This is a genomic window from Chitinophaga rupis (assembly GCF_900109685.1).
Lineage (GTDB): Bacteria > Bacteroidota > Bacteroidia > Chitinophagales > Chitinophagaceae > Chitinophaga > Chitinophaga rupis.
In genome coordinates this window covers 230685-288355 of record NZ_FOBB01000010.1, presented here as the reverse complement: position 1 = coordinate 288355, position 57671 = coordinate 230685, and the positions used below count along the sequence as shown (strand labels likewise).

At 46.2% G+C, this 57671-nt stretch carries 48 protein-coding genes (2 of these 48 cut by a window edge); 25 read left to right on the top strand and 23 right to left on the bottom strand.

The window, feature by feature from the left end; genetic code table 11:
- Both BMZ54_RS28415 and BMZ54_RS28410 read right to left on the bottom strand, forming a co-directional pair.
- Positions 1-1017: the 5' end (the start) of a hypothetical protein gene (locus BMZ54_RS28415; RefSeq protein WP_143081168.1), read on the bottom strand. 1362 nt of this gene lie to the left of the window's left edge; 1017 of the gene's 2379 nt are visible here — the first part of the coding sequence; the start codon lies at positions 1015-1017; its stop codon lies beyond the left edge, outside the window.
- The gene (locus tag BMZ54_RS28410; RefSeq protein WP_143081167.1) at positions 953-1990 is read right to left on the bottom strand and encodes a hypothetical protein; all 1038 of its coding nucleotides are present in this window, start codon (positions 1988-1990) and stop codon (positions 953-955) included. The genes BMZ54_RS28415 and BMZ54_RS28410 overlap by 65 nt, the downstream gene beginning before the upstream one ends.
- A gap of 312 nt (positions 1991-2302) precedes the next feature.
- Here BMZ54_RS28410 and BMZ54_RS33080 point away from each other — a divergent pair, with 312 nt between their 5' ends.
- From BMZ54_RS33080 to BMZ54_RS28380, 6 genes are all read left to right on the top strand, one after another.
- Positions 2303-2566: a hypothetical protein gene (locus BMZ54_RS33080; RefSeq protein WP_089919908.1), complete on the top strand. Its 264-nt coding sequence runs from the start codon at positions 2303-2305 to the stop codon at positions 2564-2566.
- Positions 2523-2948 carry a hypothetical protein gene (locus tag BMZ54_RS28400; RefSeq protein ID WP_089919907.1) on the top strand — a complete coding sequence of 142 codons (426 nt, stop codon included), beginning with the start codon at positions 2523-2525 and terminating at the stop codon, positions 2946-2948. Before BMZ54_RS33080 ends, BMZ54_RS28400 begins: the two co-directional genes overlap by 44 nt.
- Before the next feature lie 53 nt (positions 2949-3001).
- On the top strand, positions 3002-3406 hold the full coding sequence (locus BMZ54_RS28395; RefSeq protein WP_089919905.1) for a GreA/GreB family elongation factor: 405 nt from the start codon (positions 3002-3004) through the stop codon (positions 3404-3406).
- A 136-nt stretch (positions 3407-3542) separates the two neighbouring features.
- On the top strand, positions 3543-4118 hold the full coding sequence (locus BMZ54_RS28390; RefSeq protein ID WP_089919903.1) for a Crp/Fnr family transcriptional regulator: 576 nt from the start codon (positions 3543-3545) through the stop codon (positions 4116-4118).
- Between the two features lie 79 nt (positions 4119-4197).
- Positions 4198-5166: a quinone oxidoreductase family protein gene (locus BMZ54_RS28385; RefSeq protein ID WP_089919902.1), complete on the top strand. Its 969-nt coding sequence runs from the start codon at positions 4198-4200 to the stop codon at positions 5164-5166.
- A 10-nt stretch (positions 5167-5176) separates the two neighbouring features.
- Positions 5177-5557: a DoxX family protein gene (locus BMZ54_RS28380; RefSeq protein WP_089919900.1), complete on the top strand. Its 381-nt coding sequence runs from the start codon at positions 5177-5179 to the stop codon at positions 5555-5557.
- Here the strand turns inward: BMZ54_RS28380 and BMZ54_RS28375 are convergent.
- Positions 5554-6534, bottom strand: a complete 981-nt coding sequence (locus BMZ54_RS28375; RefSeq protein WP_089919898.1) for a GlxA family transcriptional regulator — start codon at positions 6532-6534, stop codon at positions 5554-5556. The two genes, BMZ54_RS28380 and BMZ54_RS28375, sit on opposite strands and share 4 nt — an antisense overlap.
- A gap of 140 nt (positions 6535-6674) precedes the next feature.
- Here BMZ54_RS28375 and BMZ54_RS28370 point away from each other — a divergent pair, with 140 nt between their 5' ends.
- The 3 genes from BMZ54_RS28370 (at position 6675) to BMZ54_RS28360 (ending at position 10256) form a co-directional block, all read left to right on the top strand.
- Positions 6675-7163, top strand: a complete 489-nt coding sequence (locus BMZ54_RS28370; protein WP_089919897.1) for an SRPBCC family protein — start codon at positions 6675-6677, stop codon at positions 7161-7163.
- A gap of 42 nt (positions 7164-7205) precedes the next feature.
- Entirely contained in the window at positions 7206-7661 is a 456-nt protein-coding gene (locus BMZ54_RS28365) for an SRPBCC family protein (RefSeq protein WP_089919895.1), read from the top strand.
- A 216-nt stretch (positions 7662-7877) separates the two neighbouring features.
- On the top strand, positions 7878-10256 hold the full coding sequence (locus tag BMZ54_RS28360; RefSeq protein WP_089919893.1) for an ABC transporter permease: 2379 nt from the start codon (positions 7878-7880) through the stop codon (positions 10254-10256).
- Positions 10257-10270: 14 nt separating this feature from the next.
- Here the strand turns inward: BMZ54_RS28360 and BMZ54_RS28355 are convergent, their stop codons facing one another.
- On the bottom strand, positions 10271-11704 hold the full coding sequence (locus BMZ54_RS28355; RefSeq protein WP_089919891.1) for an arabinose isomerase: 1434 nt from the start codon (positions 11702-11704) through the stop codon (positions 10271-10273).
- Between the two features lie 188 nt (positions 11705-11892).
- Between BMZ54_RS28355 and BMZ54_RS28350 the strand changes: the two genes are divergently transcribed.
- A complete protein-coding gene (locus BMZ54_RS28350; protein ID WP_089919889.1) occupies positions 11893-12783 on the top strand; it encodes an AraC family transcriptional regulator in 891 nt (296 codons plus the stop codon).
- Between the two features lie 26 nt (positions 12784-12809).
- Here the strand turns inward: BMZ54_RS28350 and BMZ54_RS28345 are convergent, their stop codons facing one another.
- Positions 12810-14795, bottom strand: a complete 1986-nt coding sequence (locus tag BMZ54_RS28345; RefSeq protein ID WP_238386712.1) for a GxGYxYP domain-containing protein — start codon at positions 14793-14795, stop codon at positions 12810-12812.
- A 444-nt stretch (positions 14796-15239) separates the two neighbouring features.
- Between BMZ54_RS28345 and BMZ54_RS28340 the strand changes: the two genes are divergently transcribed.
- Positions 15240-15662, top strand: a complete 423-nt coding sequence (locus BMZ54_RS28340) for a hypothetical protein (RefSeq protein ID WP_143081166.1) — start codon at positions 15240-15242, stop codon at positions 15660-15662.
- Positions 15663-15750: 88 nt separating this feature from the next.
- Complete coding sequence (locus BMZ54_RS28335) at positions 15751-16227, top strand: HvfX family Cu-binding RiPP maturation protein (protein ID WP_089919884.1); 477 nt, start codon at positions 15751-15753, stop codon at positions 16225-16227.
- 82 nt (positions 16228-16309) lie between these two features.
- Here the strand turns inward: BMZ54_RS28335 and BMZ54_RS28330 are convergent, their stop codons facing one another.
- Positions 16310-16774, bottom strand: coding sequence for a DUF3291 domain-containing protein (locus BMZ54_RS28330; protein ID WP_089919882.1), 465 nt, complete (start codon positions 16772-16774; stop codon positions 16310-16312).
- A gap of 40 nt (positions 16775-16814) precedes the next feature.
- Between BMZ54_RS28330 and BMZ54_RS28325 the strand changes: the two genes are divergently transcribed.
- Positions 16815-17216 (top strand): winged helix-turn-helix transcriptional regulator, encoded by a 402-nt coding sequence (locus BMZ54_RS28325; protein ID WP_089919881.1) that lies wholly within the window; start codon positions 16815-16817, stop codon positions 17214-17216.
- A 1-nt stretch (position 17217) separates the two neighbouring features.
- Here BMZ54_RS28325 and BMZ54_RS28320 read toward each other — a convergent pair whose 3' ends face one another.
- The gene (locus tag BMZ54_RS28320; RefSeq protein ID WP_089919879.1) at positions 17218-17439 is read right to left on the bottom strand and encodes a hypothetical protein; all 222 of its coding nucleotides are present in this window, start codon (positions 17437-17439) and stop codon (positions 17218-17220) included.
- A 16-nt stretch (positions 17440-17455) separates the two neighbouring features.
- Positions 17456-18478 (bottom strand): DUF6268 family outer membrane beta-barrel protein, encoded by a 1023-nt coding sequence (locus tag BMZ54_RS28315; protein WP_089919878.1) that lies wholly within the window; start codon positions 18476-18478, stop codon positions 17456-17458.
- A 271-nt stretch (positions 18479-18749) separates the two neighbouring features.
- Here BMZ54_RS28315 and BMZ54_RS28310 point away from each other — a divergent pair, with 271 nt between their 5' ends.
- Both BMZ54_RS28310 and BMZ54_RS28305 read left to right on the top strand, forming a co-directional pair.
- Positions 18750-19832 (top strand): sensor histidine kinase, encoded by a 1083-nt coding sequence (locus tag BMZ54_RS28310; RefSeq protein WP_202909384.1) that lies wholly within the window; start codon positions 18750-18752, stop codon positions 19830-19832.
- Positions 19829-20554 carry a LytR/AlgR family response regulator transcription factor gene (locus BMZ54_RS28305; RefSeq protein ID WP_089919874.1) on the top strand — a complete coding sequence of 242 codons (726 nt, stop codon included), beginning with the start codon at positions 19829-19831 and terminating at the stop codon, positions 20552-20554. The genes BMZ54_RS28310 and BMZ54_RS28305 overlap by 4 nt, the downstream gene beginning before the upstream one ends.
- Positions 20555-20689: 135 nt before the next feature.
- Here the strand turns inward: BMZ54_RS28305 and BMZ54_RS28300 are convergent, their stop codons facing one another.
- The 4 genes from BMZ54_RS28300 to BMZ54_RS28285 all read right to left on the bottom strand — a co-directional run bounded on the left by BMZ54_RS28300 (position 20690) and on the right by BMZ54_RS28285 (position 26813).
- The gene (locus BMZ54_RS28300; RefSeq protein ID WP_089919873.1) at positions 20690-23803 is read right to left on the bottom strand and encodes an efflux RND transporter permease subunit; all 3114 of its coding nucleotides are present in this window, start codon (positions 23801-23803) and stop codon (positions 20690-20692) included.
- A gap of 11 nt (positions 23804-23814) precedes the next feature.
- Positions 23815-24873, bottom strand: coding sequence for an efflux RND transporter periplasmic adaptor subunit (locus BMZ54_RS28295; RefSeq protein ID WP_089919871.1), 1059 nt, complete (start codon positions 24871-24873; stop codon positions 23815-23817).
- Between the two features lie 6 nt (positions 24874-24879).
- Complete coding sequence (locus BMZ54_RS28290; RefSeq protein WP_089919870.1) at positions 24880-26211, bottom strand: TolC family protein; 1332 nt, start codon at positions 26209-26211, stop codon at positions 24880-24882.
- 299 nt (positions 26212-26510) lie between these two features.
- Positions 26511-26813, bottom strand: a complete 303-nt coding sequence (locus BMZ54_RS28285; protein WP_089919868.1) for a hypothetical protein — start codon at positions 26811-26813, stop codon at positions 26511-26513.
- Positions 26814-27267: 454 nt separating this feature from the next.
- Between BMZ54_RS28285 and BMZ54_RS28280 the strand changes: the two genes are divergently transcribed.
- Positions 27268-28077 (top strand): class I SAM-dependent methyltransferase, encoded by an 810-nt coding sequence (locus BMZ54_RS28280; RefSeq protein ID WP_089919866.1) that lies wholly within the window; start codon positions 27268-27270, stop codon positions 28075-28077.
- Between the two features lie 100 nt (positions 28078-28177).
- Positions 28178-30553: an alpha-L-rhamnosidase-related protein gene (locus tag BMZ54_RS28275; protein WP_089919865.1), complete on the top strand. Its 2376-nt coding sequence runs from the start codon at positions 28178-28180 to the stop codon at positions 30551-30553.
- Here the strand turns inward: BMZ54_RS28275 and BMZ54_RS28270 are convergent.
- The 5 genes from BMZ54_RS28270 to BMZ54_RS28250 all read right to left on the bottom strand — a co-directional run bounded on the left by BMZ54_RS28270 (position 30531) and on the right by BMZ54_RS28250 (position 40187).
- Positions 30531-32705 (bottom strand): hypothetical protein, encoded by a 2175-nt coding sequence (locus BMZ54_RS28270; protein WP_089919862.1) that lies wholly within the window; start codon positions 32703-32705, stop codon positions 30531-30533. The genes BMZ54_RS28275 and BMZ54_RS28270 overlap by 23 nt on opposite strands.
- A gap of 78 nt (positions 32706-32783) precedes the next feature.
- On the bottom strand, positions 32784-33539 hold the full coding sequence (locus BMZ54_RS28265) for a DUF3823 domain-containing protein (RefSeq protein ID WP_089919860.1): 756 nt from the start codon (positions 33537-33539) through the stop codon (positions 32784-32786).
- A 27-nt stretch (positions 33540-33566) separates the two neighbouring features.
- Positions 33567-35507 (bottom strand): RagB/SusD family nutrient uptake outer membrane protein, encoded by a 1941-nt coding sequence (locus tag BMZ54_RS28260; RefSeq protein ID WP_089919858.1) that lies wholly within the window; start codon positions 35505-35507, stop codon positions 33567-33569.
- Positions 35508-35518: 11 nt separating this feature from the next.
- Positions 35519-38938 carry a TonB-dependent receptor gene (locus tag BMZ54_RS28255; RefSeq protein WP_089919856.1) on the bottom strand — a complete coding sequence of 1140 codons (3420 nt, stop codon included), beginning with the start codon at positions 38936-38938 and terminating at the stop codon, positions 35519-35521.
- A 97-nt stretch (positions 38939-39035) separates the two neighbouring features.
- The gene (locus tag BMZ54_RS28250; RefSeq protein WP_089919854.1) at positions 39036-40187 is read right to left on the bottom strand and encodes a FecR family protein; all 1152 of its coding nucleotides are present in this window, start codon (positions 40185-40187) and stop codon (positions 39036-39038) included.
- 135 nt (positions 40188-40322) lie between these two features.
- Here BMZ54_RS28250 and BMZ54_RS28245 point away from each other — a divergent pair, with 135 nt between their 5' ends.
- The 3 genes from BMZ54_RS28245 to ppsA all read left to right on the top strand — a co-directional run bounded on the left by BMZ54_RS28245 (position 40323) and on the right by ppsA (position 44147).
- Positions 40323-40916: an RNA polymerase sigma factor gene (locus BMZ54_RS28245; RefSeq protein ID WP_089919853.1), complete on the top strand. Its 594-nt coding sequence runs from the start codon at positions 40323-40325 to the stop codon at positions 40914-40916.
- Positions 40917-41057: 141 nt separating this feature from the next.
- Positions 41058-41513, top strand: a complete 456-nt coding sequence (locus BMZ54_RS28240) for a MarR family winged helix-turn-helix transcriptional regulator (protein WP_089919851.1) — start codon at positions 41058-41060, stop codon at positions 41511-41513.
- Positions 41514-41531: 18 nt separating this feature from the next.
- Complete coding sequence (gene ppsA / locus BMZ54_RS28235; protein WP_089919849.1) at positions 41532-44147, top strand: phosphoenolpyruvate synthase; 2616 nt, start codon at positions 41532-41534, stop codon at positions 44145-44147.
- Between the two features lie 92 nt (positions 44148-44239).
- Here the strand turns inward: ppsA and BMZ54_RS28230 are convergent, their stop codons facing one another.
- From BMZ54_RS28230 to BMZ54_RS28215, 4 genes are all read right to left on the bottom strand, one after another.
- A complete protein-coding gene (locus BMZ54_RS28230) occupies positions 44240-44785 on the bottom strand; it encodes a YbhB/YbcL family Raf kinase inhibitor-like protein (RefSeq protein WP_089919847.1) in 546 nt (181 codons plus the stop codon).
- 82 nt (positions 44786-44867) lie between these two features.
- Entirely contained in the window at positions 44868-45719 is an 852-nt protein-coding gene (locus tag BMZ54_RS28225) for a helix-turn-helix domain-containing protein (protein ID WP_089919845.1), read from the bottom strand.
- Between the two features lie 50 nt (positions 45720-45769).
- A complete protein-coding gene (gene gap / locus BMZ54_RS28220) occupies positions 45770-46747 on the bottom strand; it encodes a type I glyceraldehyde-3-phosphate dehydrogenase (protein WP_089919842.1) in 978 nt (325 codons plus the stop codon).
- Between the two features lie 122 nt (positions 46748-46869).
- On the bottom strand, positions 46870-47916 hold the full coding sequence (locus BMZ54_RS28215) for a GlxA family transcriptional regulator (RefSeq protein ID WP_089919841.1): 1047 nt from the start codon (positions 47914-47916) through the stop codon (positions 46870-46872).
- A gap of 358 nt (positions 47917-48274) precedes the next feature.
- Between BMZ54_RS28215 and BMZ54_RS28210 the strand changes: the two genes are divergently transcribed.
- Positions 48275-49753 (top strand): serine hydrolase domain-containing protein, encoded by a 1479-nt coding sequence (locus BMZ54_RS28210; RefSeq protein ID WP_089919839.1) that lies wholly within the window; start codon positions 48275-48277, stop codon positions 49751-49753.
- A gap of 132 nt (positions 49754-49885) precedes the next feature.
- Here the strand turns inward: BMZ54_RS28210 and BMZ54_RS28205 are convergent, their stop codons facing one another.
- Complete coding sequence (locus BMZ54_RS28205) at positions 49886-50875, bottom strand: aldo/keto reductase (protein WP_089919837.1); 990 nt, start codon at positions 50873-50875, stop codon at positions 49886-49888.
- A gap of 65 nt (positions 50876-50940) precedes the next feature.
- Positions 50941-51789, bottom strand: coding sequence for a helix-turn-helix domain-containing protein (locus tag BMZ54_RS28200; protein ID WP_089919835.1), 849 nt, complete (start codon positions 51787-51789; stop codon positions 50941-50943).
- Between the two features lie 103 nt (positions 51790-51892).
- On the opposite strand from BMZ54_RS28200, the gene BMZ54_RS28195 reads away from it, so the two are divergent.
- The 4 genes from BMZ54_RS28195 to BMZ54_RS28180 form a co-directional block, all read left to right on the top strand.
- Positions 51893-52498 (top strand): RNA polymerase sigma factor, encoded by a 606-nt coding sequence (locus tag BMZ54_RS28195; RefSeq protein ID WP_162277690.1) that lies wholly within the window; start codon positions 51893-51895, stop codon positions 52496-52498.
- A gap of 138 nt (positions 52499-52636) precedes the next feature.
- The gene (locus BMZ54_RS28190; RefSeq protein WP_089919832.1) at positions 52637-53869 is read left to right on the top strand and encodes a FecR family protein; all 1233 of its coding nucleotides are present in this window, start codon (positions 52637-52639) and stop codon (positions 53867-53869) included.
- Between the two features lie 471 nt (positions 53870-54340).
- Positions 54341-57601: a TonB-dependent receptor gene (locus BMZ54_RS28185; RefSeq protein ID WP_089919992.1), complete on the top strand. Its 3261-nt coding sequence runs from the start codon at positions 54341-54343 to the stop codon at positions 57599-57601.
- Positions 57602-57624: 23 nt separating this feature from the next.
- Positions 57625-57671 carry the start of a RagB/SusD family nutrient uptake outer membrane protein gene (locus BMZ54_RS28180; protein WP_089919830.1) on the top strand. It continues 1573 nt past the right edge of the window, so the window shows 47 of its 1620 coding nt (coding positions 1-47); its start codon is at positions 57625-57627; its stop codon lies off the right edge, out of view.

The following is a 57671-nucleotide window of genomic DNA, read 5'->3' as shown; positions in this document are numbered from 1 at the left end:
TCTGGCCAAAAGCACATCCAGGATAGGCGCGGTAGGGTCAAAGCGGTACACTTCCCGCAGGCCATTGAGGTTAAGGGTTACAGCCCTTGCCGCGTACATGGCTGCTACGGTGGCTTTTTCTGTAGTGCTGTTACACAATTTCAGCACTGCTTTTTTATCAGCGCCTGCCCAGCCGGTGTTCAGGTAGGCCAGGGTGCGCTGGGAGGGCGCTGCTTCAAATACACGGGAGAACAGGTATACGCTTTCTGCTTTTTTGCCGGTACGCAGCAAAGCGCCTGCTTTTAATGCCAGCGCTTTATAGTGAATAAGAGAGGTAGATGGCAGCGGCGCCGCCAGTGAATCATAATAGTGAATAGCTGTTTCGTACGACTTGCTGAAATGCGCCATGCGGGTGGCCTGGTAGGCAAATCTTTCCTTAATGAACGGATCTTTACAGGCGTTATACAGCTGTATGCTGTTGCGGGCCAGGCGCATCATGGCAGCGTAATCCGGTGTTGGCGGGTTCCATGCATCGGCGATATTGGTATATACCTCGCATCTTTTAGCGAACATAAGGTAACCCAGTGTTTCTTTGTCTTTGCTGCTCATGAAATAACGGGTAAGCGTATTGTTGCTTACGCTGTCTGCCGCCTGCAGCGGTGTTCCTTTATCAATGCTGGTGTACAGCGCCGTCATTTGCGGACGGGAGTAGGTGTAAATAAATTCCAGGAGGTCCTCATCAGTTACCTTTGCCTCCTTACCGGAAAAAAAGGCGCTCCATTCGCGGAGGTTGGCGGTTTGCTCCGGCTCATCCACCCCGTAATATTGGCCCAGGGAAGTATAGTAGAAGGGTTCAAAGCCCTTGCCGGCAGCAATATTGGGGTTATAGAAATTAGTGTAATAATCATAGGGGTCCGGCTCAGGGCCGCAGGAAAATACATAAATGCTTTCAGCAAAAAAGCAGGCCAGCAGGCTAACGAAGAATACTATAAGTTTTTTCCAGTTCGGGTAATGCATATTTATTAAGCTCGTTTTCATCCAGGTGATAAAATATAACTACGGGGTTATAATGCTGCCGTTGTTTAGCCAGGTACCGGGCGGCGTCCCAGAGCAGCGCGGGCGGGCAGGTTTCATACCGTACTTCCTCGCCGGCATGTAAGGGATAGCCTTTTACAATGGTGTCCTTTAACACGGTGTATAATTGTTCCCCATTTTTACTAAAAATACGATGGTTGCTGAAATCATTTTCTTCCAGGTTACGGAGCAGGCCTGCGTAAGAACGGTGCCGGAATAATACGCTCCACCTGAACAATGGCAAAGCCAGGTCTAAAGATAATGGATAATGCGCTATCCTTTTATTGCCGGCATAGGATTCCAGGTCGTTCATATTAAGAATGGAGTTATGGTCGCCATACTGGCGCAGGTTGCCCATGTTATAGCACATCAGCAGGCCTTTATCTGCCGGCGGTGCGCCGCTGGTAGCCAGGAACTTTACCTGGTGCAGGCGTATGGTAACGGAAAGCTGCTTGCCCTGCATAAAGGGCTGCCGGCGAAGGGCTTGCAGGAATGCAAAATAGGCGGTTTTGCTGTTGCGTGTCCAGTCGCAATCTATTTGCACTTCCCCTGCCTGCTGCGGGCTGGTTTGCGCCAGCAGCTGCGCCACCTGCCGGGCCAGGGTATCTGCATTCACCTGCTTCCATACATCGTTTACAATGAATACAGTAGGTATTACCTGTATGCCGGCGGGGAAGGGGCTGCGCTGGTCCAGGCGGGCTACGGGAACGGCTGTATGTTTGTCTGCGGCCAGGGTTACGTCGAACATTTTTACGTAAAGCCTTTGCATGCGGAGGGTATTGAGTGTATTTAGCTCAGTGCTGTCAGGCTGGTAACGCTGCTTCCAGAAGTAAAAGGCGCGGGTAATGGGGCGCGGTTTGGTGCAGGCCAGGCAGCAGCAAAAGAGGTATAAAAGCCAGCGTTTATGCATTTGCCGGCAAAGATAGCGTAGTAACATAAATTTTCCCGGAGGCACGTTGTTTTAACAATTGCTCCGGACGTTCCTATCTGTTTTTTCCGTAAGTTTGTAGAAATGACAGGTAATATCTACCATATAGCTAAAAGTCGCCCGATCGAGTATGTGATACTCGATATGAGCGATTGCTATACCTGGTCATTTCCCGAATTTCTACCCTTTTGTCTTCACCTGTACTATTTCTCCAGCTTTAAGGCCTTTAAAACTATTGCCCAAGCCTAATTAATCCCACAAAGGCTTGGGGTTTATCTGCATTTAATTATTCCCATAATTAATCATTTAAATGATCTTGCTATGCGCCGGAATCAACAAAAGATTGCTGCAAGCAGAACTGTAGCTGCAATGGCCTTTTTGCTGAATGCAATTGTGTTGGAACAGGGATTCGTATCAAATCCCAAATGGTATAACATTGCCTATATCACCTTTCCCTTAATGCTGATCTATGTGATTGCTTTTCGTAAGCAGCTGTATAAGCAGCAGGGTGTGCGTATTGATAACAAAAAAAATGTAAGCGATGAACCTATTATTTCAACGGCTTCGCCAGTTAGGGATCGATAACAATGTTTCATTTACCGGCCAGGAATTACTGAAGGATTGTATCATCGGTTTTGCCGGTATACACCGTAAGGTGGTCGTATTAAAGCAGAACGATACGGCTTTCCAATCTTTTGTGATAGACCTGAATGAAGTGAAAAGATGTACGGTAAGAAAGCAATACGGCGCCATCAGGACCGGAGAGCTAAAGACAAAGAAGCTGGATCACTACCTGGAAGAAATGGTGCTGCATTTTGAGCTGAAGAACGGGAAACCGCCTGTTGAAGTTTTGTTTTACAAACACCCCGGTAATTATGTTGGGGAGATTGCGGAACTGGAGCAGAAGGCCCGTTATTGGAGCACTATTTTGACCAAGATGTGCGTGCCTCTGGAAAAGACCGCCTGATGGGGCTTTACGTGAACAGGAAAAGTAATTGTAAAAGCTAAAATGAATGATCTATGCAAAAGATAAAAGAGCAGCTTGTGCTGACCAAATATGATTATGAAGTGATCCTATCCAACCTGAAAAATGGATTGGTACAGGCAACTTTTAACAAGCAGGATGCGGAGGAGCTGGGCGCAGAATTGAAAAAGGCTAAGCTGGTGGATGATGAAGATATGCCTCCTGATGTAGTAAGGCTTAATTCAAGTGTTACGGTTAAAGAGGAGCGCGAAAATAAAGTATTAAAGATCACGATCGTGATGCCGGAGAAGGCCGACATCAAACAAAAAAAGGTTTCCATCATGTCGCCTATCGGAACGGCGCTCATCGGGTATAAAAAGGGTAGTAAAGTGAGCTGGAAAGTGCCTGCAGGAAGAAGAACATTTACGATCCTGGAGGTATCAAACCCAATTAATGCATAACCTTAGCAGCGGCCCGTGGGTGCAGTATGGCACCCACGAAGCGCTGATGCCCAGGGTAGGTTGATGCCGGCGCCTCTGGAACATTCAGCAGCTTGCCGGCGGGTGGAGTGTATGATACCTTTTTGTATATTTAGTGATGTTTGACCAGTTCAGAAATAAATTCCGGCTTGACGATGATAAATGGAACGACTATACCGGCTGTTTTAAACGCATGAAAGTTTCCGCAAGAACAGCGCTTTTAAAGGAGGGCGATATTCCGAAGAATATGTTCTTAATTGAAAAGGGCTGTATCCGTGTGTGGTTTAATAACGATGGAAAGGATGTTACAACCCAGTTCTTCTTTGAAAATAATATGGTTTCTTCCATTGAAAGTTTCAGAAAGGGATACCCAAGCCCGGTAACCATTGAAACCATTGAGCCCTGCGTGTTATGGTACATTCATAAAAAAGATGCAGACCGGATCATTGCGGAGGTAAGCGAGCTGCCTGTATTCCGGGAGATGATCATAGATACCGTATTTGAGCGCACCTTTGATTATATGAAACAGTTCTTTTCCTTTATAAAAGATACCCCACAGCAGCGCTATCTGAACCTGGTAAAGGAAAAGCCACAGGTGGTGCAGCGGGTGCCCCAGCATTATATTGCTTCCTACCTGGGCGTTAGCACGGTGCACCTGAGCCGCATTAAAAGTAAGCTGGCCAAAGAAAAGTAAAGCCCCCCGTATTTGATAACAAATGTTATTGCCCGCCGGTATATTGCCGGGTAGCTTTGCATTATAAAAATTATCAAATATGAAAGCAGCAGTTATGTATCAAAGGGACGGAATGCCGCAATACGTGGATTTCCCTGAACCCGTGGCTCAAAAAAATGAGTTGTTAATTTCTATGAAAGCAGCCGCTATTAAACAGCTTGACAGATCAAGGGCAAGCGGTAAGCATTATTCAATCCAAAATGATCCTGAGCAGGCAACCATTATTGGTGGCGATGGAGTAGGCGTGCTGGAAAACGGCACCCGGGTATATGCCGTTGGCGCAACCGGTATGATCGCAGAGAAAGCCGTGATTGAGAAAGACCGCATGGTGCCCTTACCGGCTGGTATTGACGATGTTACCGCAGCGGCCCTGCCCAATGCCGTGTTCGGATCTGCTATGGGGCTTCGCTTCCGGGCAGGCATGAAAAAGGGTGAAACTGTGTTAATAAACGGCGCTACGGGTTTTACCGGGAAAATAGCGGTACAGATAGCAAAATATTACGGCGCAAAAAGGATCATTGTAACGGGTAGGAATAAACAGACCTTACAGTCCCTGCTGGCATTAGGCGCAGATGAAATTATTACGCTGGAACAGGATGATGAAGCCTTTGTTGCACAAATAAAAGCCATTCATAGCCGCACGCCTGTTGACATTATCCTGGATTATTTATGGGGGCATACCGCAGAACTCATCCTCTCCGCTTTTAAGGGCCAGGGCATGTTCACCCATAAAACACGGTTTGTATCTATTGGCTCTATGGCGGGCGACCTTATTCAATTGTCTGCAGAGAATTTACGAAGCGTAGACCTGCAGCTGACCGGCTCCGGTTTAGGCAGCTGGACAAAACCTGAAGTACAGGAATTGCTTAAAAAAATATTGCCGGAGATGTTTAAGCTGGCGGCAGCAGGTAAGCTGAAGGTGGAAACGGTTAGCGTGGATTTAAAAGACATTGCCAGCCTGTGGGACCTGGATATTCCCGGCGGACAACGCTTAGTGGTCACTATCTAAATTAAATACAGTGAAAACAGCTAAAATTACCTACTGGGTATCTACCAGTATAATAGCAGGAATGATAATATTGTCGGCATACAATTATATGACCAGGGAAGAAGTAAAAGCGATCTGCCGGCATTTGGGGTTTCCGGATTATTTCAGGATAGAGGTGGCATTGGCTAAATTTTTAGGGGCGCTTGCATTATTAGCGCCCATTAGCGGCAGAATAAAAGAATGGGCCTATTTTGGATTTGTGATCATTTTTATTTCCGCGCCCATTGCGCATCTAGCCTCTGGTGATCCGCTTTCACAAAGCTTTGGCGCGCTAGGATATTTAGCGGTGCTGGCGGTTTCTTATATAACCTGGCAAAAGAGGAGGGTGGCAGTTTTGCCGGCGCGCGCTTAAACCACCGCTTCTTTATTATACCTCATCCTGTATTCCAGTGGCGACATCCCGGTTATTTTTCTGAATACCTCCCGGAAGGCCTTCAGGTCAGAATAGCCCACCTCATACATTACTTCATTAATTGTTTTGCGGCTGGTTTCAAAGGCTTTCTTGGCCGATTCAATTTTTACCCTTTGCGAATATTCAATGGGTGTATTCCCGGTGGCTTTAATGAACCGCCTGTCAAAGTTGCGCCTGCCAACAGCAAATTTGGAAGATAGCTGTTCAATGGATATTTTTTCCTGCAGGTTACTTTCAAGATAGGCCTGGGCCTGTTTCACCATTTCATCGCCATGCAGCTTTTGACCGGTAAAGATGGTAAATGCGGATTGGCTTTGGCGGTCCATTTCAATCTGGAATACTTTGGAACAAAAAATGGCGGTTTGCCTGTCAAAATACTTCTCTACCAGGTACAGCACCAGGTTCAGGAAGGAATAGGCGCCGCCATTTGTATAGATCCCGTTTTCATCTGTGATCAGCTTATCCGGCTGTAAATTCACTTTGGGAAACATGCTCCTGAAATTATCTGCAGCCGCCCAATGCGTAGAACAGGCCCTTCCATCCAGCAGGCCCGAGGAAGCAAGCATAAATGCACCGGTGCAGATACTGGCTATTTCAGCGCCCTCTTTATATTGTTTCGCTACCCAATCGATCAGCAGCTGGTTGCCCTTCACTGCTTTCTGATAATTATGATTCAGGGAGGGTATAACGATAAGATTGGTTCTTTTGATACTGGAAATATGGGTTTGTGGCCGCACGGCAAACAGGCCGCCATAGAACTCCACCTCATTTGAAATGCCGGCTAATTCAATTTTAAATAATTCATTCCTGCCGCTTGCTTTCCAGTACTCATTGGCCCGGGTAAATATTTTGTAGGTGCCTACTATGCTGCTCAGGTTATTCTCTCCCTCAGGCACTATGATGGTAAGATGTTTCATTGCAATTCCTTTTTATAAAGGTAACAACTTGTACTGTCCAAATCAACCCATCAGAATTTCCATTTGGCACCCTGCCAATGTGATATTTAGACAATACTTTTGCTAAGTAAAGTTTTTAACCATCAAAATATATTCTGACAATGAGTACATCCTTTAGCACTACCTTCCTGGTAGACCAAACACCCAAAGAAGTCTTCAACGCCGTTAACAATCCGCGTGGCTGGTGGTCTGAAGAAATTGAAGGCAATACAGCAAAGCTCAATGAGGAGTTTTTGTATCACTTTAAAGATGTTCATGTTACAAAACTGAAATTAACAGAAGTTGTGCCTGATAAAAAAGTGGTATGGCTGGTATTGGACAACTATTTTGATTTCACGGAGGATAAAACTGAGTGGAAGGATACAAAGATCATTTTTGAGATCACGGAAAAGGATGGCAAAACCCAGCTTCAGTTCACTCACCTGGGTTTAGTGCCTGACTATGAATGCTACAAGATCTGCTTTGATGCATGGAGCAATTACATCAACAACAGCCTGCGCAACCTGATTGTTACAGGAAAAGGAACACCCAATCCTAAAGAAGGCGGCTTTAACGCTGAGCTGCTGAAAAAATGGGAACTCCAGGGATAATAAGACAATCGCCGCTATTCTAAAACCATCAATAAAAAGCTTATGAACAATCAAAACTTCACCGTTTCCTTTTTGGCAGACCAGACACCGGAAGAAATATTTAATGCCGTTAATAATGTTCATCAATGGTGGACAGAAAATATTGAAGGCAGCTTTCAAAAACAAGGAGATGAATTTGAGGTGCGCTTTGGAGATGTGCATTACTCCAAACAAAAACTAACAGAAGTGGTGCCCGGCAAAAAGATTGTTTGGCTTGTTACAGATAGCCACCTTTCTTTTATTAAGAACAAAAGTGAATGGACGGGTACCACGATCAGCTTTGAAATTGCCGAACAAGGCGGCCAAACGCAGCTCCGCTTCACCCACCAGGGCTTAGTGCCTGATGAAGAATGTTATGATGCCTGTTCCAATGCATGGACCGGTTATATACAGGGGAGTTTAAAGAACCTGATAACTACCGGTAAAGGGCAGCCTACCCCGAAAGAAAAGGTGGCATAAACAAAATATCCACTGTGCAGCTTGCCCTGAAAACTGCGCAGTGGATCCTTATAACGCGTGTTCAAAACCGGACAGGTTTTGTTTCAAAACCGAACAAACCCCTATTTATAATATAACTACTGCATTGTAAATCAATCAAATGAATATGCGGCATTATCTTGGCGCGCAGTCCCCCGCCATCTTGTTTGTTATAGTTCACTGAATGATTGATCTATCATGATTAGAAATTTTTTCAAAGTCGCTTACCGGAACCTGGTGCGTAATAAAGGGTTTTCGGCCATCAATATTACAGGTCTTGCCGTAGGTATGGCTGCTGCCATACTTATTTTTATGTGGATATACGATGAACAAAGCTACGACGGCTTTCATCAGAAGAAAGACCGGATCTATGAAGTGTGGAACCGCGTAGCCCTGCAGGGTAAGGTAACATGCTGGAATACGGTATCAGCACCAACAGCTCGTGCTCTGGAAAAAGACCTGCCTGAAATAGAGCGTACGGTAAGAGCGGATTCATATGGTAATTTACTTTTTTCAGTTGGAGAAAAGAAAATAGTGAAGTCGGGGATGGTAGTGGACACGGGTTTTCTGCAGATGTTCAGCTTCCCGATGCTAAAGGGCAATCCTCTCACAGCCCTGAACGATGTGCATTCCGTGGTGCTTACAGAGACAACCGCTAAAAGCCTGTTCGGCAATGAAGATGCAATCGGGAAAATTATAAGGATCGAGAATAAAGATAATTATACCGTTACAGGTGTGGTAAAAGATCCGCCCACCAATACGCGATTCCAGTTTGATTACCTATTGCCCTGGTCCTATATAAAATATGGGGAAGGACAGGACTATGGCTGGAACGATAACAGCACCCCTACCTATGTACTGCTGAAGCCCAATGTAACCCCTGCTGTTATAAACCGTAAAGTAAAAGACCTTAGACAGCATTATAGTGATGACGCCAAAGCAATGAAATGGGAGCTGTTTATTTACCCGCTTGAGCGCTGGCGTTTGTATTCAAGTTTTACGAATGGCATGGAAGATAATGGAGGCCGCAGCACATTCGTAAAAATATTCAGCATTATCGCAGGACTGATATTATTGATCGCCTGCATTAATTTTATGAACCTGAGCACCGCACGGAGTGAAAAACGGGCAAAGGAAGTAGGCATACGTAAAGTAGTGGGCGCCCAGAAAAGTACGCTCATCGGCCAGTTTATAGGGGAGTCTGTTTTTATTGCCTTCCTGGCAGGTATGGTAGCTATTATTATTGTGCTGATAAGCTTACCCGCTTACAACCAGCTTACAGATAAAAAGCTATCCCTGAACTATGGTAATATTTATACCTGGATGGCATTTATTGGCTTTATTCTGTTCACGGGTCTGTTAGCCGGCAGCTTCCCTGCATTCTTCCTTTCATCCTTCCAGCCTGTTAAGGTATTGAAAGGCACCTTTAAAAAAGCAAATGCATTGGTAACACCCAGGAAAGTGCTGGTGGTATTGCAGTTCACATCGGCCATTGTGCTGATCATCTGCACTATTATTGTGAAACAACAGATAGACTATGCCCGTAACCGGGAAACCGGGTATAACAAAGATAATCTTGTGTACATGTTTATGACTGGCACCATCCCTAAGAACTATACATTAATTAAGAATGAGCTGCTGGAATCCGGTGTTGCAAGATCTATTACAAAAACTAACTCGCCGCTTACAGAAAGGTGGAGCAATGGATGGGGTCAGGATTGGGAGGGAAAGGACCCGAATGACAAAACCACTTTTGACCGGTATTTATCTGATGAAGGGCTGGGCGTTACGGCAGGGCTGCAATTTGTACAGGGCCGTGATCTTGATCTGAAAAAATTCCCTACAGATTCAACCGGGTTAATTATAAATGAATCGGCGCTGAAAGTAATGAAGTTTAAAGACCCCATTGGTAAAGTAGTAAGCGACCTGGGTATTAACTGGCATATTGTGGGGGTTATTAAAGATTTTATTCTTACCAGCCCTTATGAACCCACCCGCCCAATATTGATCTGCGGCGCCAAGAGCAACTTTATGACCTTCCAGGTGATACAGATAAAGCTGAACGGGAATAATTCCACTGCTAAGAACCTGGCAAAGGCAGAAACCATTTTCAGAAAATACAATCCGGAATATCCATTTGAATATAAGTTCGTAGACGATGCCTATGCGCAGAAATTTGATAATGAAAAACGCCAGGGAACTTTAGCCGCTTTATTTGCGGGGCTTACCATCTTTATCTCATGCCTGGGTTTATTTGGTCTTGCTGCGTATATGGCAGAGAACAGGATCCGGGAGATCGGTGTACGGAAAGTGCTGGGCGCATCCATAACAGGCATTACTACTTTATTATCTAAAGATTTTGTAAAGCTGGTTATTATCTCATTTATAATAGCAGCGCCATTATCCTACTGGTGTATGGATAAATGGCTGCAGAGCTATGAATACCGCGTTAGTATCCAATGGTGGGTATTTGCGCTTGCATGCTGCTTATCCGTAGCCATTGCAATATTAACGGTCAGCTACCAGGCTATCAGGGCAGCTATGGCAAACCCGGTGGAAAGCCTGAGAAAAGAATAGATGTATTTTAACAGCTAGCAAACCCGCACCGTAGCAACGTTCAGGATCTCACCCAGCTTTTTGATCTTTGATGCAATGTGGCCGCGCCCTATGGCACAATGATGTGCGGGGCCCTGTTTGTTCCAGGACTCAACAAAATTCCGGGCACCGCCAGGGAACCGGTAACGGCTGTTGGTATTGCCTATTTCCAAAATGGGGCCCGGTACTGATTCTCCCTCTGCAACCAGCAGCTTAAGCGTGCCATCGCCGGTTTCCACTACCGACAGCAAGGTAACCGGTCCATAACAAACCGACATTTCTACGGACAAGCCGTTGCCTACTTTGCCATGGTATACCTGTAAGGGTTTCAGCTTGATCCTGCCTTCGGCTATGCCCGGATGGCAGGGACCATCGTGGCCCATCAACACTACATCATCATTATAATCCATGGCATAATACTCGGTGAAGGAACCACCTGCACCAAAGCTATCCATGATCTTCATGGCCTGGGCATTCTTGATCTCATACTCACCGGCCACGGGAATATTTTTACCTGTTAACAGTGAATTACCTACTATTACGGAGCTGACGGTATTTTCATTAGCAGCATTGCCGCTTCCTTTATGATAATAAGCGAGTGAACCCAGCTGATACTTGTGCACCAGCTTATCCAGCGCCACTGCGGTTTGTGCGGCACGGTTCAATTCCGAAGGCGAACAATCGGGCTGTACTTCAAAGGCATTTTCAATTTCCCGCAATTTGGCTGTTATCTCTTCCGCTGTTACCAATTCGCGCAAGCCGGAGAGCTCATCTACTTCTATCACTTCCATATGACCGCCAAATGTGGCGCACTGCAGGGTAAGATCCGTGTAAATATCCATCATGCCGCCATAGTAATTACCCATTATACCCAGCCTGTTGTGATACATGATACGCGCCACTCTTGCCGCATCTATCCAATCCTTTACCTCGTTCCAAACGTGCGGGTCATGGTTAAGCATGCCGGTTACCTGGTAAAAGGGGATCTTACAACGGTTGAACAGGTTTGCTATTTCAGGTACGGAACAGGATGAGCAATGCGCCAGCCATTCGCCGGTCATGGCGGTGCGGTCCTTTAGTTTATTAAAGCTGGCATAATCTATACTTGCTTCCGGGGAGAGGTTTAACACAATAACCGGTACGTTCGCTTTTCTTACCACGGGCAGCACGGTGGCCGACAGGGCATAGGTAGAGACGTATAAGAATAATATATCCACATCTGCGCACTTAAACGTGGTCCCTGCTTCAAAAGCTTTTTCCGGGGTATCGATCAGGCCCAGGTTGATAATTTCGGCATCAAAGCCTTCCATGTTCTTTGCCACTACATTGATATAGCCTGTTAAGCGGTCCTTTAACCCGGTGAACTGATCCCAGTAGGCCTGCAGGCCTATACCGAACAAGCCGGCTTTTACATTCGTGCGTTTATTCATTGATTTTTCTTTTTTAACTGACAGGCTGTTTATTGAAAATAGGATAAAGCATATCAATAATTTGATAAATCACATGCACTTTTTGATATTTTTACTTGTCACTTCAGAAATCATTATTAGCTTTATCAGGTACCGGGCAACGGTGACTGCCGGGGCCTTTGAGCATACACTTGTAATACCGGTGGGCTATGGTCAATTATTATAAATATCTTCCGGTTAGTAAAGAGGACGAGAGCTGGGGATTAACAGTTTTAAATGCAGGTTGCACGCATATTGAAGCCACGAACGATTACCCTTTTAAAGATCATCCGGCACATCATAACTTTAACTGGAACAGCTGGCGCATTTTGCAGGAGTACCAGGTAATATATATTACCAACGGGCAGGGTGTTTTTGAATCAGATAGCTATAAACAAACCATTATTAAAGCCGGAACCATCATTGTGCTGTTCCCGAATGAAAGGCACCGCTACAAACCGGATAGCCATACTGGCTGGGATGAGTACTGGGTGGGTATAAAAGGTGATATTATTGACAACCTGGTAACATCAGGCTACCTGCGGCCCGATAATCCATGCCTTTATATTGGTTTTAACGACAGCATTTTCAATATCTATAATTGTATTATTGAAAAAACCAGGGAGGAAAGATCCGGTTATCAGCCCCTGGTATCGGGTGCGGTGCTGCATTTAATAGGGGCCTGCCACGCTGCTGTAAAGCAGAGTACTGCTGAGAACAGGGAAGCGGAAAATATCATCAACAGGTCAAGACTGTTATTCCGGTCAAACATCAGCAACGCTTACTCACCGGAGCAGGCTGCGCATGAATTGAATGTGGGTTATTCCTGGTTCAGAAAACTATTTAAGAATTACACAGGGCTGTCGCCCGGCCAGTATTACCTGCAGCTAAAAATTGAAAAAGCCAAAGACCTGCTGAGCAACAGCAATGTGCCTGTTAAAGAAATTTCGATAGCGCTTAATTTTGAATCGAGCTTTTATTTCTCCAAAATATTTAAAGAAAAGACAGGCCTGCGCCCTACAGAATACCGTAAGCGGAACTATGATCCGGCTACGGGCTAACGTTTAGAGCACGGGCCTGTATATGCTTACCTGCCGGCGTGTGTACCTGTGGTCTGCAATAGCTTCACCAAAGGCACAGGACCCGGATCAGTGGGCAGTCCATTTGCTTCACGGATCAGCTGAAAAATATGATCCGGGCGCACCACTATATAATCTGTATTAAGGGAATTGGCCACGTTCTTAAAGCTGGTAGGCGTTACATCCTGCCAGGGCTGCGCCTGTATGATAATGAAGCGCGGTGAGGTTCCATTCCACCCCGCGGCAGCAGATGCAATATGATCTTTCATGGCCTGCTCATTTGTGCAGTAATTGCAGGAAAGCGCCATGCCCGGCAGGCTGTTGTTATAAATGGTAAGCCCGCCACCGGTATTCTGGGCCGTAAGGCCAAGCGTTGTTGGCGCATAGCTGGCAAAGGTTTCCCCAACATTTTGATTGATGCCGCCGGTAATCGTATTCCAGATAGTTATAACCCTGAAGCCTGCACGCTTATTATAGTCCTCCGTTTTAGCTGCAAACTGGTTCAGCGAGCTTTGAGAGGGCCAGCTGTTGGGATAGGCGTAACCGTAACCGGAAGGGCCGGAGATCAGGTTATCATTATTGGTGGAGCTTTGCCAGTAATAGTTTAACGCCCCGGGCATTGCATCCAGCATAGCAGGGGAGAGGGTCCATCCCATGGGCACTGCGCCACGGTCAGGATTGTTCCACAGCTTACGCATAAGATGCTCCACATACTGTAAGTTATCGCCATCACTTAATATAAAAGCCACATAGATCTTATTCTGCAATGCCGGTTTGGGGGGCATCGGTTTAAGATTTACGGTTCTGGACATGCCGCTATGCACCGTGAGGTTGGTAGCCCAGTCACTTGCAACGGTTGCAATGCCGTAGCTGGAGGCCCTTTGTACGCCCGGGCCTTCTTCCGGCCACCAGCCCATGTAGTTGGCGCCGGCCGGCATGGAGGATAAAAAGCTGTTCAGCAAGGTGCTTTCAGCTGCTACATTGGGATCCAGCCATATCACTGCGGCACCCAATGCAGTAGCATATTCACGCAAGGCTGCTTTATGCACCTCCGGATTTAACCCTATTAGTAAACGATGATCAATGTTGGGCCAGTAAGTATTATAGATCGCCTGGTATACCTGCAGCTTACTGCTATACTGGCCGCGCAGGTCTAGCAGCACCGGTAAATTATAGGGGGCGGCTGTTAGCCTTGACAGCAGGTCCGGTGAGGCTATGAGCGCTTTCCTGTCTTTGGCCAGTATGGTTGCCAGGTTAACGGTATGGATCTGTGCCGGATCGTAAACAATTAACCCGGATAACTCACTGCGGTATTTAGTGATCAGGTTCCATTTGTCTGCCGGCTCAGTCCAGCTTAAACCTAATGACTGCAGCCAGGTGTATTGTCCTTCCGCAAATGCATCGCCTTCATAGGAGAAGATCCGCGGTTGCGTTTTGTTAACAATGCCTTTCAACGAAGCAAACAGGTACATTTCAGCGGAGGAGTTGTTTTGCTGCAGGCCAACCCAGTCCACCTTTATATAGGCCGCTCCCCGCCAGTAGACGCGCAGCTCAAGTGATTGATTAGCTGCAGGCATTGTAAAGGGCAATGTAAAGCTGGTGTAATTGGAGGCTATGGGGAACTGCCTGCGGGTAATGGTTTGCGCGGCAAGGATCTGGCCGGTTGTAGCATTTCTTACATCAATATCCACCACAGAATCGTCGTTCGCGGTGTTGTTATCGATCTTCATGCGGAACTCCGCTACATTAGGGCCAGCCGGGGTGTTGGTATCATAGGGGCCAAAGATCATATGCTCATTGGGTGCGTCGATGCCGGTTTGGCAAAGCCAGCCATCCGTCTCTAAGCGGCCGGTATGGTGGCCCAGCGAAGAGCCTTCACCTTCCCAGCGCGAGGTGGTTTCCCGGAGAATGATCAGGTCCTGCGTTTGCGCGGTTGCAGGAAAGGAGGGAAGAAGCTGGGTAGCCGGCCATGTTACCTGGGCTAAGGATGGCATAATGAATAATTGAAGCAAGGGTAACAGCAGTGCTGCAATCTTAGTAAGAGGGCTAATTGGTTTACACATGGGTTGAAGGTTAAGTAATTGGTTAATAACAACGCTCTTTCCCGGAAGTGGAATTATTATATGGTATGTACGATCTATCCGGCAAAAGGGCAAGAATACGGGTTTTCCACAATCATAACTGGCGTAAATGATTGTATGAAGGTTTTCAATAGCGTACCGTAAGGGCCGGTTCATTCCTTTACGGTGAGCAAGGCCTTATAAAAATAAGTATTATAATTTGTAATTGAAATTTTATCCTGGGTTTCACATTGCAGTGGCATAGCCAGGCGCAGGGTGAAAGGGCTGACTGGTACGGATATTTTTTAAGCGGTAGCCCGTTACAATTTTATTTTCCTAGTTTTGATGGGTAATGTATATCTGCAACCAACCATAAGCATGTACTATTATAAGAAAAGATCGCGTGCTGCACAGTTAAGGACAGAACCTGGAAAGATCCGTCAAAGCCTGCATTCATTCACAGGCTTAATGCTGGTATTGATCTTTTTAGTGCTTAGCTCCTGCCCGGTCAGGAATGCGCTTTTCTCCTATCTCAAAAAGGGGCATGCAGAACAAAAAAGTACAGGGGGCACAAAGATCACTGCCCATGATATGTGTGCTGGCCCCAGCATTAGCAGGATTATTCCTTCGCCTGAGCGTTTTTCCCATAACGTTCCTACCGCTTTAACCACGGTTCTTTTTATAGCTTTTCTTACCTGTTTTGATCTTTTTAAAAAGATCATTCACCGGTTTTACAGTCCTCCTGCCTTCAGGATCAATCCCATTCCCATTTATCTCAGGAACAGCGTGTTTTTAATCTGATACCGGTCTTAACATCTGTGGATCTATTGTTCGGGCTTCTGAACAGGCTCTGGGCTGTTTAGTATCGTGTACTTAAAAATTATCAAACATGCTTAACAACACTTTTTCGATAGCGGGTAAGAACTACCGGCAGCTGGCTCCTTTATTTTTACGGTTAGTGACCGGTTTTGGATTTATGGCCCATGGCTGGGCGAAATTAAGCCGGGGGCCGGCGGGTTTTGAGAAGCTATTATCCCAGACCGGTGTTCCTTTTCCTCATATAATGGCCTGGCTCTCCACCTTAACAGAGCTGTTTGGCGGGTTGGCCATTTTCCTGGGAGTTTTTGTAAGCATCGCTGCCATACCGCTTATTATTACCATGCTGGTGGCTATGTTCACTATTCACATTCACTACGGTTTCAGCTCCGTTAAAACCATCGGCTTAACACCACAGGGCCCTGTGTTTGGGCCTCCGGGGTACGAGATAAACCTGGTGTACATTGCCGGTTTGGTTTCGCTGGTCATCACCGGTGCGGGCGTTTTATCTGTTGATGCCTGGTTTGTAAAAAGGAAAACACAGCGCTGATTAGAAAATAACAGAAAGTGAATTGATCATTGCACGCTACGCCTGCCTTTTTAAGGTATGGAAGGTAGCGTGCATTTTATAACTATTTCACAAATGACAGTGCCTCACTAACGGGGAAAGCTTTTTTAAATGTAAACGCATACGGAGTTGCTTTATGCTCCCTGAGGTAAACCAGGCGCTCCACAGCTTCTTCCACCGTAGGTGTCTTGCCTTCCGGCACATACCACATAACCATGTGCATGGAGTCCAGCTTTTGAAACCACTCCTTTTTGCGTTTGAAAATTTCAACATGTGCTGACCGGTAAACATAATCAAACAGCGCATCCATATCGGTCCAGACAGACATGTTTACGATCAGGTAGTCATCCTCAAAGATCCTGGTGGAAGTGGCGTTATTGCCATCGCTTGTATACCGCCATATGAAGCCCGGGCTGTTATCCGCAAGTGCATTAATGGCATCAAGATTTGAAACAAAATCTTTCATTACCTCGCTGTCCAGTGGGGCCAGCATTCTGCCTATATTCAATTGTGCAAGCTGATATTTCATAAAATTCGGTAGATTTAATTGCAAATTTAGATGGGATCTTATGCACAGTCAAGAAGTTACGAAAAGGTTACTGGTTAAAAAATCAGCGCCTCCATTATTCAACCACCAATGTTCTGTAATAGCCACACTGAAATTGTTTGCTTCCAAGTGGAAGCCCTGTATTATTTGCTACCTGGCGGAAAGGCCCATGCGGTATAATGATCTGCACCGGATCATTCCTAATATCAGCAGGAAAATATTATCGGAACACCTGAGAGATCTGGAGCGGGATGATGTTATTATACGCGTGCAGCATGACCACAAACTGCAGAAAGTAGAATATACTTTATCTGACCGCGGCAAGTCGCTGCTGCCGCTGCTGGAACAATTGCAGGATTGGGGAATGGCTAACCTGGAAGATGTGTTGTCAATAAAAGAAATGCTGGAGCTGACCCTGGATTAAACTACTCTAAATCTATGGGCAGGTCCACACAGCAATGACCCTGTTCTTTAAGGCAGTGAATAATGTCAGCTGCCTTAAAGAAAGTTCCTTCAATCCTCATGATCTTGTCCTCGTCTTCCAGGTCAAAGTTAATGCACAGGTACGGATATTTTTGCAGGAGGTGATGGACGATATGCTTCGCCTTTTCCGTATATGCTACATCTGTTTTGAAAACTTTTACCATGATGGAATGTTGTACCTTACTTTTTTATTCCCAGCACCGTGAAAGGGTTAAAAGATATGCCTACATTGAAATAAAAAGCCGGGTCGGGAGTGGTCTGAAATACCGGATCCCCGAATGAATCCTCTTTCCTGAACACGCGGCCTGAGGGCGTTATTTTCATCCCGGTTCTTGCTGTGAGCACAAAATGCTTTGCTATAACATGCTCGTACATTAATCCAGAGTTTAAGTCTAATTGCCTGTACTCATACCGTTGATCAGTGCCATCTATATTGTACAGGTAAAAGGAAGTTCTGTCTATTTCTGTGCCCAGTGATATTCTTCCATTGGTAAAAACGTACTTTCTGAGATAGAGGCTTCTTGGAAGGATCATATCTACAATCAGGCCATTATTGAATTTATGTTCATAGGAGAAGGTAGGTAATACGGGGGTCTGAGAGCTGGGGTCGATATTAACGAGTAACCCTACCATTAGTTTGGTACGCTGGTTGGCCTTCAGGATCATGGTCCCGGTAAAGAGGCCTTTAACCCTCTCAAAATGTTTATCGCTGCCGTCAAATAAAATGCTGGAAGTATAGATGGTCCGTTTATTGAACAGCTTTGAAAAATAGGTGAAGTTAAGCGAGGAAAAAAGGTAGTGGAACTCATCGTCAACAGGCATGATGCCACCTACCGCCGGTTTGGTGATATCAGCTTTCAAAGCGGTGTACCGGTAACCCAGCGTGGCGCCCAGCATCCAGGTCTGTTTTTTTATGAAGTTTATATTTGCGCTCACCTTTATCTGCTCAAAACCGGTAACCCTGCTTTCGGGGAGCTGTTCTTCCCCTCTTTTTGAAGTATAGTTATAGGGTGATGTATGGATAAATTCAATATTCAGTGGACGGGAAATTGCAAATTTGTCGGCGGCATAGGTTTCTACCCGTTTGGATATATTCACACTATCCCGTGTTTTTGCAGGGATGCTGTCCCTGGTTTGCGAAAAACAAGCTGCTGATAACAGCAGCATACCTTTTGTTACTACTACCCTTTTTCTAATGTTCATGTCCTTTGTTTTAAGGTTTGATTAAGGCCGGAAAAAATTATTGTATAAATGCTGTACAGGTTGTGAGTATGTTTTGCAGTACTACACGAAACAAAGGAAGGAATAATACGATCGTTGTTTTTTGTTTTTATACCAACCGGGTTACATTTTATACTAAAGCCTTTTGGGGGTAAGATTTGGTAGGACAAGAGCGGGGTTTCGTATAATTTGCCATTGCTGCAGGTATATATCGCTTTATCTTTGTTTAAAGTTAAATTCTTCTTAGAGTATTATGGGAAACGATCGCCTCGAGCCAGAGAATACAAAAATTATACGGCTGATCGTTGACGATCGCTACAAGCTGTTACGGCATGCTGTGCTGTTGCTGGGCATAATGGTTATTATTTTATTTGATACTACATTCTTAGAGGAATCCGGTGGTCACATGTATTATCAAAGGATATCTCTGGTGTATGGCTCCCTGATATTTATGTGTTATTTCAATATGAATATCCTTGTTCCGAGGTTTTTTTTTAAGGGGCAATACGTGCTTTACCTGGCCCTCCTGGTGTTATTGGTAGTGGCATGTGAAATACTATTGGCTTATGCAATGGAATCCGTTTTTACCCCGGAACAATTAGCGGCCCGCCGGCGGCAACACGGCGTTGTTAAGGGATCTTATGAGGGCGCTATCATACTGATCGCGATCACGCTGGTCTCCACCATGATAAAGCTGTTCCAGCGGTGGATGCGGGATAGCGAAAGGATGGCAGAGCTGAGGAATATTACTTTAACCATGGAGCTAAGTGAGTTGCGGAACCAGGTGAGCCCGCATTTCCTCTTTAACATGCTGAATGGCATTAAGGCGCTGGTGCGTACCGATCCGGATAAAGCGAACCTGGTTATTATGAAGCTCTCCGAGTTCCTGCGTTACCAGCTTTATGAGAACAATGATGAAAGAATACTGCTGCGATCTGAGCTTAATTTTTTGTCGAACTTCCTGGACCTGGAAAGGCTCAGAAGGGATAACCTTTCCGTTAACATCAGCACAGAGATTGATCCTTCAATCCTTAACAGGATCTTTTTACCTCCCAGCCTGTTCACCATCTTTATAGAAAATGCCGTAAAACATAGCGTGGATATCAGCGGGGCAACATCCTACATCAATATCACACTGAAGGTAAATGGAGATAAGCTTTATTTCAGCTGCATTAATTCAAAGGATCCCGGTTATATACTTTCAGATGAGAAGAACCGCGGGTTAGGGCTGGCAAACATAAAAAGAAGGCTGGAGCTTTTATACGGCGATAACTATGTACTTGAGATCAGCAGCAGCACCACCACCTATAACACACAATTAACTATACCCATATGAACTGTATTATTGTAGATGATGAGCCGCTGGCAAGGGAAGAAATGCAGGCAATGATCAAAGAGGTATCCCAGATAGAAATACTGGGGAAATTTTCCAATGCTCCCACTGCCCTGAATTTTTTAAAAGAGAACGAAGTAGACCTCATTTTCCTGGATATTGAAATGCCTATGGTTACAGGGCTGGAATTTGCGACGCAATTGCCCCGGCAAACCCTGACCATTTTTACAACGGCTTATCCACAGTATGCGTTAAAAAGCTATGAGCTGGATGCTATCGACTATCTCCTGAAACCTATAGAAAAAACCCGTCTCGAAAAAGCGATCCACAAAGCAGAGATCTACAAAAAGCTGCTTTCAGATGATACGGAGAAAAATATTATAGAGGCTAACACGGCTGATTTTTTATTGGTTAAATCAGACCGGCGGTTTCACCGGATCAACTTTGGCGATATCAGGTTTATAGAAGGACTTAAGGATTATGTGGTGATCTATACCGGCAGCCAGAAGCTTATTACGGCCATGAATCTGAAAACTATTCACCAAAAGATGCCTGCGCGCCTTTTTCTACGGGTCAGTAAGTCGTACGTGGTGAATATAAACTACATTGATTCATTTGATCATCGCAATATTTATCTCGGGGCAACTGAAATTCCTTTGGGAGATGTGTACAGGAAGGACTTTTTTGCGGTCTATTCAGGGGGATCGCTTAACCCGGAGGAATAAGCGTAAAGCTGAAAGTAAAAAGCAGAAAGCTATTGTAATGACTTTCTGCTTTTTTGTCTTATGCCTTGCGTCATTGCTTCGCCTCCCTTCCCACAGTAGCCTCCCGGCTCCCGGCAATGACGGGACCTAATCATTTCAATTATTCATTATTAATTCTTTAGCAGGTTTTTTGCTTTTTCCAATTAAACCGTCTATAATAAAATACATGCTGGGCACTACAAATAGTGTAAGGATCATGGAGCTGGTAAGGCCACCGATAATTACCCAGGCCATACCGTTCTTAATCTCAGATGCTGCGCCGCTTGCAATGGCTATAGGCAGCATCCCAAACACCATGGCCAGGGTGGTCATTAATATAGGACGTAACCGTTCCTTGCCTGCTTCTACCAGGGCTTCCTGTACACTGTAACCTTCCTCTTTCAGCTTATTGGTAAAGTCCACGATCAGGATGGCATTTTTTGAAACCAGCCCCAATAACATGATGATCCCGATAATGGTAAAAATGTTCAGGGTTTCCATGGTCAGCGCCAGGGCTAACAATGCCCCGATAAGCGCTACTGGTATGGAGAACAGCACCACAAAGGGATACACCGCATTTTCATATAACGCCACCATAATAAGGTACACCAGGATAATAGCTGTAAGCAGCGCCAGCCCCAGGCTGCCAAAAGCATCGCCCTGGTTTTTGGAATCACCCAGGTACGCTACACTGATGCCATCCGGAATTTTTACAGACCTGGCTTTCTCCTTGATCTCGCTGGTAACAGTTCCGGTAGGCCGCCCAGCCACATTGGCCTGTACGGTAATAGCGCCCAGGCGGTCTATGCGCTGCAGGGTAGTTTCCCCAAGGTCTTCCGTTACTTCTGCAAACTGGCTTAATAAGATCGTTTGTCCATCGGCGTTAACAAACGGCAGGTTGCGCACGTTCTTAACATCAGAGCGGTTAAACTTGTCGAGGCTAACGAGAATGTTGTACTCGTTGCCTGCCTGTTTGTACTGGCTTTGATCATTGCCGCTAAAGGAGTTTTGAAGCGCAGCGCCCACCTGGCTGGCATTAAGGCCCAGCAGGCTCATTTTTTCCCGGTTCAGCTTAATATCTATCTCAGGCTTTTTATCCTTAACGGAGAGCTTTACGAACTGTGTGCCCGGTACTGCTGCTATTATTTTCTGATAGGCTTCTGCCACCTGGCGTACCTCTTTGAGATCTACGCCCTTTATGGCCACCTGTATAGGGACGCTGCTCACGTTTCCTGTTATGGAGGTAGCGGATGCGGAGAACTTAACGCCGGTGATAGAAGCGCTCAGTTTTTGCTGTATGTATGTGCCAAATTCTTCTGCTGATAAGCGGCGGTTTTTCTTATCTACCAGCGTTAAGGTAAGCTCTGCAAGGTTGGCATTGCTGCTGGTGCCGGCTACGTTTCCACTCACAAACCCGATGCTGGAAAATACCTTTTCAACTTCGGGCTGCTGCATGATTATTTTTTCAGCCTGTTGTACAAGCATATTGGTTTTATAGATGGTGGCCGTTGGTTCCAGCTCCATATTGATGACCAGGTCACTCTGGTCTGTTTTCGGGATAAATGAAGCGCCTATAAAACCGGTTGGGATCAACGCTATGGACCCAATGATCAGCAGCAAGGTACCTGACAAAAGCCATCTTTTCTTATGGAGCACTATTTCCAGCAGCTTGCCATAACCTTCTTTCAGGTTATTAAGAAAGTATTCAAAACCCAGGTTAAGCTTTCCCCAGAGCGTATTTTTCTTCAGCGCTTCCAGCTTACCGAAGCGGCTTACCAGCAGGGGGGTGATGGTAAATGAAACAAAGAGGCTCATAAGGGTTGAGCATACCACCACCAGGGAAAACTCCCGGAGTATGGAACCGATCATGCCCCCCGCCAGCGCCAGCGGCAGGAACACCACCACATCCACCAAGGTAATGGAAAGGGCGGTAAAACCTATTTCGTTACGGCCTTCCAGGGCCGCTTTCCGCTTATCCGCACCCATTTCCATATGACGATAGATATTTTCCAGCACTACAATGGAATCATCCACCAGGATACCAACTACCAAAGACATAGCCATTAATGTCATCATGTTCAGGGAAAACCCTAAGAGGTACATGGCAATAAAAGTGGGGACAATGGATGAAGGTAGCGCCAGCAGTACAAACATGGAACTTCTCATACTGTGCAGGAAAGCCAGCATTACAACTCCTACGATCAGAATGGCCAGGCCGAGGTCTTCTATTACGGCGTTTGCTGAATGTAATGTATAGATGCTCTGATCGGATGAAATATTGAATTTCAGATCCCGGGATCTGTATTGTTGTTCTATGCGTGTAAATGTTTTTTTAACCCCGGCGCTCACATCCACTGCATTGGCATCTGTTTGTTTAACGATCTGTATGCCGATGGAGGGGATACCGTTAATATGATTGATGGCCGTGGTTTGGGCCGTGGCATCCACCACTTCCGCAATATCCCTGAGATAGATGGCTCCCTGGCCGGGAGCTTGTTTTATGATGAGATTACGCAGCTGATCCAGTGAGCTAACATTGGCATCGTAGCGAATGGACAGCTGTTGGTTCTTTGTTTCAATGCTGCCTGCGGGAAATGAAAGATTGGCATTACTGACGGCCTGTGTTATTTGTGTAATAGAAAGACCATAGGAATGTAATTTTTCCTGGTTAATGTTAACCTGGATCTCGCGTTCATCGCCGCCAATAATATTCACCTTGCCCACACCCGGTACATTTTGCAACACCGGTCTAAGCTGGTTGTCTACAAGATCGTACAGGTTACGGGGACTCATGGTAGCAGTTACCCCGGCTTTTATGACAGGAGTTTCCTCCGGGTTCACTTTGTTCACCTGGGGTCTTTCGGCATCATCGGGCAGGTCGTTAATGGTTTGGTCTGCCTTGCGCTGCACATCCCGTTCCGCCTTGTTGATGTCGGTACCATTTTTAAAAGAGATGGTGATGATGGAAACGCTTTCCTGGGAAGTGGAGCTGATCTGGTCAAGCCCCTCCACAGCAGAAAAGGCATCTTCCAGCTTTTTAGTAACGGTTGTCTGCACTTCTGCTGCTGCGGCGCCGGGATAAAGGGTGCTCACAGAAACGGTCGGTACTTCTATTTTGGGAAGCAGGTTATAGTTCAGGCTAAGGTAGCACTGCACCCCGAAAAGAACCAGGACTGTAAATATAACTATGAGTAATAATGGCCTTTTAATGGCAATTTCAGTTAATGACATACTCCTGATCTTTATTTTGAAACATTGATTAACGAACCATCTTTTAGATTGATCTGCCCGGAAGTGATCACCTGCTCACCGGGTTGCAGGCCTTCAGTGACCTGGATATTGCTGCCATATTCAATACCGGTTTTTATACTGCGTAAAATGGCCTTGCCATCTTTTACCACGTATACGGAAGCGTCCTGGGTGCTTGCATTCAATGCTTCCCGCGGGATCAGCAATACATTTTGGGATGTTTTTCGGGAAAAGTCGGCATAAACAGAAGTGCCGGAACGTAAAGGCGCATCTTTATCATTCTCCGCGGTGATCTCTACCAGGTAGTTGTAGGCCTGGTTAGCCTGCGGGCTAATAAAAGTAACGGCGCCTGAAAATGACTTACCGGGATAAACGTCTGTTGTGAGCTTGATCTTTTCACCTAATGCCACCTGGTACACTTCTGCTTCAGTAAGGTTTACCTGTACTTTTAACCGGGAAAGATTTACAATAGTGGCTATCTCAGTACCGGCGCTTACATACATGCCTTCTTCAACTGATTTGATACTAATAATGCCGCTGGTAGGGGCTTTGATGCTGGCATCGGCTATCTGCCTTTCCAGCTGGGATGACTGGTTCACTGCATCATTATAGTTCTGGCGGATCTCATCTACCTTTTCCCGGGTGGCAGCATTCCCTGCCAGCAATTCAGAATAGGTTAGCAGATCGCTGCGAAACCTGGCTACATTGGAGGCTGATTTCTGCAGGTCAAGCTGCAGCAGCCGGGAATCAATAACGGCCAGCGTTTGTCCCTGGCGTACATTGTCGCCCAGGTTAAAGTGCAGGCGCTGCACATTACCGCTGCTTACTGATAAAACCTTTGCTTCCTTAAAAGGAGCCAGCATACCGGTTTTTACGATGCCTGTTTGCTGTATACTCTCCGTAACGGCTGCAACGGTTACGGGTATACGGATGTTTTCAACGGACGCTGGCTGGTTCTTCTCATTGATCTTTCTTTTATTGGAGAACAGCTTGAGTACGATCATCCCGGTTATACCGATACATACCAGGGTTACTATAAGTTTTTGTTTCATGGCGCTTTAAAGTGAATTATAAAAGGTTTTCAATGTTCCTGCTGCCTTTTCAAGGTCTATCTTAGCCAGGTAATAATTGTACAGGGAATTCAGGTAGCTGTTCTGTGCTTCCTTGAGCGAGTGCTGTGTATTCAGCCAATCAGTAAGGTCAGTGATGCCTTTTTGGAACTGGAGGTCCGTGACCTTCAGCACCGATTCTGCCAGGGCAATATTGCGCTGGTCATTTTCCACGTTGGCCTGCGCCTGCAGCAGCTTGGTGCGGTTGTTCTCATATTCCATTTTATACTGCCCTTCAGCCAGCTTCAGCTTTTCTTCCGCATTAATACGGTTAATCTCTGCCTGCTTATATTGGGCATTACGTTTATAGAAATCGAGAATGGGAATAGTTAGCTTCAAACCTACAGCGGAAAACGGCAGCAGTGTACTATAGGATTCCTTCAGGTTATTGCCAAAGCCTACTGCGCCATAGCGGGCGTAGGCAGTTAGCTTAGGAAGCGCTTCGGCCCTTATACGTGCCTGCTCTATTTGCAGCGCCTGTATGTTCACCTGGGAGAGCCTGTAATCAACCCTTGCTGTTGGAGAAAAGGCCCCTGCACTATCTTCAGGGAGTGCTGCAGGGATTTTTATGCCTGCTGAAGTATCTACTGCAAGCGGCTCATTAATGGGGTAACCCATTTCATATTTCAGCTCATTTTCAGCCAGCTGCAGGTTACTTTCTGCTACGCGGATCTGGGAAACGGTATTGTTATAGTCAACGGTAACTTTATCCTGATCTTTTTGCAATGCGGTTCCCTTACTTACCTGCAGGCGGTATATGGCTATCTGCTTTTCATACGTTTCTTTATTAACCTGCAGCAGCTCTAACTGCTGCCTGTACACGAAGATCTGGAACCAGGCCGTGCTGATGTTATAAATGATAGCTTCCTGGCTTTGCTGTATGTTAAGCTCCGCCTGCTGCCGGTTGTATTTATTGGCTTTCAGGCCGGTAAGCATGGATTGGTCATAGATCACCTGGTCAAGCTGCGCAGTGGCGTTGCTGCTATATTGCTTGCTTAAAGATACCTTTACATCATTGGGTCCAAAGATGCCTGCAGGGATCACTGTTTGCTGTAGCTTAAGATTGTCATCCAGTGTGGAGGTGAGGCTCACCCGCGGCAGGTAATCGGCCAGCGCTTCTTTTGCCTTAGCGTCAGCAGCCCGCTTTTCATTGGCATAAATAGTGTTGTTACGGTTATTTTTCAGGCCATAATCAATGCATTGTTTTAAGGTCCAGTTATCCTGGGCGTTAACCTTTAATGCAAAGCTGCATAAGAATAGTACAATGATTTTCCGGTTCATATGATCTTCTTGCTCATCTTACTTTTACAACCGCTGAAATAGTAGCTGTTTTAGTTAGACGGGCCAAAAGTAGCCGGTGCAGGGATCGGTATTTTGCTTATTATACGAACCCTGTTCTTTCTTATACAAACCATATTCAGGCTACTACCTATTATTTCCGGGATCAGGGGAGCTGAACACTTAAAGGGTGAAGCGTAGTATTTGTAGCGGCGAAGAGTTGCAGAAATTGTTTTAAGCACAGCAAAGAACCGGCTGCGCCATTACCAAGCATAAGCAGGAGAGGGGTATGTGGCTAATATTTATGAGATCAGGTTAAAGGATACCAGCACGGTTGTAACACTTACGCAGATCAGCCCAACCAGGAAAACATAGTCGGCCACCCTTTCCAGCTGTTCGCTCTTTCGCTCATGATCCGCACGCATGGACAGGAACGAAAGTAAACAGCTGGCCATTAATAACAGCGCGGCAACCCCGGTACTATCATCAATGAGGGTGCCATTATTAAAATGCATGACTTTGATAGAGGTGAGCACTATTAAACAAAACCCCAGCAGGTTCGTAGATGTATTGAGGATATGTGGTGATTTGCTTCCATTCGCCATAACACGCCTGAATTAAAGCGGAAAGTTACTGAAAGCCATGGTTTCAATAAGTTTGCGGCAAAAGTTATAAGCAAATTTTAAGGTGCAGCTATACCACTTTTAAAGATTTTTTAACATCTCACCATAAAAGATCTTAAATAAGCTGACCGGGAAGTTAAGCAGGGACTTAATTAGCCAAAGAACGGATCTTTCCATCATCAAGCGCTTGCCATTATAACGGATCAATTTTATTGGTCAGCCTATAACTGCTTATACTGAACTATCAATCAGGGAAACGCATGATGAGGGATTGGGTTTGTTCACTAATTTATATTAATTTAAAGGTATAATTTAGGTTGTGTGAAGCGTAGCGTATACGTGTTTCGCGGTTATGGCTACTAAACAAGGGACAAATTCCATACTTGCTAATAAATTTATTGAACCCCGGCATTATTAACTCCAAAATTACATTACAATGAATCCAAACAAAACTTTGTGGGAAAAGGGTGATTTTACCCGTATAGCTGAAACCATGCGGGAAAGCGGCGATGCGCTGGTAGCTGACCTGGGAATTAAACCGGGGCTTCAGGTGCTTGATCTCGGTTGTGGAGACGGCACTACCGCACTGCCGGCCGCAAGACTAGGCGCGCAGGTATCAGGCGTTGACATTGCAGCGAATCTTGTAGAGGCAGGAAACAACCGGATTAAGAAAGAGGGACTTACCAATTGTACTATCCAGGAGGGCGATGCCACTGACCTGCATATGCTGGCAGATCATAGCTTTGACCTGGTGATGAGCTTTTTTGGCGCTATGTTCGCGCCAAAACCGTTTGATGTTGCCAGAGAAATGGTGCGTGTTACACGCCCGGGCGGAAGAATAGTGATGGGAAACTGGATCCCCGGCGATCCGACGCTGGTAGCACAGATCCTAAAGATCAGCTCCGCTTATACGCCGCCGCCACCGGAAGGTTTTGTAAGTCCCATGCTATGGGGTGTTGAGAGCAATGTGATCGAACGTTTTAACAGCGCCGGTATAGCAAAGGAGAACATTAGCTTTTCTAAAGAGACTTTTACATTTAATGCGCCCTATTCACCTGCGGAATTTGTTAAAAATTTCAGGGACTATTACGGTCCTACTATGAATGCTTTTGAAGCTGCTGAAAAAAATGGCAAGGCCTCAGAGCTGCAGGCTGAGTTAGAGGCTTTGTTTAACAGTCAGAACAAAAGCAGCACAGGGAATACTTCTATTCCGGCTACTTTTTTAAAGGTAACTGTTAGCTGTTGAACCTAAAAAAACGGTTTATTCAAAAGGGTAGCAGGATAGTGTAGGATGCGGAATGCATACAGACCCTTATATTGGGTGCTCATTCTAATTCCACGCATTAATGAACAGATTCTTTTCTGCGGTACTCGCGCTTTGCAGTTTCTTACTGACCGAAACCAGCTACGCCCAATCTCCGGTAAGCAGGCCATGGAATGCCAACTGGATAGCGGCGCCCAATGACCCGGGCACCGGGTATGGGGTTTATTATTTCCGGAAGAATATTGATCTCGCCGTTAAACCTGCCAGCTTTATCATCCATGTATCTGCCGATAACCGTTATAAATTGTATGTAAACGGTACACTGGTATCTTTAGGGCCGGCGCGCGGAGATACCTATTACTGGAATTATGAAACGGTGGACCTGGCGCCTTACCTGGTTGCCGGCAAAAATACAGTGGCGGCGCTGGTGTATAATGAGGCCGATAACCGCCCGGAGGCGCAGATCACCCTAAGAACCGCATTCATTGTACAGGGAAGCACTTCCGGTGAAGAGATCCTGAATACCAATAATACCTGGAAATGTACCCGGGATAAGGGCTACCAGCCTGTTACAGGCTTTTTTGCCGCCAGCACCGGTGAGCTGGTTGATATGCGGCAATCTGTTCATGGCTGGATGACTGCTGGTTTTGATGACAACAGCTGGCCGCAGGCCGCTAATTTATTCGGAGGCCGTTTAAAGGGTGGGGGTGATGGATATGGCTGGATGTTGGTGCCTTCCTCATTGCCCCAGATGGAGTTGGCTTACCAGCGGCTGCCTGTTGTGCGTAAAGCAACCGGCATCAGCCTGCCTGCTACATTCCCGGCAGAAAAAACAACCATTACCATTCCTGCCGATACTACCGTCTCTTTCCTGCTGGATCAAACCTACCTGACTAATGCATACATCAACCTGAACTTTAGCAAAGGCAGGGATGCGGGTATTTCCATGCGGTATGCTGAATCGCTTTTTGATGATGTAAAAAAGTATGGCGACCGCAAAGGCAACCGGAACGATGTGGATGGCAAAGACTTTAAAGGACGAAAGGACAGCCTGATCTCCGATGGCAGTACCGGCCAGTCTTATACAACCCTTTACTGGAGAAGCTTTCGTTATATCCTGGTAACGGTGCATACCGAAAAAGAGCCATTGGTAATAGATGATCTTTCCGGCGTATTTACGGGCTATCCGTTTAAATTCAACGCAGCCTTTAATACAGACAATGCTGAAATAAAAAAGATCCTGGACATAGGATGGCGTACCGCCCGCCTGTGCGCCATGGAAACCTATTGGGATTGCCCTTATTATGAGCAATTGCAGTACATAGGAGATACGCGCATACAGGCCATGATCAGCTACTACAATAGCGGCGACGACCGGCTGGCGCGCAATGCCATTAACCTGATGGACCATTCCCGTATAACAGAAGGCGTTACGCAAAGCCGCTGGCCTACGCATAGTACACAGATCATATCCACCTTTTCCTTATGGTACATTGGTATGCTGCATGATTACCGGATGTACCGGTCAGACAGCAGCTTTCTAAAAGATAAGCTGACCGGCGAACGCGCTGTGCTGGATTTTTTCAGCAAATACCAGGGGGCAGATGGTTCGTTAAGAGGCACGCCTTACTGGAATTTTATAGATTGGGTTGGAGGGAAAGGATGGGATTTTGCCATGGCCCCCAAAGGCAGCGATGGTGCATCGGCCATCCTGGACCTGCAATTGCTGATGGCTTACCAATGGGCTGCTGAGCTGGAATCCGGCATGGGTATGCCGGCATATGCTGCGCTATACCGGCAAAAAGCTGCACAATTAAAACAAACCATCCAGGCCAAATATTGGAATGCATCCAGGAAATTGTATGCAGATACGAATGAAAAAGATGTGTATTCGCAGCATGCCAATTCGCTGGCCATATTGGCCGGCCTGGTAGATCAAAAGGACCTGCCTGCAGTGTGTAACAACCTTTTAAAGGATAATTCCCTGACCCAGTGCACCATTTATTTTAAGTATTACCTGCACCAGGCGCTGGTAAAAGGCGGCCTGGGAAATGATTACCTCAAATGGCTGGATGTGTGGCGGGATAATATTAAAATGGGGTTAACCACCTGGGCTGAAATATCCGATCTGCCAAACAGCCGTTCCGATTGCCATGCCTGGGGAGCCAGCCCCAATATTGAATTTTTCAGAACAGTGCTGGGTATTGACAGCGATGCGCCTGGCTTCTGTAAAATAAAAATAGAACCGCACCTGGGTGACCTGACCAATGTAAGCGGTGAAATGCCGCATCCGAACGGAAAAGTTGCCGTAGCGTATACATTGGACGGAGACAAGTGGAAAATAAAGATCGTTTTACCCGCAAAAACTACGGGTACGCTTATATGGAAAACGAAAAAGTATCAGCTTAAGGCAGGGGAGAACGAGTACGTTCTCCCTACCACTTTATCTGCACGCTGATGCCCTCCGGGCTGTTCTCGAACTCCATAAAATAGGTTCCGGAATCGGCGTCCCATTCGGTTTTTACGTCTTTCAATGTTTCGCCTGCGCTATTTTTTACGACAGTGCTGCCGGCCAGCGGGGCTGCCGGTAGCAGTACCCGCATGGCATTCAGGGTTTTTACAGGGCTTTTGGCCACAAAGCTATAGCTGCCGGCTGTTGCCTGCTCGTTATAGATCCGTGCGGCAGCAGCCAGCACTTTGGGTTGTTTCCTGTTTGCTACCCTGTTCAGGTTATATAACAATGCCTGTGTGCCGGGCGTTACCACTTTCTCTTTCAGCACGGGCAGCGTGGGATTGAACAGGTCTATCACAGGGCCTTTTACTGTGTAAGGCGCAGTTTCCATGTTTTCATCCATCACGGCAATGATGTCGTAGGGGCCTCTTTCCACGTACAGGTTATTTTTCATTTCAAGCTTACCTGCTGCAGCGCCTTTCTCATAGGCTTCCTTTACCAGGTTCACATATTGGCTGCCGGCGCCGGCCTGCATCACAAATTCTTTGGGATGCTGCCGCATTACGTACACCATTCCCTTTCCTGCTTTAAAGGAGCCGCCAGCATCCGCTTTTATACCCAGCAGTTTGAACAAATGTTCTGAGGGTGCTTTGTATTGATTGCCTTTGGTATTCCACCATTCCATTACTGACTGGTAAGGATCATCGTCGCGGCCGCAATAGATCAGCACTCCACCCTTTTTTACCCATGCTGCCAGCTGCTGATGCACATCCGCTGACATAGGTTTCATATTTGAATAGCTCATGACCAGCACTTTAATGCCCTTCAATGACGCCGCATAGGCCAGGTTTTCCATATGCACTGTCTGCACCGGTATGCCCAGCTTTAATAAGGGCAGCGTTTGTCCGTAGAAGTTAGAGAACTGCGGATCCTCAAACCCGTTGTGGGTAGGGAAGCGCTGGAACATCAGCGAGTTGCCCATCAGCACCCCGATGCCGTTCACGCCTGAAACGCGGTTATCTGATAAAGGCATATTGTTCAACGCATTCACCATGATCTGCATTTGCGTGGAATAATACCGGGGGATCAATACACTGCTGTCGCTGTTGGCTACCTTGTATGGCCGGGTATAGATGCGCTCCGGCCAGGGCATTACTTCATAATCCGCCACCATGGGATATAACAGCTCCGCGGTGAAAGTGGCCTCATAGTTCCGTTTGTAATCACTCCAGTCACGCGGCCAGTCTTCTATAGGGTCTGTAAGAAAGAACAGCTTTCTGCCGGTAGGCGCTGTCATGGATACCATGGAGCCGTATTCCAGGAAAGCATTCTCAAATACCCTTTCCTTTTGCACACCGTTGTAATAGACGGGTTCCCGCGAAGTGCCGGTCCATACCTGTGCAATGTACCCGTCAATGCCGGGCAGGGATGCCAGGCTGGCTTCCGGGCTCACTATTTTCCAGGAGGAGTAATTCACCAGCGAGTGCGTGGGGATGTACACTTTCACATTCACGCCCTTGCTTTTACCATATGCTTTTGCATAATCAGATACTTCTTTGATTGCATTGTAATACATATGGTATTTCAGCTTGTTGGAGAGGTAGGTGTTCTCCGCCGATTCATGCTGCGGCCTCCAGGGGAAGCCGTAATAATCCTGCCACTCTTTTTTGAACACTGCGCTGTAACCCGCCCTGGCCCAAAATTCCGGCTCTTCTAAATAAATGGAGCTGATGCCGGCGTCTATCACTTTTTTGATCACGCCTTTTTTCATGTATTCAACAAAAGATCTTTCCGGTACTATGTACGGCATATTATGGCCATGCCAGATGGTATCCCCGTTCTGCTGCACCTGTCCTACGCCAAGGTGCTGCTGCCCATCCCATTTACCGAAGAAGTAATCTCCGTACTGGCCCCAGGCAATGCCGGTCATAAAATGCGTATTATAACCACGCTCACGCCAGGAGCGTACACGTTCTTCAAAAGTTTGGCGGCTCCGGTCATTGGCGCCGTAGATGATGGCAATATCCGAGCGCACATCTATTTCAGGCATCCAGGCACTGCTGGTCTGGAACGCGGTTTTCTCTTTTAGTACGGGTTGCTGTGCATTAACAGCATAGGCAATACAAAGGCAATGGAAAAAGATCGGCACTCTTTTCATTCGTTAGTTTTTAAAATGGTTATCCGTTTTAATCGCGTCATTGCGAGGAGCGGGGAGGCTCCCCGCAATGACGTTCTTCTAAGGCACCTTCACCTGAATGGCTTCATTATAATTATACCGGTTGGTTCCTTCAACGCTATAATTAATACGGGCACCTGCACGCAGGTAATAGTTTGTATTGGCGTAAGGCAATGCCGGGGTGGTTACCGTAAGCGTTTGACCCAATACATCATTGGGATTATTGACTGCCACCGTATACCGGGAATCGTAATTATTATCCCCCACATTAAAGCTGGATGAATTTACATACAGGTAGATGTTGGTACATTCCTGCTGAAAAGCAGCATCTGTAGTACCTCTTGTTACTTTAAACTGCACGGTGATGGTTTTATCATTATTAACAACCGGCTTGCCGATCCAGGTCACTACCAGGAACGGCACCACCGTGAAGTTCTTTGTTACACTCCCGTTAATATCAACCGTGATGCTCCCGTTACGGGTAGTATCCCCGTTGCTGTCAGTTAAAACAAGCGGAATAAAAGGCCCCAGCGGCGTTACATTGTAGGTGCCGGCCGGCACCATTGCACATTCAAATTCGCCGTTCTGCTTGCAGGTAAAATACCAGGGTGTAGGACTGGCCTTGTAGCTAAGGTCCCGCATTCTGAAACGCACCCCGTTATCCCCCAGCTGTGTTTGCAGTCCCTGTCCTGTAACAGAGTCTGTGATGGCCCCTTTCAGCGTCATGCTGGGTTTTTCGTAATTGTCATATTTTGTACAGGCCGTAAAGGATAAGAGGCCCAGCATGCTGATGATAATAATATAATTGAGTTTCATTTTCCTGAATTGAATGAATGAAAAAGATCAATACCCTGGATTCTGAATCATCTTGGTGCTTGTTGAAATAGCAGCACCCGGTATTTCCTGGTAATACCACCTGGTATCAAATGTGTAGGTATTCCCGGTTTCGTCATACCGCGCGTCAAAAAAGTACTTCCCGGCAAGATCTGCGTAAAAGGGCATTAATGTGCGCCAGCGGGTGTTCGATTGCTCACTGGCTATAACCCTCCAGCGTTTAAGATCCCACCAGGTCTTGTTTTCAAAGGCCAGCTCTTTACGGCGTTCCTTACGTACGGCGCTGATGAAAGTATTTACGGAAGATTTTTCCTCCCCGGTAAGCAGTGTTGCACCGGCCCTTGTTCTTATTTTATCTATCGCTTCATATGCAGCGCCCAGGAAGGTGGCAGTTCCCAGGGACGCCAGCTCCGCTGCTGCTTCCGCACGTGTTAATAATACTTCTGCATACCGCATTTCAATCCAGGGCTGATCTGACCTGTTCTCTAGCACCTGGTCCTGGGTTAAGCTTTCATTCAGCCATTTCCGGATGGTAAAGCCAGACATAGCACAGGTTCTGTCGCCATAAAAAACACCGCTTGCGCCTGCCGGATTCATTTTTACTCCGTTATGCAGGGTATAGGCTGTCTGGCTGCCGCTTGAAGAAGTAACCAGCAAACCGGCGCTGCCGGAGTTCTCATATTTTACTGTACTGCCTTCAGGAATAAGCCTGCTGATGGAAGTGGTGGAATTACCTTTATAAATGCCTCTCCAGATCTGGCAGGGTACGCCTTTAAACAAATCGCCCGGAAGGATCACAGTAGCTCTTAACCTGGGTTCTGCGGTGGCAAAGAAATCCATGGTATTGTCGTAGAGCTTATACGTGCCGTCAGGGTTATATACATTCAAATGGCCCTTGTCGTCCTTGTCCATCCCGTCAAACATTTCAACAAAGTTCAAAGTAGGATTGGTTTCGGAAGAGTACCCGTTAGCGCCTTTATATTGTGCGGGCACATTGTAAGCATCGTACCCGTGCACGGATTCCGGATAACCGTATTCCTTCACAAAAATGGCTTCTGAGCTGGTGGGTTTGGAAAACAGGTTCAGGTAGTTTTTGTACTGCGCCTCCCGGTCATTGGCCGCCCACTCATTCATGTAAAGGGAATACCCACCCCCATCTACTGCCAGCGATGCTTCATATGCCTTGGTAAAGAAATCTTTGGCGAGGCTGGTATTCATGCCGCATAAACGTATACCTCCATTGGTTAAGTTACTGGTATTGTATTTGGCTATTGAGCCTGCATGCAGCATGGCCCGGGCCTTAAAGGCATACGCCGCATATTTATTAGCACGGCCTGCCTGGTTCTTTACCGGCAAAAGCGCTATGGCGCTGTCAAAGTCATTGGCTACCTGGTTCCAGGTAGCTTCTTCAGATGAACGGGCAATATCAATATCCTTGATGGACTCATCCGGATAATTCAGTACACGGGTTACCAGCGGCACGCCTCCATAACGTTTGGCCAGCGCATAGTACGTAAATGCACGTACGAAATAGCATTCCCCTTTATACATATTCACATTCTCTGCCGAATACTTGCTGGCATAGTTGCCAATGTTTTGCAGGAAGTAGTTGCACTCCCTTATCAATGCATAAAAATCGCCCCAGGTGTCCCCGTTATCGGAGGAGGTAGCTTCGGTAATGGAGCCGTTCACTTCCCGGCACAATGCTTCACCTGTCATGGAAGCAGGCACCCTGAGTACATAAAAGCGGTGAAAAAGGCGCTCGGGCCCATACCGGAAATCTTCTACCGGCAGCTCGCTGTAGATCCTGGCCATATACGATTTAAGACCGTCTTCAGAGCCAAAAATGGTGTTATCCTGAATAATGTTGGTGGGCGAGATATCCAGCTTGGTACATGAAATAGCCCAAAGACCCGCAACGAATAAGATGATATATTTGAATGTTCTCATGATCAGTGTTATTAAAGGTCGATGTTAAAGCCCAGGTTATAGGTTCTGTTCAGGGGATATACGTTCCCGTAGCTGTCATTTGGATGTTCCGGGTCAATGAATTTCATCCCGGACCACGTTTGTACATTGTATGCATTCACGTATACCCGCGCGCCTTTGATGCCTATTCTTTTCATCACGTGTTCGGGGATGGAATATCCCAGCTCCACTGTTTTCAGGCGCAGGTAGCTGGCGTTATTATACGCGAATGTTGAGTTACCCCTGGGTACTGTGCCGGTGTAGGCGTATTTCCCTTTTACCCATTGTGTATTGGGATCATAGGGATTGGCAGTTGGATCAACCGGGTGCCATCTGTCCATGAACATTTCAAGCGCGTTGGAATAGTTGGATCCCCAAATGGGTTCAGCCAGTATTTCAACATAATTTACCCAAACCTTTGCAGCGCCCTGGAACAGCAGGCTAACATCAAACCCCTTCCAGGAAGCATTCATGGTTAAGCCAAAGGTCATCTGCGGGCGGCCGCTGTAGCTGATGGGCTGCAGGTCCAGGTCAGAGATCATACCATCGCCATTCGTATCCTCATATTTATAATCACCCGGCAGGGTATTCTGATCATACTTAACCGGGCTGTTGGCAATTTCCTCGTAAGACTGGAACTGGCCTATGCCTTTGAAGCCCCATACGATATCTGAATAACGCTGATTGTTGTTATTGCGCCATTCATCATAGCCGCTGCCATAAATGCCCACTTCCTGGTGGGTGAACCGGGTGCGGGTGTATCCGAATGTTCCCCTCAGTGAATAATCTACCTCGCCAATGTGGTAGTGATGGTTGATCTCAATGTCAATGCCCCTGGTAAGATCCCCGTTAAGGTTTTCCTGGGGTAAGGCTGCTCCTACTACAGAAGGCAGGCTTACACTGCGGGTAGCCAGTAAGCCGTTGCGGTTACGCTGAAAGTAGTCTATCACCAATCCCAGCACACCGTTCTTTGTATTCAGATCCAGGCCAACATTAAACGTTTTAGCAGTGTACCAGGTAATATTTTTATTGGCTATTCCTGTGCTGGCAGAGGCATTCACAAAAGTTCCGTCAAAATGGGTACCTCCGGGCAATTCATTATTGTTACCGCCGGCAGGGTAGGTGTAGCCATTTAAATACTGGTAGGTAGATGCATTGTCATCACCCAGCACGCCATAGGAAGCCCTGAGTTTTGCATTGTCAATAAATTTGATGTTTAATGCTTTCCAGAAATTCTCATCTGTAAAACGCCATCCCAGGAAGCCGGAAGGGAAAAAGCCCCAGCGGTGGGAGGGATCAAATTTGGAAGATCCGTCATAACGAAAGCTGAACTCAGCCAGGTACTTCCCTTTAAAATTGTAATTGAGCCTGCCCACGTATCCTACATTGGCATAATCATAAAGATCAGCTGCATTGGTTGACATGCTTCCCAGCTGGTTATTACTGTTCCCTGCGGAGAGCTGATCCAGCGGGAGCGCTAATTCTCTTTGGGCATACAGGTTATCGCCTTTGCGGGACTGTCCTTCATATAACAGCAGCACGCTTACGTTATGCATGTTATTAAAGGTGCGGTTATAGTTCAATGAGAGCTGGCTTAGTATGGACTGTTTTGTATAATATTCCCGGCGGATGGTGCTGGGGCTCTGGTTTGTTACCGGCTTATAGTTGTTAGCCGCATCATCATAATCATACAGGTTATAGGTGCTTTTATAGGCTTTATTGTCAATGTTCTGGTAATCATAACCGAACATGCCTCTTGCCCTCAATCCCGGGATAAAGGGAACCGTATATTCCAGGCTCACGGCAGACTGGAACCATTTATTCCTGAATTTCCGGTAACCGCTTACATCCGCATTGGCCATGGCCACGGGATTGGAGCCGTCCACAAAACCGTTCTGCAAATAATCGGGATTGTTATTGGCATAGATAGGCTGAATAGCGGCCGACCTTTCCATAGAACGTATGATCCAGTCTGTATTTTCATAATTCTTGTCTGACTCGTCATAAATTCCGTTCAGCTGTACATCTACCTTCAATCTGTCTGAGATCTGGCCCGTAACATTCGACCGTAAATTATACCGTTTATAACTATTGCTGTTGCTGCGGAGAAAGGATTCCTGTGACAGGTAGCCCATGGATGCATAATACTGCAGCCGGTCAGATCCGCCGCTTGTGCTGATGGTATGCTGCATTTGCGGAGCGCTTTTTCTCAGCACAGCATCATACCAGTCCGTACCTTGTTTGGTCCCATTCCGGTAAGCTTCGATCTCGTCCGGTGAGTAGCGTAACGTTCCTCCGCTTTGATTGTGCATGGATTTTTCATTTGCAAGCGTCATCCAGTCAGCTGCGCTGGTGCTTTTGGGGGAACCGATAGGCGTTTGCAGCCCGAAGTTAGCGCTGTAGCTGATCCTGGTGGCGCCTACCTTGCCCCGCTTGGTGGTGATCAATACTACGCCGTTGGCTGCACGAACGCCATATACGGATGCTGCTGCGTCTTTTAATACGGATACGCTTTCTATATCTTCAGGATTTAACCTCGACATATTATCGCGCGGAATACCGTCAATGATCACCAATGCATCGCCCAGGCCGCGGATGTCAAATGTATTATTGAAGGTTCCCGGCTCAGAGGATCTTTGTACAATACGCACGCCGGCAAGCTTACCGGTAAGCATATTCATTACGTTCTCATTTTTGGTAACGATGATATCGGCGCTCTTTATGGAAGTGATAGCGCCGGTAACGGTTGCCTTTGTTTGCTGGCCATAACCTACTACCACTACCTCGCTTAAAGCCTTGTTCTCTGCGGTTAGCTGTACATCCAGTGTAGTGCGGTTATTCACCGGCACCTCCCGGGTAGCGTAGCCGATAAAGGTAAATACCAGCGTTTCATTACCTTCAGGAACATTCAGGATATAGCTGCCGTTAGCATCTGTGGTGGTGCCTTTTGCCGTTCCTTTAATGCCGATGCTTACACCGGGTAAAGGCTCATTATTTTCGTTGGTAACCCTTCCTTTTACCGTTATGGCCTGGGGCACAGGCGCAGGTGCGGCGGCTTTGGGCTTTACAATGATCGTCTTCTTCCTGATGGTATAATCCAGCGGCTGATCTTTAAAGCACAGCTTCAGCACATCATCTATCGGAGCATTGTTAACAGAAATAGTTACCGGCCTGGCGCCGGCAAGCATGGGTGTGTTGTACAGGAAATTGTATCCGCTCTGCTTTTTAAGCGCTTCCAGCACATTTTCAAGCGGTGCATTATTTTCTGTTAGCGTTATGCTTTGTGCAAATCCGGATGCGCATACCTGCATAAAGGCGGCCATGAAAAAGATAAGTGTAAGCCTTAGCTTAAGCGGGAGTTTTAATGGAACGCGGAATCTCCATTCTTCCCTGAAGTGTAGGTAGAATTGCATACATTGTTCTGTTTGGAATTGTGAATTGTTGACTATGCCGCAAATAGCAGCATGTTGTTCAATAGATATGTTTAGCCTTTGGTTTGTTAGAATAAGCTCAGGGAGTTACTTTTATATTGCTCCCCTGTAAGTTAAAGTGGATAATTTCGGTTGCTTCCAGCATGCCTAATACTTCTGATACATTTTCAAAACGTGAAACGGTCCCGGTAAATTCCTTGCCAGTCATGTCCCCCTGGTAGGTAACAGTTACATTATACCAGCGTGCCACCTTGCGCATAATGCTCTGTATGTTTTCATTGTCAAAAATAAAATAACCGTTCTTCCAGGCTACTGCTTCCTCCAGGTTAGCCTTACGGGTAGTGATGTTACTGTTTGAATCCCCTACGAGCGCCTGCATGCCAGGCTTGAGTAGATGTTGTCCTGTATGGTTACTGATCCGTATTGCGCCTTCCAGCAGCGTTACTTTGCTCTTTGCCTCATCATGATACGCCATCACGTTAAAGTGCGTGCCCAGTACCGCTATGGTGTTGCCGTTAAAAGATACCCTGAATGGTTTCGACCTGTCCTGCGCTACTTCAAAGTATACTTCCCCATTTACTTCCACTGCTCTTTCAGCGCCTTCAAAGGTGATGGGAAAACGCAGGGACGATGCGGCATTGAGCCATGCCCGGGTGCCATCTCCCAGTACGATCTGGTATTGCCCGCCAACCGGCGTGGAAATGGTATTCCAGGAAACACCCCGGGATGCAGGCTGGAGGCAGGTATACAGCACCTGTCCCTTCTGCGTTTGCTTGATCTCAACCCCGTTCTTACTGGTAAGGAGGCCGTTCTTTGTACTGTCCAATACAATCTCTGAGCCATCTGCCAATGTTAGCACAGCCTGGTTGTTTCCCGGTTTTATGCCGTTACCGGGATGCTGCGCTATTTTTTTTTCAATAGATATCTGTGAAGATGGATGAAAGAAAAACCTGTATAGCCCCGCTGTGAGCACTATTAACAGAATAGCGGCAACAGCGGCGATCCTCCTTGCAGCAGGCATCCATAAAACCCTTTTTGCAGGCTTTATTTCTTCCTGCAGCCTGTTATAGATCTCTGTTCTGACCTGTTCCTTATTGCCCATTTCCCCTTTCCAGGGATGCTCCTCCAGCTCAAAGCCGTCCAGATAACCGGCAAGCAATTCCTTTTCCTCCTCCGTGCAATTCCCGGCTAAGAACTTTTCATATAATAAAAGGTATTCCTCCGTTGTCATCCAGGTAGTTTATGGATCCTCTGATTAATAAGAGCCTTTTTTCAGGCGGCACACACATAAGTTTAAGAAAAAAATTTCTGCCCCGGAACATTTTATAATCTAATCCAAAGTTTTTACCTTTATTTAGTATCGCTTATGTCTCCTCGTACATTATCAGACCACGATTTATGGAATGCCATTCTGCAGGGTGGGCATAGTGCCTTTTCAATATTATTTGACAGATATTGGGCCAGTGTGTACACCACGGTATACAGCTACGTGAAAGACGAGACCATCAGTAAGGAGATCACCCATGATATTTTCCTGAACATCTGGCTGAAACGGGAACAGCTGCAGATCCTTTCATTCTCCGCTTACCTGCGTGCTGCAGGACGTTACCATGTGTACAAATATATGAAGCAGGCAAAGGCCGTCCCGGTTACCTACAGTGCAGCGCTGGAAGAATCAGCTGATCTGGTTTGCCGCAACCAGGGCGATGAAAACCTGGGCTACCTGGAGCTCAAGAATAATATTGATGAACATTTAATGGAATTGCCCAAGCGCTGCCGGGAGGTTTTTATTTTAAGCCGGCAGCAGCACCTGACCAATGACCAGATTGCAGGAAAGCTGGGCATCTCCAAGCGAACAGTAGAAAATCAATTGACCCATGCACTACATCATTTAAGAGTGATGCTGAAGAATATTTCAATAGGTATATTTACATGGATGCTTATCATGTGGGTGAGGTAATCCCAATCTAAAATCAGCATAGATTAATCCCTTTTAACAGATCTTCCCCGTCATTTCCTGTAAGTTCTTTTCAAAACTATTTGCCATCTTCTCAATTAATATTATCTTTGTCACTAAGATACTTACTTAATAAGATATAAAATGGATGCCGAACTAATAACCCTCATAAGAAAATTGAGCCAGCAATACGCATATACCTCCATCCAGATGCATGAGGCCATTGCCCGAAAGGCCGGCCTTCCGGGTACCGACCATAAGTACCTGGGATTTTTAATGGTCCAGGGGCAAATGACAGCCGGTGAGCTTGCATCTTTAACCGGGCTCACAACCGGTGCAGTTACCGGTTTAATAGACCGGTTTGAAAAGAAAAAGCTGGTGAAAAGGCGATTTGCTGAAGACGACCGGCGGAAGGTTATTATTGAGCCCATCACTAAAAATATAATGGCGCTTTTTTCGCCGCTTTACAAGAATTTCCGGAGTAAGTCAGAAGAACTGATCGGGTCCTTTTCAAACAGGGAGACCAAAGTTCTTGAAACCTACTTTTTAAAAGCAGTTGAAATAATGAATGAAACCATCAATGATCTCAAAGACAAATAATCATTAAAAACACAAAATATGAGCGCTTACATACTTGGTTTTCAGGAAACCGGCAAAACAAAGCTGGCACTGACCGGCGGCAAAGGCGCCAACCTGGGAGAATTAGCCGGGATCGAGGGAATACAGGTGCCCGGCGGCTTTTGCGTTACAACGGAAGCATATAAAGAAATTATTGAAAATAATACATCGTTTAATTCACTGCTGGATCAGCTGAGTGTTCTGAAAGCAGATAACAGGAAAGGTATTGGTGAAACCAGTGCAAAGATCCGGAAGCTGATCGAAGAAATAGCTATTCCGGAAGGTATCAGTAAGGAGATCACCCGGCAGCTTGAACAGCTTGGTGAAGAAAGTGCGTATGCCGTACGTTCCAGCGCCACAGCAGAGGACCTTCCGGCGGCCTCTTTTGCAGGCCAGCAGGATACTTATCTGAACATCACCGGTAAAAAAGCCATCCTGGAACATATCAGCAAATGCTGGGCATCCCTGTTCACAGACAGAGCAGTGACCTATCGTTTGCAAAATGGATTTGACCATAGAAAGGTGCATCTGTCTGTAGTGATTCAGAAAATGGTCTTCCCGCAGGTAGCAGGTATTTTGTTTACTGCCGATCCGGTTACCGGTAACAGGAAAGTATTATCTATTGACGCCAGCTTTGGGTTAGGCGAAGCGTTGGTATCCGGCCTGGTGAATGCTGATATTTATAAAGTGCAGAGTGGTGAGGTGATTGACAAGAAGATCGCTACTAAGAAACTGGCTATTTATGCTTTAAAAGATGGCGGTACCCAACAGCAGGAGATCCCATCTGAAATGCAGTCTAAGCAGGCGCTTACGGATGAGCAGATCCTGCAGCTTGCGCGCATTGGCAGAAAGATTGAAGCACATTTCGGCGCCCCGCAGGATATTGAATGGTGTTTGGCAGATGGTACATTTTATATTGTCCAGAGCCGGCCGATCACCACTTTATTTCCCATTCCTGAAGCAAATGACCAGCAGAATCACGTGTATGTATCTGTTGGCCATCAGCAAATGATGACGGATCCTATTAAACCACTGGGTATCTCTGTCTGGATGTTAACAGGTAACCGGGCTATGTTTAAAACCGCTGCCGGAAGGCTGTTTGTGGATATCACGATGGGCCTGTCTTCAGCGGCCGGCAGGCAAAATTTACTGGGTGTTTTAGGACACTCCGATCCGCTCATAAAAGGCGCGCTTATTACCATCATAGAGCGCGATTTTATAAAGCTGGACCCCAATGACAAAAGCCAGCCAGGGCCTATTAAAAGCCATATAGGTATGTCGTCTGCAGATATCCTGGCAGAAGCAGGAGACGACCCTGCAATCGTTACTCATTTGATTAAGAGTAGTGAGGCATCATTAGCAGCTTTAAAAAATAAGATCCAGACGAAATCAGGATTGGATGTATTTGATTGTATCCTGGAAGATACGCAGCACCGGCGGCAGCTTGCGGCTGATCAGAAAAATCTGAACGTGATCATGGCCGGCATCCATGCTTCAGCATGGATCAATGAAAAAATGAATGAGTGGTTAGGTGAAAAAAATGTAGCAGATACACTTTCCCTGTCTGTACCTAACAACGTCACTTCTGAAATGGGTATGGCGCTGCTGGATGTTGCAGATGTGATCCGTCCCTACCCGGAAATCATTGAGTACCTGCAACAGGTAAAGGATGATAACTTCCTGAACGGGCTGCTGCAATTCAAAGGCGGGCAGCAGGTGCGGGATGCTATTGCTGCTTATCTCGACAAATATGGAATGCGGTGTGCCGGAGAGATCGATATTACAAGAACACGCTGGAGTGAAAAGCCAGCTATACTGATACCGATGATCCTGAGTAACATCAAAAACCTTGCACCTGGCGCCAGCAAACAAAAATTTGAGCAGGGGCAACAGGAAGCTTTGAAAAAAGAGCAGAACCTATTAGCCCGGTTGAAGCAATTACCGGATGGGGAGCAAAAGGCCGGAGAAACAAAACAAATGATTGACCTGATCCGGAATTTTATCGGTTACCGGGAATATCCGAAATACGACATTGTGAACCGTTATTTCATTTATAAGCAGGCTTTACTAAAAGAAGCAGAACGGCTGGTACAAGCCAATATTCTTCATGAAAAAGAAGATATTTATTATCTCGCTTTTGAAGAATTGCAGGAAGCCATCCGCACAAATAAGCTGGATTATCAGGTCATCGACAAACGAAAAGATGAGTACAGGTTATATGAAAAGCTAACTCCGCCCCGTGTTATTACCTCTGATGGCGAAATGATTACGGGCCAGTACAAACATGAAAATATCCCTGCTGAAGCCATTGCAGGCCTGGCTATTTCTTCCGGAATTATAGAAGGGCGCGCACGTGTTATTTTAAATATGGAAGATGCCAATATAGAAGAAGGCGATATTTTAATCACCACCTTTACAGATCCCAGCTGGACACCCTTGTTTGTATCCATAAAAGGCCTGGTCACCGAAGTAGGCGGGCTAATGACCCACGGAGCCGTTGTTGCGCGTGAATATGGATTACCGGCCGTTGTGGGCGTGGAGAACGCCACCAGGCTGATAAAAGACGGACAACGGATACGCGTAAACGGCACCGATGGGTATATTGAGATCCTTTAATTATTAATTATTCATTATTAATCATTCCCTTCCGCCAATACAACGGCAAGCAATAATTGCCCCGGCATTTTTTTAGTGCCGGGGCAAATCATTTAATCCTGTTTTTGTCCGTAAACAACCAGCGAAGCTTTGGCTAATGTTGCAAAGTGCATGTTAAAACCTACGAAAGCGGGCGTAACGTTTTTATCCAGGTCCAGCTTTTTGCTAAGCGCATACACTGTGATCAGGTAACGGTGGGCTGGGCCCTCATTCGGGGCCGCGCCAATATAGCCGGGTGCACCAATATCCGTATTGCTTTGGATGGCTCCCGGAGGAAGCAGGTGTTTATCCGGATCGCCGGCGCCTGAAGCTAACTCGTGGATGTTTTGCGGGATATTGAAAACCACCCAGTGCCAGAAGCCGCTGCCTGTAGGCGCATCCAGGTCATAGACCGTTACTGCAAAGCTTTGTGTTTCCTTTGGAGCATTCTCCCAATAGAGCTGTGGCGACTGGTTTTCACCATTGAAACCCATGCCGCTTGCATATTGCTTTTGGGTCAGCTGACCGCCAAGCTCCCTGCTTTTCAAAGTAAATGTTTGTGCCGATGCACTGCCGCTCAATGTAGTGGCGGTAGTTTCTGTTGCCATGATCTTTTGCATTTTGTTTGAATTATTACTCAAAGGTAGCTGCGAAGACCAGCGGCAAAAGATAGGCAATCATTCAGAAAGTATGGCTAAACGTTCAACCTGATAACTGGTACTGTTTAGGCGTTATACCGTAGATCTGCTTAAAGGATTGAATAAAGCTGGACAGATTTTCATAACCCAGCTCATAATAGATCTCGCTTGCTTTACAATCGTCCTGCCGGAGCATTTTAGCAGCTCTTTCCATCCTTTTTTCCAGGAGCCATCTGTTTGGGCTGTTGCCATAAATACGGGCAAACCTGCGTTTAAAAGTAGAAAGGCTCATGTTACATAAAAAGGCAAGCTCCTCTACAGTGATATTACTGTTTATATGCGAAGTAACTGCCTGGCGCACTACCAGGTCGTCATTTGCTTCATAGCTCATGTTCCTGATCTGCCGGATCTGTCCCGGGTATTGTATAGCCAGATATAAGAACAGCTCTTCCAGCTTTACCTTTTGCAGACCGTGGTATACCGGCTTATCACCGCTCAGCATGCAGTCAAGGGACCGGGTGAAATTCACCAGGAACTCATCCTTTTCAAACAGCAGGAATGGAGGATTGTCTGGTTGCCTGGTTTGTTGATCCAGCAACAAAGCATGCCGGTTAAAAAAATCAGCCAGCAGGTTATTGTCAAAGAAAATAAGAATGCTGTGATAGTCTGCATTGTTTGCGGCTATCTTTTCACTCATCAGGCAGTTCCCCGCAGCTAACATTACAAACTGCTGCGGCTTTACCGTAACCTGTGTGCCTGCAAAATGAACCGTTTTTTCACCTTCCAGCAAAAAGGAGATCAGGTTTTGCTGCAGCATTATTTTTGCCCTGGGAGGGGGCGCACTGTTGCGGTAGCGAAGGATGGCAACAGCACTTTCATCCTGCTTTACCCCTGATGTGTTGGCATGCCCGTTCATGACGTAAATATATTCTCTTTTCAGGAAAATATATTTACGCCATCCGCTCCTTATAATTTGCTTATCAGCTCCGCAATGCGGTTAGATATTCCGACTTCATTATCATACCAGGCAACCACTTTAACCAGGCGGCCAATAGTTTTGGTAAGACTGCCATCGACAATAGAAGAATGGGTATTTCCAAGGATATCCGAGGACACGAAGGGTTCCTCCGTGTATTCCAGGATGCCTTTCAGCGAAGTTTCAGCATAGCGCTTCAGGGTGTTCTTAACATCCTCTTTCGATACTTCCTGCTTCAGGTTGATGGATAGATCCACGATGGAGCCATCAATAACCGGCACGCGGTATGAATAGCCATCCATTTTTCCTTTGAGATTTGGGAGTACATCGCCAATGGCTTTAGCGGCGCCTGTTGATGTAGGAATGATAGACCAGGTAGCTGCACGGGCCCGGCGTAAGTCCTTATGCGGAGCATCCTGCAGGTTCTGATCTGCAGTAAAGGCATGGATGGTAACCATATAACCTGATTCAATGCCAAATTCTTTATCCAGCACAGACAGCACAGGTGCAATAGCGCCGGTTGTGCAGGAAGCAGTGCTATAGATCACATCGCCGTCGATCAGCTCATTATTAACGCCGTGCACAATCGTCTTAACCCCGCCTGATGCAGGTGCGGTGATGAGCACTTTTTTTGCTCCTGCCGCAATATGCGCGTGTGCGGTTGTTTTATCGGTAAAGCGGCCGGTGGATTCAATAACAGCCTCAATTCCCAAAGATGCCCAGGGCAGTTTTGCCGGGTCACGCTCACTGAGCAGCGCGATACGTTTTCCGTTTACAGTCAGCGCATTATCTTCTGCGGTTACTTCACCGGGGAAGCGGCCATGCGCAGTATCATACTTTAATAAATGCGCCAGTGTGTTGGCATCTGTTAAGTCATTTACCGCTACCACTTCAATTCCGGGATGGTTTTGTAATGCCCGGAGGGTCATTCTGCCGATGCGGCCCAGTCCATTGATTGCAATTTTCATGTCGTTATTTTTTCGATTAAATATTTCTTATCGTTCAGAGATTAAGGCAATAGCTACCCATGAACGCACAGGCGTGCATTTCAGGTGGTGCATTAGCAATAATCTTGTTTTATTTGTGACGCTCAGGAAAGCAAATGCTCCGTTTCAGCATGTTTCAATGAGGTACGGAAGGCCCGCCTGTAATCAGAGGGCGTTGTCATGAGGTGTCTTAGGAATATCCGCCGCATGCATACCAGGCCTCCCAGGCCGCATTGTTCACTGATCCTTTCCAAAGGAATGTCGGTGTCTTCCAAAAGCCTTCTGGCGTTTTCCACCCTGGTTTTTTCCACGAATTTCGCAGGCGACATACCGGTTTGTTTCTGAAATACGCGCGTCAGGTTGCGTACGCTCATATTAAGATGTGCCGCAATGCTGCTTACATCCAATGGTTCATGTAAATGGTCTTTTAACCATTCCTGTAACTTATTGGCAATGTTTGAGCGCTCGTAAACGGGTAGCAAATTTCCGAATTGAGATTGAAGGCCTGGCCTGCTCAGGTAAAATACCAGCTGCCGTGCCACCTTTACCGCTATATCTTTTCCATAGTCCTCTTCCACGAGCGCAAGCGCCAGATCAATTCCTGCGGACACTCCGGCAGAGGTATAAATATTTCCATCATTCGTGAAAAAAGGATCTGTATTCACGTTGACCTGAGGATAGCTCTTTTTCAATTTTTCATTCAGGTCCCAATGCGTTGTTGCTTTCCGGCCATTTAATAAGCCGGCCTTCGCCAATGCAAATGCGCCGCCACAAACAGAAGCGATCCGCCGGGTATTGCCTTCGTTAACGGTAGATAACCACTGATAAAAGGGAACCAGCGCGGCTGCAGTATCTTCACTGAAATCATTGCCGGCAATGATAAGTGTATCTATGGGAAGCCCAACCTCCATTGCAGATAATTTGCAACGGATTTCGATGCCGCTTGCTATTGCAACCAGCTTGTCGGAAGTCGGGGCTACCACTAGTACCTCATATCCTTCACCTGCGCCGGTTTCCTGCAGGCATCTTGTAGCATAGTTGAATACATCTGCCGGGCCTGCAAAGTCAAGCAACAAGAGCCTGGTCATTGCCACAATCACTACCCGTTTCTTTTGGTGATAATTGTTAGCGCCTTCGATGTCCTGCTTCATAGGGTAAAGTTAGCACTTTGTCTGCCTGTCTCAAAGGACATAAATTATACAGTTTCGGCCATTTACCTCCTGATGGCAAAACCGGACGCAGGCTGTCCGTTTCTGTACATATTTACCCCATACTTTTTCATTTTTCATCTCATTGTCAATGCCTTATAAGAACGGCATAATATTTAGTTTATGCCAAAGTCAAAGTCATTCATACCTGCAGCTATGATAAGGAACTATATTAAAACCGCCTGCGGAATTTGTTATGAAGCAAATTCTACTCCTCCCTGTCCAACAAGTGGATCGGGAATTATTCATTGTGCATACCAGCCCATCTCCAGAAAAAATTTATTACTTCTAACTATTTAAAATGACCTTAAAAAGACTAATTTTTATTTCATTATTTACCCTGACCTGGCTGTTAGGGTTTGGCCAAACCAGGCCTGAACAATTACGGATTAAAGCAGTGGAGAACGGCCTTACGGAAACAAGACAGGTCGTATTTGCAGACAGCATTATACCTAAGTATAGTATTGCTGAGCGGATGAGGTTTTACAAAGTTCCCTCCGTTTCTATAGCCGTAATAAACAATGGTAGCATTGTTTGGGCAAAAGCTTATGGGTACACTGATGTAGGAACACGGCAGCCTGCAAATACAGGAACCCTTTACCAGGCAGCCTCCATCAGTAAATCAGTAAATGCATTAGGCATCATGAAGCTGGTACAGGATGGGAAATTGTCCTTAGAAAAGGACATAAGGGAATATTTAAGAACCTGGACATTTCCGGATAATGAATTTTCCAAAGGCAAAACAATTACCCTCAAAAATTTACTTAGCCATACCGCTGGCCTTAGTACAGGTGGTTTCATGGGGTATGCAACGAGTGACAGTATACCCGCAATTAACCAGATCCTCAACGGGCAAAGACCGGCCAATAGTGACGCTGTTAAGCCGATCCTCCCGGTTGGCGCCCAATTTAAATATTCAGGTGGCGGCACTGTCATCATCCGAAAGATCCTGGATGACAACATCTCAAATAATTATGACAGCATCATGCAGGCCGTTGTCCTGAAGCCGCTTAAAATGACAAGCAGCACATTTTCTCAGCCTCTTAATTATCGGCAATACAGAAACTTTGCTGCCGCGCATGATAGCAGTATGCAGGTACTGCAAGGGAAATTTAATATTTACCCGGAGCTGGCGCCGGATGGGCTTTGGGCAACAGCTACTGACCTTGCGAAATTCGTTATTGCCATACAGCAATCTTTAAAAGATACCGGGCCTTCAATCCTTAAAAAAAGGGTTGCAGAAGAAATGTTAACGCCCGTGCTTAGTTCCTCCGAGGCTGCCTTAGGCACCTTCATCCAGGAAAAAGGCGGGGAGAAATATTTTACGCACAGCGGGGCAAATATTGGTTATAGAAGCGATTATTATGGCAGCTTTACCACCGGGAATGGCGTGGTGGTTTTAACCAATTCCGAGAATGGACAGGCATTAATAGATGAAATTATCAATAGTGTTGCTACAGTCTATCAATGGAAAGACTTTTACAGCCCACTGGTCATGAAGACCATTCAAGTGCCGGACACACTGCTTGAAAAATATGCGGGCGACTATTTCTCTGAAGATCCCCAAATAAAGGTCTCCATAGTTAAAAAAGGGGACAGTCTTGAGCTAACGGTGCGAAGACCGGAAAAAATGTATGCTACAGGCTTAGATACTTTCTTCCTTATGTCTTCCCCAACTGATAATTGTGTTTTTTCAAGTTCGCAGAACGACGGTGTTATTGACCTGTTTGAAGTTAAGCAGGGTGAGAAGGTGGTTGTAAGAGCGCTGAAGAGGAGGTAAAGTTGGTCACTGATAGGCGCTTGATCTATAATATTAAAGTTAAGCATCCGGCGCAATTTTGAATGCAGCCTCCTTGCCTGAGCCGGAGACTGCTATAAATGGGACGGTGTTACTGCAACTCAAAAACCACCGTCACCGGTTCAAAGCGCTTAGGAATTTTTCCGGGTACCGGGTGCCGGAAACAATACCTGCAGGCATAAAAGTATCAATGCTTTCGAGGTCTTCCCGGGTAAGCTGAACATGCTCAGCCGCGATATTTTCTTCAAGATGCTTTATTCGCTTAGAGCCAGGAATGGTGATGATGTCGTTGCCTTGTGAGAGTACCCAGGCAATAGCTAATTGGGCAGGGGTGCAGCCTTTATCGGCAGCCAGGGTCCTGATCTTTTCAACCAGCTGGAGGTTTTTATAAAAGTTTTCGCCCTGGTAGCGTGGCATGTGTACACGGCTATCTTTAATGTCCTCCGGTTGCTTGAATTCTCCACTTAAAAAGCCACGGCTTAATGGCGCATAAGCAACCAGGCCAATACCCAATTCACGTAAAGCCGGAAGCACTGCTGTCTCAATGTCCCTGCTCCATAGTGAGTATTCTATCTGCAGCGCAGCAACAGGGTGCACGGCAGCAGCTCTTCTGATGCTTGCTGCTGATGCTTCCGACAAACCAATGTAACGGATCACGCCTTTTTGTACAAGGTCGGCCAGTGCACCGGTCGTTTCTTCAATGGGAACGTTTGGATCTACCCTGGCCGGGGTATAAAGATCGATATACTCAGTCTTTAGCCGGCGTAAGCTGTAAAAAACCGCATTGCGCAGGTGATCCGGATGTGCAGTTACCCCGCCGGGGGCCATGCCTCCGTTAGCGCCGGCAGTATACAGCTGGCCTGTTTTAACAGAGAGAAAGGCTTTTTCGCGTTTGCCTTTGATGGCCTGACCGATCAGCTCCTCGTTGTGGCCTGCATTATAATAATCTGCGGTGTCTAAAAAATTGTGGCCGAGTTCAAGCGCCCGCTCAATGGTAGCGATGGCTTCTTTTTCATCTGATTGCCCGTATGCGCCGGACATGCCCATGCATCCTAAACCTATAGCGGACACCAATGGGCCGTTTGTTCCTAATGTTCTGTTCATTGCTGATCTTTTTGATGCACAAAAATGAACAGAACATTCCTTAACCAGCCGGACAAAACGTATTATTACCCTGACAGATCATGAAAGAACCTGGCAATAGTTTTACCCGTAACCTTCTTAAACAGCCTGGAGAAATATTCGGGGTCGTTAAAGCCGAGCTCAAAGGCAAGCTCCTTGATAGAAGAGTGCTCTCCATAATACAACCGGCGGCATGCTTCCAGTATCAGGCGTTTGATAATGAATTCTTTGGGCGAAAGCCCGGAATATTGCTTTACAATACTATATAAGCTATTTGTATTAATAGCCAGTTCCCCGGCAATTTCCCTGATTGTAGGATGACCGGTAAGATTGTTCTCCACAAAAACCTTGAAGCCAATATATTTGGAAAGCTTTTCATCAGCCGGCATTCGGTCCGCGATAAAATATGCGTTATTTATTTCTGTTAGTAAGCTGTTGAGATACGCCAGGATAAGCTCCGGATCAGTGTTCATACTGCTTAATAATTCAAGGAGTATCCCAAAGACCGACTTCAGCCTGGCAGCGGAAGATGGATCGAAGGTGATCTTTTGCGTGTTCAGCGGATTTACCAGGAAGGGATATTGTCTGGGTAACAGGGAAAGACAGCTTTCGTCAAAGCCGATCTTAAAATAATCAGAGCCGTGCTGCGGGTCTGAAAGCTCATGCATCTGGTGAGGAAGAACAACCAGCAGCTCATTTGTATTTATATCGCATTGCTGAAGATCAACACGATGTTGTGTGCACCCATCCACCATGAAAAGAAAGAAATAATGGGTTCTGCGATGGGTATAACCATATTGGCTGGCCTCCTCAGGTGAGAGGTGACCAAAGCCGGGCGAGATGAGGCGTATCGGCAGCTTATTGTTCTGTTTAATGGCGTCCAGGAGAGAATACATGGTTTATAAAATTAGTAAAATAAACCGGGGCTATCACCCCCTTTTTCCCTTATCCTACCCCGGATATTTGATTATTTGCGCTGTAAGCAATAAATTACACCTGGTGCTTTTAAAGGGGTTAAATAATGAGAAACATCTCCTGAACTGTATTGCGCAGGGAGATCAGCAATCCTACCAGGTTGTCTTCAACCACTATTGGGACCAGGTGTACTCCACCGCATTTACTTTTACCAAATCGGCTGAAATATCCATGGATCTTGCGCAGGATATTTTTGTGCAGATCTGGATGAAAAAGGAAGCCCTGAAGGATGTTAACAGGTTCGAGTCCTATTTGTACGTCACTACCCGCAACCTGATCATAGACCGGCTCAGAAAAAAAGTATATGTGCATGAAAATGAAGAATATCTGAAAAATTATTTTGACGAAACATGCTACCATCCCGGCCAGCAGCTTGAGCTTAAAGAGCTGGAACAGGCGGTGAACCAGGCAATCCGGCACCTTCCCCCACAACAGCAAACCGCTTTCCGCCTGAGCCGTTTCCAGGGCTTAAGCCATGAAGAAATAGCCCTTCAGATGGGGATCTCCAAACAGTCGGTAAAAAGCTATATCGTAAGGGCTATCGTCCAGGTACGCCATCTTCTTGAACAGCATACGGGCAATTCACTGTTGTACACGTTCGTGTTATTACTCCTGCAAAAAAAAATTTAAACACCGGCGCTCCCTTCTGTCTTTTAATTACGTCTTTTATATAAAAGGTATGTTATGAAGCCTTGTGCTTTATCATTCTCTTTGCAGCATATTTAAAAGTGTGAATGTATAAATCCCTTGTAAACCAGGTAATATTTTATGGAAAGGAAGGCATTTGAGCATTTAGTGCAAAAGTTTCTGGATGAAACGATCGGGCAGGAAGAGCTTGCGGTCTTTTTGGCGGAAGTACAAAAAGAACCCGGCCTTGCTGTTATGGACGATGTGCTGCGTGCCCGGCTTGAAAATAAAATAGACAGGGGTTTATCCGATCCGGGGCAGCTGCCTGAAATGTTTTCCGAAGTACTTAAAAAGTCCGGAGAAGAGCCTCAGGCCCCGGTAGTGCCTATGCCGGTTAAAAGAACCTTTTCTTTTAAACGCATTGCTGCAGCTGCGGTTTTAACAGGCCTGGTATTGGGCGGCTTATATTATTTCAACAGGGGGAACGGGGCAAAGGATGCAGGAGCTTTAGGGTCTGAGACTGCTGCCGCCATCAAAGATGTGCAACCCGGTGGTAATAAAGCCATATTAACCCTGGCTGATGGCAGTACTATTACACTTGACAGCGCTAAGAACGGCCAGCTTTCCCGGCAGGGCAATACCAGTATCATTAAGTTAAATAACGGTCAGCTTGCCTACCAGGCTAAGGGCGCAGCCGGTGCGGTAGTATATAATACCATCTCAACGCCCCGGGGCGGTACCTATAAAATAATACTGCCTGATAATACCGCGGTTTGGCTCAATGCCGGATCCAGCCTGCGTTTTCCAACGGCTTTCACCGGCACTGAACGGAATGTGCAAATAACCGGGGAAGCATATTTTGAAGTGAGCAAGCACACTGCTCCTGATGGCCGCAATGTGCCTTTTATTGTGCATGTAAATGAAGCAGCTGCCGGTGGCGGTATGCAGGTAGAGGTGCTGGGAACCCACTTTAATATAATGGCCTATGACGATGAAAATGTGGTGAAAACAACCTTGCTGGAAGGAGCGGTGAAAGTAACCAAAAGTAATAACAGCGTATTGCTAAGTCCTATGCAGCAGGCCAGGCTGGTTAAACAGAACAGCGATCTGAAAGTTACCAGCAGTATTAATGCAGATGAAGAAACCGCCTGGATAAACGGCGTGTTCCAGTATAATGATACCGAGCTTCCTGCCATTATGCGCCAGCTGAGCCGGTGGTACGATGTAGAAGTAAGCTACGAGGGGCCTATACCAACTGATCGTTTTACAGGGAAAATATCAAAGAATATTAGCCTTACACAGGTGCTTAAGATCCTGGAGCTGAGCGATCTGCATTTTAAAATTGAAGGAAGAAAAATTATTGTAACGGCCTGATATAAGTTATAAGCGGTAAAGCTATTGATCCACTATGAAAAGTGAACAATGAAAAAATTATCCATGGGATGCTGCCGCCTACACAGCAAAACGGTTCCACAAAGTTACAGATGGCGGTATTAATAAGCCATAACTGTAACCGGATATCAACCAAACAGGAAATAAAGGAATGTAAACAATCCACGACTTACCATGAAATTGTATCACCACAACATTGCTAAAACAAGCACTTAAATATGATGAGAGAATGAAAAGCTGACTTTAGACCAAATAAAGACCGGGAACGTTGGAGCCGTCCCCGGTTTAATTTGAGCTAATCTTTAGACTAAACAATTGTTTCAGGAACTGTTTATTTATTAACCAAATCAAAACAAATGTATGAATCTGATTGCTTACCGCAAAACCGGTAGGTTAGGGCCTGCCTTGCACGGCCTTATCCGAAGCCGGTTGTTATCCAAAACGTTATTGGTTATGAAATTAACCACCATTTTAATACTTGCTGCTTTATTACAGGTTAGCGCCAAGGGAGTTGCCCAGAAAATTTCCCTTAAAGCTAAAAATGCACCGCTCGTAAAAGTGCTTTCAGAAATTGAAAGGCAAAGCGGTTACTCGTTTTGGTATAGGTCATCGTTGTTGAAAAATGTAGATAAGATCTCTATAGAGCTCAAAGATGTGAATATTGACGAGGCCCTGAAGAAATGCCTTAACAGCCAGGGTTTTGAATATATTATAGTGGACCACACCATTATTATAAAGCTGCCGGGGGAAAAGACCGACTACCAGGCCCCGCTGCCACCCGCGCATATAAAGGGAAAAGTAACCGCCGCTGATGGTACACCGCTCATTGGCGTAAGCGTATTGGTAAAGAACACGCAGCGGGGAACCACCACTGATGCGAATGGCGAGTTTTCCATAAGCGTTAATAAAGGCGAAGTGCTGGTGTTTTCCTATGTGGGTTATGATCCAAAGGAGCTGGCGTTTAATGATCAGCCTTTTGTTGCCGTAAACCTTGCAGAAAGCAAAGTGACATTGAGTGATTTTGTGGTGGTAGGCTATGGTAAGCAGAACCGGGCCGCCTTAACCAGCGCTATTTCAACTGTTAAGGCAGAAGATCTTAACAGGGGCGCAATAAGTGATGTAGGCCAGTTGTTACAGGGTAAGGTGCCGGGCCTGAATATTTCAGCCAGCGGCGATCCTAATAAGCCGGCCGCAGTTGTTATGCGGGGCGCTTCCACCATTAACAGCTCACAAACGCCGTTCTATGTAATTGACGGTATACCCGGCGCAGATATCTCTGTAATAGCGCCGGATGATATTGCTTCAATAGATGTGCTGAAAGATGCCGCTGCCACGGCTATCTATGGTAACCGCGGCGCCAACGGCGTTATTATGGTCACCACCAGGAAGGGCAGGAGCGGACAGATGCAGGTGGGCTACAATAGTTACATTGGGCTGGAAAAAGTATCCAACAAGCTGGATATGATGGATGCCGGCCAGCTGAGGGATTTTCTTAAAAAGAATAACCTGGCTTTTTCTCCCGCGGATGATAAAGGCGCAAATACCGACTGGCAAAGCTCCATACAACGCAGCTCCGCAGTTTCGCATAATCATAACCTCTCTTTCAGCGGCGGTGGAGAACACGGCAATTACATAGCCAGTGTTAACTACATGCGTAAAGAAGGGATCCTTACATCCAGCTCCCTGGAACGTGTGATTGCCCGCATGGCTGTAGAACAATATGCTTTAAATGATAAAGTAAAATTCGGGCTTACGGTAACCAACTCCCATACCAATTCTGATGATATTGCATACCGGAATACCGTATTGTTACAGTCTGCGCTGTACCTGCCGGTTTCACCCATTAAAAATGCGGATGGAACCTATTTTGAGAACTTCCAGAACCAGAACTACTATAACCCGGTAGCCATGCTGGATAACAGCCAGGTAAACAATAAGAACAATACCCTGGTCGGCAGCTTCACCACGCAGGTTAAGCTGCCTTTCGGGTTCACATACGATATGAATCTTGCTTACCAAAGCACCAGCTTGTTATACGGAGCCTATTACAATAAGTATTTTACAGATCATTACACCAACATGTATGATAACCCGGATCCCGGACTAGGTGCACACTCGCAGCAAACATTCGGCACAAACGGGCAGGCGGTAAGAAGCTCGTTCCAGAACACGAGCAAGCTGCTTGAAACTTACCTTACCTGGGACCGGAAGTTCGGTGATCACAACATAAACGCGGTGCTGGGATACTCATGGCAGAATTTTGTTAATGGCGATGGTTTCCAGGCCTCTACCTCCAATTTTCCTGTTGATAACATAGCTTACAGAAACTTTGCATTAAGTAATCCTTATGCGGTTAGCTCGTACCGTATTGACTTTGGCCCTAACGGTGTTTACCAGGAAACAAGGCTTATTTCAGACTTTGCCCGCTTAAACTATAACTTCAAGGATAAGTACCTGTTACAGGGTTCTATCAGAAGGGATGGCAGCTCTGTTTTCGGAACCGACCACCAGTGGGGATACTTTCCTTCTGTAGGTGCTGCATGGCGCATCAGCAATGAAGCGTTTATGGACAAACAGCAAATTTTTACCAGCTTAAAGCTGAGAGCAAGCTACGGCGTAACAGGTAATGCCACCGGTTTTAATGCCTATACCGCACGGCTTATCTCCGGCAGCCTTGGAACGTATTATTATAACGGTGTGCTGGTAGCAGCCTATGGCCCTACCCAGGCCGATAATCCTGACCTGCGCTGGGAAAAAACAGCCACCACTAACATCGGTATCGACTTTGCAATATTAAAAGGCAAATTAAGCGGTACACTGGAATGGTATAACAAGAATACCACGGGTATGATCTATCCCTACCGGGTTGACCCGCAGCTTGTTCCGGCAGGAACCATTACAGCCAATGGGGGAAGTATGAATAATAAGGGCATTGAGCTGGGACTTAGCGCCACGCCCGTGCAAACCAAAAATTTCAGCTGGACATCCAACCTGAACCTGGCACATAACACCAATAAAATAACCAGCCTCAAAAACCCGCTGTTCACTGGCGGCGATTCGCTGGCAGTAAGCTACCCGGAAGGCGGTGGCCAGTCCGGCAGCTCTTTACAGCTGTTAAAATCGGGTAAACCGCTGGGTCAGTTCTTCACATTGGAATATGCCGGTAAGAACGCTGATGGCGTATCTCAATATGTAGGGGGCGATGGTAAGCTTACCACCTCTCCGTCCAATGGCACTGACTACCATTATATGGGCAGCGCACAGCCTAAGCTGCTGGCTGGCTGGTCCAACAGTTTCCACTATAAGGATTTCGATCTCAATATTTTTATAAGAGGGGTGTTCGGGAACAAAATATTTAACGCCACCCGGGCAGATCTTTTCAGGCCTACTACTGCACAATACTCCAACATTCTGGTAGATGCCGGTAATGAATCTATCGCCGATGTGAACGCATACAGATACTCTTCCCGTTTTATAGAAAGCGGCTCTTATGTAAGATTTGATAATGCAACGCTGGGTTATAATTTCAAAAACCCGGGCCGGTATATTAAGAACATCCGGTTATACACGTCTGTGAACAACCTGTTCGTGATCACAAAATTCAAAGGGGTTGATCCTGAAGTGAACCAGGGAGGTATTGCGCCCGGAGTTGATTATAACAACTTCTATCCTAAAACGCGCACCTTTTTGTTTGGCTTGAACGCGGCATTTTGATCTAATCTGAAAAATCATTAATCATGAAAAAGTTAATTAAATATAGTATTGGTATAGGGTGCCTGGCTTT

What these genes read in the sequence shown, in the direction of transcription:
- BMZ54_RS28410 (WP_143081167.1), bottom strand. Translation starts at nt 1,990, where the DNA reads ATGTTACTACGCTATCTTTGCCGGCAAATGCATAAACGCTGGCTTTTA.
- BMZ54_RS33080 (WP_089919908.1), top strand. Translation starts at nt 2,303, where the DNA reads ATGCGCCGGAATCAACAAAAGATTGCTGCAAGCAGAACTGTAGCTGCA.
- BMZ54_RS28400 (WP_089919907.1), top strand. Translation starts at nt 2,523, where the DNA reads ATGAACCTATTATTTCAACGGCTTCGCCAGTTAGGGATCGATAACAAT.
- BMZ54_RS28395 (WP_089919905.1), top strand. Translation starts at nt 3,002, where the DNA reads ATGCAAAAGATAAAAGAGCAGCTTGTGCTGACCAAATATGATTATGAA.
- BMZ54_RS28390 (WP_089919903.1), top strand. Translation starts at nt 3,543, where the DNA reads ATGTTTGACCAGTTCAGAAATAAATTCCGGCTTGACGATGATAAATGG.
- BMZ54_RS28385 (WP_089919902.1), top strand. Translation starts at nt 4,198, where the DNA reads ATGAAAGCAGCAGTTATGTATCAAAGGGACGGAATGCCGCAATACGTG.
- BMZ54_RS28375 (WP_089919898.1), bottom strand. Translation starts at nt 6,534, where the DNA reads ATGAAACATCTTACCATCATAGTGCCTGAGGGAGAGAATAACCTGAGC.
- BMZ54_RS28370 (WP_089919897.1), top strand. Translation starts at nt 6,675, where the DNA reads ATGAGTACATCCTTTAGCACTACCTTCCTGGTAGACCAAACACCCAAA.
- BMZ54_RS28365 (WP_089919895.1), top strand. Translation starts at nt 7,206, where the DNA reads ATGAACAATCAAAACTTCACCGTTTCCTTTTTGGCAGACCAGACACCG.
- BMZ54_RS28360 (WP_089919893.1), top strand. Translation starts at nt 7,878, where the DNA reads ATGATTAGAAATTTTTTCAAAGTCGCTTACCGGAACCTGGTGCGTAAT.
- BMZ54_RS28355 (WP_089919891.1), bottom strand. Translation starts at nt 11,704, where the DNA reads ATGAATAAACGCACGAATGTAAAAGCCGGCTTGTTCGGTATAGGCCTG.
- BMZ54_RS28350 (WP_089919889.1), top strand. Translation starts at nt 11,893, where the DNA reads ATGGTCAATTATTATAAATATCTTCCGGTTAGTAAAGAGGACGAGAGC.
- BMZ54_RS28345 (WP_238386712.1), bottom strand. Translation starts at nt 14,795, where the DNA reads ATGCCATCCTTAGCCCAGGTAACATGGCCGGCTACCCAGCTTCTTCCC.
- BMZ54_RS28340 (WP_143081166.1), top strand. Translation starts at nt 15,240, where the DNA reads ATGTACTATTATAAGAAAAGATCGCGTGCTGCACAGTTAAGGACAGAA.
- BMZ54_RS28335 (WP_089919884.1), top strand. Translation starts at nt 15,751, where the DNA reads ATGCTTAACAACACTTTTTCGATAGCGGGTAAGAACTACCGGCAGCTG.
- BMZ54_RS28330 (WP_089919882.1), bottom strand. Translation starts at nt 16,774, where the DNA reads ATGAAATATCAGCTTGCACAATTGAATATAGGCAGAATGCTGGCCCCA.
- BMZ54_RS28325 (WP_089919881.1), top strand. Translation starts at nt 16,815, where the DNA reads ATGCACAGTCAAGAAGTTACGAAAAGGTTACTGGTTAAAAAATCAGCG.
- BMZ54_RS28320 (WP_089919879.1), bottom strand. Translation starts at nt 17,439, where the DNA reads ATGGTAAAAGTTTTCAAAACAGATGTAGCATATACGGAAAAGGCGAAG.
- BMZ54_RS28315 (WP_089919878.1), bottom strand. Translation starts at nt 18,478, where the DNA reads ATGAACATTAGAAAAAGGGTAGTAGTAACAAAAGGTATGCTGCTGTTA.
- BMZ54_RS28310 (WP_202909384.1), top strand. Translation starts at nt 18,750, where the DNA reads ATGGGAAACGATCGCCTCGAGCCAGAGAATACAAAAATTATACGGCTG.
- BMZ54_RS28305 (WP_089919874.1), top strand. Translation starts at nt 19,829, where the DNA reads ATGAACTGTATTATTGTAGATGATGAGCCGCTGGCAAGGGAAGAAATG.
- BMZ54_RS28300 (WP_089919873.1), bottom strand. Translation starts at nt 23,803, where the DNA reads ATGTCATTAACTGAAATTGCCATTAAAAGGCCATTATTACTCATAGTT.
- BMZ54_RS28295 (WP_089919871.1), bottom strand. Translation starts at nt 24,873, where the DNA reads ATGAAACAAAAACTTATAGTAACCCTGGTATGTATCGGTATAACCGGG.
- BMZ54_RS28290 (WP_089919870.1), bottom strand. Translation starts at nt 26,211, where the DNA reads ATGAACCGGAAAATCATTGTACTATTCTTATGCAGCTTTGCATTAAAG.
- BMZ54_RS28285 (WP_089919868.1), bottom strand. Translation starts at nt 26,813, where the DNA reads ATGGCGAATGGAAGCAAATCACCACATATCCTCAATACATCTACGAAC.
- BMZ54_RS28280 (WP_089919866.1), top strand. Translation starts at nt 27,268, where the DNA reads ATGAATCCAAACAAAACTTTGTGGGAAAAGGGTGATTTTACCCGTATA.
- BMZ54_RS28275 (WP_089919865.1), top strand. Translation starts at nt 28,178, where the DNA reads ATGAACAGATTCTTTTCTGCGGTACTCGCGCTTTGCAGTTTCTTACTG.
- BMZ54_RS28270 (WP_089919862.1), bottom strand. Translation starts at nt 32,705, where the DNA reads ATGAAAAGAGTGCCGATCTTTTTCCATTGCCTTTGTATTGCCTATGCT.
- BMZ54_RS28265 (WP_089919860.1), bottom strand. Translation starts at nt 33,539, where the DNA reads ATGAAACTCAATTATATTATTATCATCAGCATGCTGGGCCTCTTATCC.
- BMZ54_RS28260 (WP_089919858.1), bottom strand. Translation starts at nt 35,507, where the DNA reads ATGAGAACATTCAAATATATCATCTTATTCGTTGCGGGTCTTTGGGCT.
- BMZ54_RS28255 (WP_089919856.1), bottom strand. Translation starts at nt 38,938, where the DNA reads ATGCAATTCTACCTACACTTCAGGGAAGAATGGAGATTCCGCGTTCCA.
- BMZ54_RS28250 (WP_089919854.1), bottom strand. Translation starts at nt 40,187, where the DNA reads ATGACAACGGAGGAATACCTTTTATTATATGAAAAGTTCTTAGCCGGG.
- BMZ54_RS28245 (WP_089919853.1), top strand. Translation starts at nt 40,323, where the DNA reads ATGTCTCCTCGTACATTATCAGACCACGATTTATGGAATGCCATTCTG.
- BMZ54_RS28240 (WP_089919851.1), top strand. Translation starts at nt 41,058, where the DNA reads ATGGATGCCGAACTAATAACCCTCATAAGAAAATTGAGCCAGCAATAC.
- ppsA (WP_089919849.1), top strand. Translation starts at nt 41,532, where the DNA reads ATGAGCGCTTACATACTTGGTTTTCAGGAAACCGGCAAAACAAAGCTG.
- BMZ54_RS28230 (WP_089919847.1), bottom strand. Translation starts at nt 44,785, where the DNA reads ATGCAAAAGATCATGGCAACAGAAACTACCGCCACTACATTGAGCGGC.
- BMZ54_RS28225 (WP_089919845.1), bottom strand. Translation starts at nt 45,719, where the DNA reads ATGAACGGGCATGCCAACACATCAGGGGTAAAGCAGGATGAAAGTGCT.
- gap (WP_089919842.1), bottom strand. Translation starts at nt 46,747, where the DNA reads ATGAAAATTGCAATCAATGGACTGGGCCGCATCGGCAGAATGACCCTC.
- BMZ54_RS28215 (WP_089919841.1), bottom strand. Translation starts at nt 47,916, where the DNA reads ATGAAGCAGGACATCGAAGGCGCTAACAATTATCACCAAAAGAAACGG.
- BMZ54_RS28210 (WP_089919839.1), top strand. Translation starts at nt 48,275, where the DNA reads ATGACCTTAAAAAGACTAATTTTTATTTCATTATTTACCCTGACCTGG.
- BMZ54_RS28205 (WP_089919837.1), bottom strand. Translation starts at nt 50,875, where the DNA reads ATGAACAGAACATTAGGAACAAACGGCCCATTGGTGTCCGCTATAGGT.
- BMZ54_RS28200 (WP_089919835.1), bottom strand. Translation starts at nt 51,789, where the DNA reads ATGTATTCTCTCCTGGACGCCATTAAACAGAACAATAAGCTGCCGATA.
- BMZ54_RS28190 (WP_089919832.1), top strand. Translation starts at nt 52,637, where the DNA reads ATGGAAAGGAAGGCATTTGAGCATTTAGTGCAAAAGTTTCTGGATGAA.
- BMZ54_RS28185 (WP_089919992.1), top strand. Translation starts at nt 54,341, where the DNA reads ATGAAATTAACCACCATTTTAATACTTGCTGCTTTATTACAGGTTAGC.